This window comes from Ramlibacter sp. (assembly GCF_041916345.1).
GTDB lineage: Bacteria > Pseudomonadota > Gammaproteobacteria > Burkholderiales > Burkholderiaceae_C > Ramlibacter.
In genome coordinates this window covers 1-43,909 of record NZ_JAYRZR010000030.1, presented here as the reverse complement: position 1 = coordinate 43,909, position 43,909 = coordinate 1, and the positions used below count along the sequence as shown (strand labels likewise).

Annotated in this window: 43 protein-coding genes; 23 read left to right on the top strand and 20 right to left on the bottom strand. The window is 69.9% G+C overall.

The features are described 5' to 3' along the window. Nucleotides 1-99 precede the first annotated feature (99 nt). A complete protein-coding gene (locus ACE3T5_RS10235; protein ID WP_374667174.1) occupies nt 100-693 on the bottom strand; it encodes a 2-hydroxychromene-2-carboxylate isomerase in 594 nt (197 codons plus the stop codon). A 120-nt stretch (nt 694-813) separates the two neighbouring features. Here ACE3T5_RS10235 and ACE3T5_RS10230 point away from each other — a divergent pair, with 120 nt between their 5' ends. The 3 genes from ACE3T5_RS10230 (at nt 814) to ACE3T5_RS10220 (ending at nt 2,282) form a co-directional block, all read left to right on the top strand. Then, complete coding sequence (locus ACE3T5_RS10230) at nt 814-1,437, top strand: hypothetical protein (RefSeq protein WP_374667173.1); 624 nt, start codon at nt 814-816, stop codon at nt 1,435-1,437. A 366-nt stretch (nt 1,438-1,803) separates the two neighbouring features. Further along, nucleotides 1,804-1,971, top strand: a complete 168-nt coding sequence (locus ACE3T5_RS10225; protein ID WP_374667171.1) for a hypothetical protein — start codon at nt 1,804-1,806, stop codon at nt 1,969-1,971. Nucleotides 1,972-2,018: 47 nt separating this feature from the next. Then, nucleotides 2,019-2,282 (top strand): hypothetical protein, encoded by a 264-nt coding sequence (locus tag ACE3T5_RS10220; RefSeq protein WP_374667169.1) that lies wholly within the window; start codon nt 2,019-2,021, stop codon nt 2,280-2,282. 70 nt (nt 2,283-2,352) lie between these two features. On the opposite strand, the gene ACE3T5_RS10215 is transcribed toward ACE3T5_RS10220, so the two are convergent. The 6 genes from ACE3T5_RS10215 to xdhC all read right to left on the bottom strand — a co-directional run bounded on the left by ACE3T5_RS10215 (nt 2,353) and on the right by xdhC (nt 8,939). After that, on the bottom strand, nt 2,353-2,736 hold the full coding sequence (locus tag ACE3T5_RS10215; protein ID WP_374667167.1) for a VOC family protein: 384 nt from the start codon (nt 2,734-2,736) through the stop codon (nt 2,353-2,355). 10 nt (nt 2,737-2,746) lie between these two features. Continuing rightward, nucleotides 2,747-3,559, bottom strand: coding sequence for a hypothetical protein (locus tag ACE3T5_RS10210; RefSeq protein ID WP_374667165.1), 813 nt, complete (start codon nt 3,557-3,559; stop codon nt 2,747-2,749). Next, the gene (locus tag ACE3T5_RS10205; protein ID WP_374667164.1) at nt 3,559-4,875 is read right to left on the bottom strand and encodes a glycerate kinase; all 1,317 of its coding nucleotides are present in this window, start codon (nt 4,873-4,875) and stop codon (nt 3,559-3,561) included. Before ACE3T5_RS10205 ends, ACE3T5_RS10210 begins: the two co-directional genes overlap by 1 nt. A gap of 47 nt (nt 4,876-4,922) precedes the next feature. After that, nucleotides 4,923-6,728, bottom strand: coding sequence for a DUF885 family protein (locus ACE3T5_RS10200; RefSeq protein ID WP_374667162.1), 1,806 nt, complete (start codon nt 6,726-6,728; stop codon nt 4,923-4,925). A 59-nt stretch (nt 6,729-6,787) separates the two neighbouring features. Beyond that, on the bottom strand, nt 6,788-7,999 hold the full coding sequence (locus ACE3T5_RS10195; protein ID WP_374667161.1) for a urate hydroxylase PuuD: 1,212 nt from the start codon (nt 7,997-7,999) through the stop codon (nt 6,788-6,790). 127 nt (nt 8,000-8,126) lie between these two features. Further along, nucleotides 8,127-8,939 (bottom strand): xanthine dehydrogenase accessory protein XdhC, encoded by an 813-nt coding sequence (xdhC, locus tag ACE3T5_RS10190; protein ID WP_374667159.1) that lies wholly within the window; start codon nt 8,937-8,939, stop codon nt 8,127-8,129. A 56-nt stretch (nt 8,940-8,995) separates the two neighbouring features. On the opposite strand from xdhC, the gene ACE3T5_RS10185 reads away from it, so the two are divergent. Further along, the gene (locus tag ACE3T5_RS10185; RefSeq protein ID WP_374667157.1) at nt 8,996-9,538 is read left to right on the top strand and encodes a hypothetical protein; all 543 of its coding nucleotides are present in this window, start codon (nt 8,996-8,998) and stop codon (nt 9,536-9,538) included. 110 nt (nt 9,539-9,648) lie between these two features. Here the strand turns inward: ACE3T5_RS10185 and uraH are convergent, their stop codons facing one another. Further along, the gene (uraH, locus tag ACE3T5_RS10180) at nt 9,649-10,002 is read right to left on the bottom strand and encodes a hydroxyisourate hydrolase (RefSeq protein ID WP_374667155.1); all 354 of its coding nucleotides are present in this window, start codon (nt 10,000-10,002) and stop codon (nt 9,649-9,651) included. Nucleotides 10,003-10,067: 65 nt separating this feature from the next. On the opposite strand from uraH, the gene ACE3T5_RS10175 reads away from it, so the two are divergent. From ACE3T5_RS10175 to ACE3T5_RS10155, 5 genes are all read left to right on the top strand, one after another. Beyond that, nucleotides 10,068-10,733 (top strand): GntR family transcriptional regulator, encoded by a 666-nt coding sequence (locus tag ACE3T5_RS10175; RefSeq protein ID WP_374667153.1) that lies wholly within the window; start codon nt 10,068-10,070, stop codon nt 10,731-10,733. Beyond that, complete coding sequence (gene puuE / locus ACE3T5_RS10170; protein ID WP_374667151.1) at nt 10,730-11,698, top strand: allantoinase PuuE; 969 nt, start codon at nt 10,730-10,732, stop codon at nt 11,696-11,698. Before ACE3T5_RS10175 ends, puuE begins: the two co-directional genes overlap by 4 nt. Nucleotides 11,699-11,702: 4 nt before the next feature. After that, nucleotides 11,703-13,478 (top strand): 2-oxo-4-hydroxy-4-carboxy-5-ureidoimidazoline decarboxylase, encoded by a 1,776-nt coding sequence (uraD, locus tag ACE3T5_RS10165; protein WP_374667149.1) that lies wholly within the window; start codon nt 11,703-11,705, stop codon nt 13,476-13,478. Continuing rightward, nucleotides 13,475-14,719, top strand: a complete 1,245-nt coding sequence (locus ACE3T5_RS10160) for an ArgE/DapE family deacylase (RefSeq protein ID WP_374667147.1) — start codon at nt 13,475-13,477, stop codon at nt 14,717-14,719. The genes uraD and ACE3T5_RS10160 overlap by 4 nt, the downstream gene beginning before the upstream one ends. Before the next feature lie 275 nt (nt 14,720-14,994). After that, nucleotides 14,995-16,737, top strand: a complete 1,743-nt coding sequence (locus tag ACE3T5_RS10155) for a hypothetical protein (RefSeq protein ID WP_374667145.1) — start codon at nt 14,995-14,997, stop codon at nt 16,735-16,737. Nucleotides 16,738-16,750: 13 nt separating this feature from the next. Here the strand turns inward: ACE3T5_RS10155 and ACE3T5_RS10150 are convergent, their stop codons facing one another. The 6 genes from ACE3T5_RS10150 to ACE3T5_RS10125 form a co-directional block, all read right to left on the bottom strand. Further along, nucleotides 16,751-17,722, bottom strand: a complete 972-nt coding sequence (locus ACE3T5_RS10150; RefSeq protein ID WP_374667143.1) for an SMP-30/gluconolactonase/LRE family protein — start codon at nt 17,720-17,722, stop codon at nt 16,751-16,753. Nucleotides 17,723-17,759: 37 nt separating this feature from the next. Next, a complete protein-coding gene (locus ACE3T5_RS10145) occupies nt 17,760-18,725 on the bottom strand; it encodes an MBL fold metallo-hydrolase (protein WP_374667141.1) in 966 nt (321 codons plus the stop codon). Nucleotides 18,726-18,856: 131 nt separating this feature from the next. Further along, entirely contained in the window at nt 18,857-20,140 is a 1,284-nt protein-coding gene (locus ACE3T5_RS10140) for a TRAP transporter large permease (protein WP_374667139.1), read from the bottom strand. Then, on the bottom strand, nt 20,140-20,685 hold the full coding sequence (locus tag ACE3T5_RS10135) for a TRAP transporter small permease (RefSeq protein ID WP_374667137.1): 546 nt from the start codon (nt 20,683-20,685) through the stop codon (nt 20,140-20,142). Before ACE3T5_RS10135 ends, ACE3T5_RS10140 begins: the two co-directional genes overlap by 1 nt. Next, the gene (locus ACE3T5_RS10130; protein ID WP_374667135.1) at nt 20,682-21,650 is read right to left on the bottom strand and encodes a TRAP transporter substrate-binding protein; all 969 of its coding nucleotides are present in this window, start codon (nt 21,648-21,650) and stop codon (nt 20,682-20,684) included. The genes ACE3T5_RS10135 and ACE3T5_RS10130 overlap by 4 nt, the downstream gene beginning before the upstream one ends. Before the next feature lie 27 nt (nt 21,651-21,677). Beyond that, nucleotides 21,678-22,496: an NAD-dependent epimerase/dehydratase family protein gene (locus ACE3T5_RS10125; protein WP_374667133.1), complete on the bottom strand. Its 819-nt coding sequence runs from the start codon at nt 22,494-22,496 to the stop codon at nt 21,678-21,680. 130 nt (nt 22,497-22,626) lie between these two features. Between ACE3T5_RS10125 and ACE3T5_RS10120 the strand changes: the two genes are divergently transcribed. The 14 genes from ACE3T5_RS10120 (at nt 22,627) to ACE3T5_RS10055 (ending at nt 38,526) form a co-directional block, all read left to right on the top strand. Further along, on the top strand, nt 22,627-23,340 hold the full coding sequence (locus tag ACE3T5_RS10120; protein ID WP_374667131.1) for a FadR/GntR family transcriptional regulator: 714 nt from the start codon (nt 22,627-22,629) through the stop codon (nt 23,338-23,340). A 123-nt stretch (nt 23,341-23,463) separates the two neighbouring features. After that, entirely contained in the window at nt 23,464-24,375 is a 912-nt protein-coding gene (gene kdgD, locus ACE3T5_RS10115) for a 5-dehydro-4-deoxyglucarate dehydratase (protein WP_374667129.1), read from the top strand. 30 nt (nt 24,376-24,405) lie between these two features. Further along, entirely contained in the window at nt 24,406-25,365 is a 960-nt protein-coding gene (locus ACE3T5_RS10110; RefSeq protein WP_374667127.1) for a Bug family tripartite tricarboxylate transporter substrate binding protein, read from the top strand. 28 nt (nt 25,366-25,393) lie between these two features. Beyond that, complete coding sequence (gene garD, locus ACE3T5_RS10105) at nt 25,394-26,953, top strand: galactarate dehydratase (protein ID WP_374667125.1); 1,560 nt, start codon at nt 25,394-25,396, stop codon at nt 26,951-26,953. Then, nucleotides 26,950-28,275 (top strand): glucarate dehydratase, encoded by a 1,326-nt coding sequence (gene gudD / locus ACE3T5_RS10100; protein ID WP_374667123.1) that lies wholly within the window; start codon nt 26,950-26,952, stop codon nt 28,273-28,275. The genes garD and gudD overlap by 4 nt, the downstream gene beginning before the upstream one ends. A gap of 142 nt (nt 28,276-28,417) precedes the next feature. Continuing rightward, nucleotides 28,418-29,857 (top strand): aldehyde dehydrogenase family protein, encoded by a 1,440-nt coding sequence (locus ACE3T5_RS10095; RefSeq protein ID WP_374667121.1) that lies wholly within the window; start codon nt 28,418-28,420, stop codon nt 29,855-29,857. A 69-nt stretch (nt 29,858-29,926) separates the two neighbouring features. Next, a complete protein-coding gene (locus ACE3T5_RS10090) occupies nt 29,927-30,907 on the top strand; it encodes a Bug family tripartite tricarboxylate transporter substrate binding protein (RefSeq protein WP_374667119.1) in 981 nt (326 codons plus the stop codon). 12 nt (nt 30,908-30,919) lie between these two features. Next, nucleotides 30,920-31,876, top strand: coding sequence for a 2-hydroxyacid dehydrogenase (locus tag ACE3T5_RS10085; protein ID WP_374667117.1), 957 nt, complete (start codon nt 30,920-30,922; stop codon nt 31,874-31,876). 125 nt (nt 31,877-32,001) lie between these two features. After that, the gene (locus ACE3T5_RS10080) at nt 32,002-34,299 is read left to right on the top strand and encodes an NADP-dependent malic enzyme (RefSeq protein ID WP_374667115.1); all 2,298 of its coding nucleotides are present in this window, start codon (nt 32,002-32,004) and stop codon (nt 34,297-34,299) included. A 189-nt stretch (nt 34,300-34,488) separates the two neighbouring features. Further along, entirely contained in the window at nt 34,489-35,520 is a 1,032-nt protein-coding gene (locus tag ACE3T5_RS10075; RefSeq protein WP_374667113.1) for an ABC transporter substrate-binding protein, read from the top strand. Continuing rightward, nucleotides 35,520-36,365 carry an ABC transporter ATP-binding protein gene (locus ACE3T5_RS10070; RefSeq protein ID WP_374667111.1) on the top strand — a complete coding sequence of 282 codons (846 nt, stop codon included), beginning with the start codon at nt 35,520-35,522 and terminating at the stop codon, nt 36,363-36,365. The genes ACE3T5_RS10075 and ACE3T5_RS10070 overlap by 1 nt, the downstream gene beginning before the upstream one ends. 13 nt (nt 36,366-36,378) lie before the next feature. Next, nucleotides 36,379-37,158: an ABC transporter permease gene (locus ACE3T5_RS10065; protein WP_374667109.1), complete on the top strand. Its 780-nt coding sequence runs from the start codon at nt 36,379-36,381 to the stop codon at nt 37,156-37,158. Continuing rightward, nucleotides 37,155-37,625: a nucleoside deaminase gene (locus ACE3T5_RS10060; RefSeq protein ID WP_374667107.1), complete on the top strand. Its 471-nt coding sequence runs from the start codon at nt 37,155-37,157 to the stop codon at nt 37,623-37,625. Before ACE3T5_RS10065 ends, ACE3T5_RS10060 begins: the two co-directional genes overlap by 4 nt. Before the next feature lie 10 nt (nt 37,626-37,635). Then, entirely contained in the window at nt 37,636-38,526 is an 891-nt protein-coding gene (locus ACE3T5_RS10055; protein WP_374667105.1) for an urease accessory protein UreD, read from the top strand. Nucleotides 38,527-38,662: 136 nt separating this feature from the next. On the opposite strand, the gene ACE3T5_RS10050 is transcribed toward ACE3T5_RS10055, so the two are convergent. The 6 genes from ACE3T5_RS10050 to ACE3T5_RS10025 form a co-directional block, all read right to left on the bottom strand. Continuing rightward, nucleotides 38,663-39,037 carry a hypothetical protein gene (locus tag ACE3T5_RS10050; RefSeq protein WP_374667103.1) on the bottom strand — a complete coding sequence of 125 codons (375 nt, stop codon included), beginning with the start codon at nt 39,035-39,037 and terminating at the stop codon, nt 38,663-38,665. A gap of 43 nt (nt 39,038-39,080) precedes the next feature. Beyond that, a complete protein-coding gene (urtE, locus tag ACE3T5_RS10045) occupies nt 39,081-39,773 on the bottom strand; it encodes an urea ABC transporter ATP-binding subunit UrtE (protein WP_374667101.1) in 693 nt (230 codons plus the stop codon). A gap of 109 nt (nt 39,774-39,882) precedes the next feature. Next, nucleotides 39,883-40,758, bottom strand: coding sequence for an urea ABC transporter ATP-binding protein UrtD (urtD, locus tag ACE3T5_RS10040; RefSeq protein ID WP_374667099.1), 876 nt, complete (start codon nt 40,756-40,758; stop codon nt 39,883-39,885). After that, on the bottom strand, nt 40,755-41,888 hold the full coding sequence (urtC, locus tag ACE3T5_RS10035) for an urea ABC transporter permease subunit UrtC (RefSeq protein WP_374667176.1): 1,134 nt from the start codon (nt 41,886-41,888) through the stop codon (nt 40,755-40,757). Before urtC ends, urtD begins: the two co-directional genes overlap by 4 nt. A 65-nt stretch (nt 41,889-41,953) precedes the next feature. Next, nucleotides 41,954-43,522 (bottom strand): urea ABC transporter permease subunit UrtB, encoded by a 1,569-nt coding sequence (gene urtB / locus ACE3T5_RS10030; protein ID WP_374667097.1) that lies wholly within the window; start codon nt 43,520-43,522, stop codon nt 41,954-41,956. A 176-nt stretch (nt 43,523-43,698) separates the two neighbouring features. After that, a partial coding sequence (locus ACE3T5_RS10025) for a transporter substrate-binding protein (protein ID WP_374667095.1) occupies nt 43,699-43,909 on the bottom strand: 211 nt, incomplete at its 5' end.

Sequence of the window (43,909 nt, the reverse complement as noted above, 5' to 3'; positions counted from 1 at the left end):
CGCTGCTCAAGAATTCAGCAGGGTAGGTGGAACACCCGGGTCAAATTTGGATCGGCACAACCCTCACAGGTGGGTCAATTTTCGGTCGGCGCCAACACCTCATCCCCCCTCCACCGCAAACACCATCGCATCCTCCAACCTGTCATCCCCCCAGAACAGCTCCCCACGCACCACGAACGAAGGCGCGCCGAAGATGCCGCGCTCCAGCGCGCGCGGGGTCTGTGCCTTCAGCGCCTCCTTGTTCTCGGGCGAGGCTGCGGCGGAAATGACGCGCGCCGCATCCTGGCCGGCGGCGCGCAGGGCGGCTTGCAGGTTCTCGTCGGTTCCGATCAGCGTGCCTTGCGTCCAGTGCAGGCGGAAGGCTTCTTCGGTGAACGCCTGGCACCAGCCCTCGCGTGCGCCCAGCAGCGCCACGCGGATGGTCTGCAGCGAATTCACGGGGTACTGTTCCGGCCGCCGGTAGGGCAGGCCGTAGCGCCGGGCGCGGCGTTCAAGGTCTCGCCACATGTAGGCTGTCTTGGCGGACGCTTCCGGGAAAGGGAAGCCCAGGCTTTGCTGGTCTCGCACGGGCGGCAGAAAGAAGGGCTGCCAGTCGAGCGTGACGCCATGCTTGCGCGCCAGGCCCCCCACCCGCGCGACGGTGAGGTACGAATAGGTGCTGGCGTACTCGAGCCAGATTTCCATGGTGGGCATGGGGCATTCCTTGGTTGAACGGCACGATGCCATGCGTGCAGCGCGGCGGCAAGGCGGGGCAGTCACCAGGCCCGGCGGGGCGGCCGCCCCCTGGTCAACGAAGCTTTATCATCGGGGATCATGCAAGCAGGCCCCCGCGATGTCGCGCAGATCCGGCTGGACAACGCGCTCGCCTTGTTCGAGGAGTTCGTCCGCCACACGGTGAAGGACCCCGATGCCGCTACGCTGCGGGGCCTGGAACGGCGCTTCGCCGAGCGTCTGCAGATCCAGCCCAGCTACTGGAGCCAGATCAAGAGCCGTTCGCGCCAGATCGGCGAGCGGCTGGCGCGGCAGTTCGAGCAGCTGAGCCACAAGCCCTTCGGCTGGATGGACGAGCCGCACGGGCCGGGCCAGGGCACCACCGCGGCGGGGCCCGCCCGGTCGGCGCGTGCGACGGGCGCGGCCAGTTCGCCCGCTGCCAGCCCGGAGAGTCCCCTGCCCCAGGACGACGACGAGCGCTTCATCGTCGGTCTGGTGCTCACCTACTACCGCCGCCATCCGCAGCGCGCGCGCACCCGCCTGCTGGACCTGCTGGGCGAGGTGCTGATGCCGGTCACCCCCGCCGCCCCGGCACCGCCGTCACCCGCGGCAAGCCCGCGACAGGGCAGCGCCGCGCGCGCCACCACGCCCCCGCCGGCCGAGGAAGGCATGGATCTCTGGCAACGCAGCCGGGCCGGCGTGGCACCGCTCAAGCGCAAGCGCTGACGCCCGCCGACGCCCGCTGTGGCGCGCAGCGCACACCCGCGCCCCGCTGTCGATAAAAACAGCTTGCGCAAGATAATCGTACGTTTATCATTTGCGCAAGTCGGCTGTCCTGCCGATGACACCCTGCCCTCAACCCCTTGCCCGCCTTCATGATCCTCGCTGCCTCGCCGACCCTCGCCGCACGCCCCCGCACGGGCCTGCTGGCCGTGGCGTCCCTGCGAAGCGCGCGTCATGCATCGCGTGCCCTCACCCGCCGGAAAGCCGGACCGCCAGGCCGATGAGGCCCAGGCGCATCCAGCGGCCCGGTGGCACCTGCCCCGGGCCGTTTTGCTTTTCGGCCCCAGCACCAACCGGAGAACCGATGCCATGACCCTGAAGACGACCCTGATGCTCCCCTCCCGCAAGCCGCGCAACCCGCTGGCTGTCGCGGTGCGCTTCCGCCGCGCCGGCGTCCACCAGACGTCGCGCAGTGCCCAGCGCCAGCAGGCCCGCGAGGCCGTGCGCCGCGAACTCGGCCAGCTTCACAGCCCCTGAAACCCGGCCGCCCCGTCACGAGCGCGGCGGCCACCCCGGAGACGAAGATGAGCAAGACCTTGAGCTTCAGCGCCACCGAAGGCGCCCGCCCCGTGAGCGCCACCGCGCTCTACCTGGCCGCCGCGGCCCTGATGGCCGCCAGCCGCGTGCTCACCCGCGTGGCCGCCCGCCTGAGCGTGGCCCGCGATGTGGCGGCCGCCGTGCAGACCGTGGAGTTCCATCCCCTGTACCGCGAAGCCGGCGCCCCCGAAGGCGCGCTGTACGTGGATGGCAAGCTGGTGGGCGTGATCGAGGGCGTGCGGCGGCTCTGACGCCGCCCCGCCCTGCGCACACCGGAAAGCCGGCCCCGAAAGGGGCCGGCTTTTTCCTTGGCGCCGGTCCTCAGGCCGCATGCTGCAGGACGACGCGATAGCCGTCCGCATCCTCGAAGGTGACGCCCGAGACATCCCAGTACGGGTTCCACGAGGGCACCGGCTCGAACCCCGCGCCGCGCATGCGCGCCACCGCCGCCTCCCACGCCGCCCGCTCGGGCAGGTAGAACACCACGAGGTTGTCGCGCGTCGGGGCACGACCCGCCACGTGACCGCGCTGATGGGTGAACTCGAAGTGGTATGGCGCGCCGGGCTGGCCGAGCATCACGCCGTCGAAGTCCGCGTGGTCTTCGAAGTGCCCGAGCACGGCCAGCCCCAGGCCATCCCGGTAGAAGGGCAGCAGGGCGTCGATGTTGTCGGTGGGACGGGCGATGCGGAGGGTGGGTGGGTTCATCGTCATCCGATCAGCGCACCTTGCCATGCAGCGCCTCCCCCACCGTGTGCGCACCCGGCACGAGATGGCCCAGCGCGGCGCCCACGCCGCAGAGGAAGAGCGCGGTCAGCGCGAACGGCAGCGCGGTCCGGCGCACGGCCGTGCGCGCCCAGTTGGGCTCATCGCCCTTGCGCGGGTGGCGATAGAGCGAATACGAGAGGGTGCCCTCGAACAGCAGCTCGGCGAAGAGCGCGGGCGCCATGTAGACCACGTAGAGCGAAGCCAGCGCGAGGCCGATGGCCGCGAGCAGCACCACCAGCGGCACGAGGATGTCGTCGCCCGATGCGAGCTCACCGACCGCGTCGCCGAGCTTCGACGACCCCGAGGTGCCGGATCCCGACGGCTGGACCGAGGCGAAGGACGAAGCGGGCGAATCGAAGGACGCGCTGGCGCCACCGCCGCTGAAGTCACCCCCGCCACCCGGCTTCCAGCCTCCCAAACTGCCACCACCGCCACCACCACCGCCCCCGCCGCTGGACCCCGAAACGGCATCCGCGACGTCGACCGCGCCATCCACGTAGTCCGAAGCCTGCGTGCGCAGCCAGGCCCACAGCATCAGCAGGAACGCGCCGTAGGCACAGACCAGCGCCAGCGGATAGCGCACGGCCATCGAGGTGACGCCCGCCAGCAGCAGCAGGAACGAGGCGAGCAGGCCCGCGCCGCCGGTGATGGCCACGATCAGCCCCATCTGGATGCGCGGATACGACTGCGCCTGCAGGCGCTGCTGCAGGTGCAGGATGGCGCCCGCGCGTGTGAGGCGCAGGGGCTTGCGGCGGGTGGCCATCAGAGCACCAGCAGGGCCCGGAAGTCGTTCACGTTGGTGTGGGTCGGCCCGGTGATCACCAGGTCGTCCAGCGCGCGGAAGAAGCCGTAGGCGTCGTTGCGGTCCAGGCTGAGCGCAGCCGAGAGGCCGAGCGAGCGGGCGCGCACCAGCGTCTCCGGCCCCACGCAGGCGCCGGCGTTGTCTTCCACGCCGTCGATGCCATCGGTGTCCGCGGCCAGGCCCCACACGCCGGGCTGGCCTTGCAGGCCGAGCGCGAGGCCCAGGCAGAACTCGCCGGCGCGGCCGCCGCGGCCGCGCGGCGTGCCTTCGGGCTGCGGCTTCACGGTGACCGTGGTCTCGCCGCCGGAGAGGATGACGCAAGGCGCGCGGAACGGCTCGCCGCGCCGGGCCACCGCGCGCGCCAGCGCCGCGTGGACCCGGCCCACCTCGCGCGATTCCCCCTCCAACTCGTCGCTGAGGATGTGCGCCTGCAGACCGGCTGCGCGCGCTGCGGCCGCCGCGGCCTCCAGCGCCTGCTGCGGCGTGGCGATCAGGTGCACCGCATGACCGGCGAAGAGCGGATCACCCGGCTTGGGCGTTTCCAGCGCGCCGTGCTGCAGCGCCTCGCGCACCGCGGGCAGCAGCTCGATGCGATACCGGTCCAGGATGGCCAGCGCATCGGCGCAGGTGCTGGCGTCCGGCACCGTGGGCCCGCTCGCAATGACCGACGGGTCGTCACCCGGCACGTCGCTGATGGTGAGCGTGACCACCTTTGCTGGCGCGCAGGCGGCCGCGAGCCGGCCGCCCTTGATGCGCGAGAGGTGCTTGCGCACGCAGTTCATCTCGCCGATGCCGGCGCCTGATTCGAGCAGGGCACGGTTGATTCGCTGCTTGTCCGCGAGCGTCAAGCCCTCGGCCGGCAACGTGAGCAGGGCCGAGCCGCCGCCGGAGATGAGGCACAGCACCAGGTCATCGGCCGTCAGGCCCTGGGTGAGGGCCAGCATGCGCTCCGCCGCCTGCAGGCCGGCTGCATCCGGCACCGGGTGCGCGGCCTCCACCACCTCGATGCGGCGGGCCAGCCCCTCGGGGCGCGGTGGCGTGTGGTGGTAGCGCGTGACCACCAGGCCGGACAGCGGCGCGTCGGCCGGCCAATGCGCCTCCACCGCCTGCGCCATGGCGCCCCCGGCCTTGCCGGCGCCCAGCACCAGCGTGCGGCCGCGTGGCGGCGCGGGCAGGTGCGCCGCCGTGTTGTGCAGCGGCAGCGCGCGATGCACGGCGGTGCGGTACAGGTGTTCCAGAAAGCGGTGCGGCTGGGTGCGCGGGTCGGGCGCTGACATGGGCGAAGGCCTCCTCGCCGCATTGTGACGCGGCGCCCGCGCCGCCCTCAGGCCTGCCGCGCGATCCAGGCGTCGACGCGCGCCTCCAGCAGTTTCAGCGGCAGCGTGCCCGCCTCCAGCACCACGGTGTGGAAGCGGCGGATGTCGAAGCGCGGGCCCAGCTTCTGGCGCGCGCGGTCCCGCAGCTCCTGGATCTTCAGCTCGCCGATCTTGTAGGCCAGCGCCTGCCCGGGCCACGCCATGTAACGCTCCACCGCTCGCCGCGCCGCATCCTCGGTCATGCCTTCCTGCTCGCGCACGTAGGCGATGGCCTGCTCACGCGTCCAGCCGCGCGCATGCAGGCCCGTGTCCACCACCAGCCGCAGGGAACGGTGCAGCTCCATCAGCAGCCGGCCCAGCCACGCGTTCGCGTCTTCGTACAGGCCCAGCTCGCGACCCAGGCTCTCGGCGTACAGCGCCCAGCCCTCGCCGAAGGCCGTGTACCAGATCAGGCGGCGGTAGCGCGGCAGGGTCAGCTCGCGCTCCAGGCTGATCTGGTAGTGGTGGCCGGGCTGGCCCTCGTGCAGCAGCAGGGCGGTCATGCGGGGCGTGCGGTACTTCGCGGGATCGGGAATCGCCGCCATGAACGTGCCCGGCCGCTGGCCGTCCAGCGACGGCGGCACGTACGTGTCGGAGGCGGTGTCGCGGCTCATCGCGTCGACGGCGCGGATCTGCAACGGCACCTTCGGCGCGCGCTCGAACAGCGCCGGCAGCGCGGCCACGATGCGCTCGTTCAGCGCGCCGTAGGCCTGCAGCACCTCCTCTTCGGTCTTGAACGGCGCCAGCTCGGGGCGCTGCTCCAGCGTCTGCAGGAAGACGGTGAGCGGGCCTTCGTAGCGGAACTGGGCCTTCACCCGCTCCAGCTCGGCGCGGATGCGGGCCACCTCGCGCAGGCCGGTCTCATGGATCTCCGCCGGCGTGAGATCGGTGGTGGTGTACATCGCCACCAGCTGGCGGTACCAGTCGTCGCCGCGCGGCAGCGCGCCCAGGCCGGCGGCCGTGGTGGCGCGGGGGAGGTAGCGCTCCCGCAGGTAGGTGCGCAGGCGCTGCAGTGCGGGCGTGATCGACTGATCCACGACGCGGCGATAGGCTTGGGTGAGTGCGGCTCGCTCACGCTCGGTCACGCTGGCAGGGAACCGGGACAGGCCGGCCAGGTAGGGGCTCGCGGCCGGGTCGGCCGGCAGCAGCGCGTCGATCTGCGGCAGGGTGCGTTCCACCAACGGGCGTGGCAGCGTGATGCCGCGCGCGATGCCCCGGTCCATGTTGATGATGGCCTGGCGGATCCAGCCGGGCAGCCCGCGCAGCCGGGCCAGGAACTGCCGGTACTCCGCGGCGGTGCGCAGCGGCTGCGGCCCCAGGCCCGAGGCCCATTCGGCCAGGCGCACGGGCATGCTCCCCATGTGCCCCACCGGCAGCAGGTGGCCCGGGAAGTCCAGCAGGGCGAGCTGCGTGCGGCATTCGGCCAGCAGCAGATCCAGGCCGATCTGCTCGTCATCGGTCAGCCGGGAGCGGTCGAGTGCGCTCAGCACACGCGCGGTGCCCTGGAAGAAGCGCCGCTGCCGTCGCAGGTGCGCCGGCGCGATGTCGATGCTGAAGGCGGCGTTGAACGCGGGATCACCCAGCGTCTCGGTCACCGCCAGCGGGTACAGCTCGCAGAAACCGCGGTAGTAACGTTCGCCGATCCGGGCGAGCCGGGCGGATGCAGAACCGGCCGGCGGCTTCTGCGCAGCGGCGGGGCCGGCGGCGAGCAGCAGGGCGCCGCCCAGGGCCAGGCGCAGCGCATCGCGGCGGGAGAGAAGATCGGAAGAGGCCATCACGCCCCGATCCTACGGGCGCCGCGCGCGCCGGCGCGTCAGGTGCGTCCCGTAGAACCTCAGGGCACCTTGGCGCCGGCCTGGAACCAGCGGCCCAGCAGGTCGCGCTCGGCGTCGGTCATGCCGGTGGCGTTGTTCATGGGCATGAGCTTCGCCACCACCGCCTGCTGGTACACGGCCTGCGCGTGCTGCTTCAGCGCCTCTGGCGTGTCCAGCCGCACGTTCTTCATCTGCAGCTGCTCGCCGTGGCAGCTGAGGCAGCGCTGCGCCAGCACCGGCTGGATCTCGGCATAGGTGGGAACGGCGGCCTTTTGCGCGGCGTTGCCCGTGCTGGCCGCCGGCGCGGCCGGCTGCAACCAGACGATGACGCCGAGCAGCACCGCCACGCCCACCGCCGCATACGGCCAGGGATGCGGGTTGCGTCCCAGCTTGAAGCCATGGCGCATGACGAAGAACTGGCGGATGGCCGCGCCGGCGAACATCATCAGGATCAGCACCAGCCAGTTCAGCTTGTGCGTGTACAGGAAGCTGTAGTGGTTGGATAGCATCGCGAACAGCACCGGCAGCGTGAAGTAGGTGTTGTGCACGCTGCGCTGCTTGCCGCGCTGGCCGTGGATCGGGTCCACCGGCTGGCCGGCCTGAATGGACGCGATCACCTTCTTCTGGCCGGGGATGATCCAGAAGAACACGTTCGCGCTCATGGCGGTGGCGATCATCGCCCCCACCAGCAGGAACGCGGCTCGGCCGGCGAACCAGTGGCAGGCCAGCCATGATGCCACGCACACCAGCACCAGCACCAGGGCGCCGACGACCGCGTCACCGTTCTCGCGCTGGCCGAACAGGCGGCACACCGCGTCATACAGCAGCCAGAACACCACCAGGAAGGCGAGCGCCGCCACGATGGCGCCGGCGGGCGACCAGTCCATCAGCGACTTGTCGATCAGGTAGGTGCCGGCGCTCCAGAGGTAGGAGACGGTGAACAGCGCGAAGCCCGAGAGCCAGGTGGTGTAGCTCTCCCAGTAGAACCAGTGCAGGTGCGGCGGCAGCTCGGGCGGCCGCACCGCGTACTTCACCGGGTGGTAGAAGCCGCCGCCGTGCACGGCCCACAGCTCGCCGGTGGCGCCCTCGGCGCGCAGCTTGTCGCTCGCCGGCGGCGTAAGGCTGGAATCGAGGAAGACGAAGTAGAACGAGGAGCCCACCCACGCGATCGCGGTGATCACGTGCAGCCACCGCAGCAGCAGGTTGGCCCAGTCGAGCAGATAGCTTTCCATGGCTGTCTTTCGAGGAGCCTGCTCACCACCGCGGGCGCTCTGAGCAGAAGGAAGGCCGCGTACCCGATGGCGCCGCTGCGACCTGCGTGTGAGAGTGTAGATAGATTGCCGGCATCACGGCAAGGATTCAGATGGCACGGTGTTGCAACAACTGTGCCGCCACCGCGACGGCGATCACCGCCGGCTCCTTGCCGGTGACGCCCGGCACGCCGATGGGGCAGGTGATGCGCGCCAGTTCATCGGCGCCGAAGCCCCGCGCCTCCAGCCGGTGCCGGAAGGTCGCCCACTTGGTGCGGCTGCCGATGAGGCCGACGAAGGGCAGATCGTCCCGCTCGCGCAGGCGGCGCAGGCAGGCCGCCACCACATCCAGGTCTTCCGCATGGCTGAAGCTCATGATCAGCACGCGCGAGCCAGCAGGCAGGTCGTCCACCGCGGCCTGCACCGGATCGCTGTGCTCGCAGCGCACGTGGGGCGGCACGTCGGCCGGGAAGATCTCGTCGCGGCTGTCGATCCAGGTGATGGCGAACGGCAGCGGCGCCAGCACGTTCACCAGCGCGCGGCCCACGTGGCCGCCGCCGAAGAGGGCCACCGGGGTCCGCGCCTGCGCCTCGAGCGCCTGCAGGCGCGGCAGATCGGCCGCAGAGAGGCGCTCGTAGCGCAGCACCATCACGCCGCCGCAGCACTGACCCAGGGCGGGGCCGAGGGCGACGCGGTGCGTGTCAGCCTCGGCCTCGATCCCGGCCCGCTGCGCCAGGCGCTGCCGGGCCTGCGCGATGGCGTCGAACTCCACATGGCCGCCCCCGATGGTGCCGACCACCGCGTCGGCGAACACCGCCATCCAGGTGCCGGCCTCACGCGGCACGGAGCCCTGGGTGGTGGCCACCGTCACCAGCACCGCATCGGCGTGGCGCAGCCGATCCGCCAGCACATTCAGTGACATGGTGGATGCCCCGTCCGACCCACCGGCATGCCGTCGCGGTTAGAGTGGCGGGCGCCATGCCCCAGTCTCCTTTCCTCCGCCGTTGCCTGAAGCCGGCCGCCTGGAGCGCGGCGGCCGTTGTCGCCGCCTGCACCTCCTCGGTGCCGCTGCCGCCGCAGCCGCCCCTGCCCGGCCCCAGCACGGCACCCACCCCCGCGCCCCCCACCAGCCCCGCACCCGTGGCTGAGCCCGCACCGGCCCCGCGCAAGCCGCCTGGCCCTTCGCAGGCCAGCACCGCCCGCGCCTATCGCTCCGATGGCGCCCGGCACCTCTACGAGGTGTATGCCGACCGCGTGTGGAAGGGTCGCCTGCCACCCATGCTGCACGCGGTGGCCGTGGTGGACGTGGACATCGACAACCGCGGCCAGGTGCGCGGCGTACGCTGGCAGCGGCCGCCGCGCAACGCGCCCGAGGTGGGGCCGGTGATCGAGAAGATGATCCGCGACGCTGCGCCCTACCCCGTGCCGGCGCGGCTGGGGCGCGTCACCTACACCGAGGTCTGGCTGTGGCATGAGAGTGGCAAGTTCCAGCTGGACACGTTGACCGAGGGGCAGGACTAGGGGCGGGGATCGCTGGGGTTGCACCCCAGCCTACGAAGTCGAGAACAGTATCGGCGTTCCCGTAGGCTGGGGTGGAGCGCAGCGCAACCCCAGCGTTTGCCGCCCCATGCCTACGACCCCCGATACGTCGAATAGCTCCACGGGCTCGCCAGCAGCGGCACGTGGTAGTGCTGGTCCTCGTGCGCGATGCCAAAGTCCAGCGGCACGCGATCCAGGAACGGCGGATCGGGCAGGTCCACCCCGCGCGCGCGGAAGTAGTCCGCCACATGGAACACCAGCCGGTAGGTACCGCGCCGCAAGCTCGCGTGGTCGTACAGCGGCCCGCCCGGGTTGCGGCCATCGGCGTTCAGCTCGAAGCGCTTCACCAGCGTGGGGCCGCCCTCGCCGGTGGTGAAGAGCTCCACCGTCATGCCCGCGGCCGGCGTGCCGTGCATGGTGTCGAGGACGTGGGTGCTGAGGCCCATGGCGATCTCCTGAGATTGTGGACTGGAGTGTATACAGTTTGGCGGCAGCGGGCTATCATCCGCGCATGGAGCCCTCCACCACCAGCGTGATCGTCGACTCGCTGACGCGCGCCATCATCGAGCATCGGCTGCAGCCCGGCACCAAGCTGGCCGAGCAGAAGCTGGCGGATCACTTCGGCGTCTCGCGCACCCTGGTGCGGCAGGCGCTGTTCCAGCTCGGCCAGAACCGGCTGGTCAAGCTGGAGCCGGCGCGCGGCGCCTTCGTCGCCGCACCCAGCGTGCAGGAAGCGCGCCAGGTCTTCCAGGTGCGCCGCATGCTGGAGGCGCAGATGACGCGCGAGCTGGTGCGCACCATCACCACCGCCAAGCTGAAGGCGCTGCGCGAGCATCTGGCGCACGAGAAGGCCGCCGTGGACCGCCGCGACGCCGCGCAGCGCGTGGAGCTGCTGGGCGACTTCCACGTGCGCCTGGCCGAACTGTGCGGCAACGACGTGCTGGCCCAGATCGTGCGGGACCTGGTGTCGCGCAGCTCGCTCATCTCGCTCATGTACCAGCGCGACGCCGCCGCCGCGCACTCACAGGAAGAGCACGTGGAGCTGGTGAAGGCCATCGCCGCCCGCGACGAGAAGCGCGCCGTGAAGCTGATGGAAGACCACCTGCTGCACGTGGAGGAGAACCTCGCCTTCGACCGGCCCGTCCCTACCCACGACATCGCCCAGGCCCTTGCATGACCGCCCTCTACGACACCACCGCCCCCTACCCGCGTGACCTGGTCGGCTACGGCCGCCACCCGCCCCATGCGCAGTGGCCCGGGCAGGCCCGCATCGCCGTGCAGTTCGTCCTGAACTACGAGGAGGGCGGCGAGAACGCGGTGCTGCACGGCGACCCCGGCTCCGAGCAGTTCCTGTCCGAGATGTTCAACCCGGCCGCCTACCCGGACCGGCACCTGAGCATGGAGGGCATCTACGAGTACGGCTCGCGCGTGGGCGTGTGGCGCCTGCTGCGCGAGTTCGAGAAGCGCGGCCTGCCGCTCACCGTGTTCGGCGTCAGCATGGCGCTGCAGCGCCACCCGGAGCTCACCCGCGCCTTCGTCGAGCTGGGCCACGAGATCGCCTGCCACGGCTGGCGCTGGATCCACTACCAGAACATTGACGAGGCGACCGAACGCGAGCACATGCGCATCGGCATGGAGATCATCGGGCAGCTCACGGGTCAACGCAGGGACCAACCCGACGCCGTGCACGGCGTGGGCTGGTACACCGGCCGCGACAGCCCCAACACCCGCCGCCTGGTGGCCGACTACGGCGGGTTCGCCTACGACAGCGACTACTACGGCGACGACCTGCCGCTCTGGATGAAGGTGCGCCGCACCGATGGTGAAGTGGTGCCGCATCTGGTGGTGCCCTACACGCTGGACTGCAACGACATGCGCTTCGCGCTGCCGCAGGGCTTCTCGCACGGCGACCCGTTCTTCGAATACCTGCGCGACAGCTTCGATGCCCTCTACGCCGAGGGGGAGGAGGCGCCGAAGATGATGAGCATCGGCATGCACTGCCGCCTGCTGGGCCGGCCCGGCCGCATCGTGGCGCTGCAGCGCTTCCTGGACCACATCGCCCGCCACGACCGTGTGTGGGTGTGCCGCCGCATCGACATCGCCCGCCACTGGCGGCAGGTGCACCCCTACCCGGAGGGCTGAGCCCATGCCCATCACACTCGATCAACTCAACACCGCGAGCGAGGCCGAAGCCGCGCACCTGCTGGACGGCCTGTACGAACACTCGCCCTGGATCGCGCAGGCCGCGCTGGCACAGCGGCCCTTCCGCAGCATCAGCCACCTGAAGCAGGCCATGGCCGACGTCGTGCGACAGGCCACCCGCAACCAGCAGCTCGCGCTGATCCGCGCCCACCCGGAACTCGCCGGCAAGGCCATGGTGAGCCGGACGCTCACCGCCGAATCCACCGGCGAGCAAAGCCGCGCGGGTCTCACCGACTGCACGCCGGAAGAGTTCGCGCGCATCCAGCAGCTCAATGCCGACTACAACGCGAAGTTCGGCTTCCCCTTCATCCTGGCCGTGCGCGGGCCTCGCGGCACTGGTTTGCACCGCACCCAGATCATCGAGACCTTTGCGCGCCGCCTGGACAACCCGCCGGATTTCGAGCTGGCCGAAGCGCTGCGCAACATCCACCGCATCGTGGAGCTGCGGCTGAACGACAAGTTCGGCACCGAACCGGTGCTGGGGCACCAGGTCTGGGACTGGCACGAGCAGCTCGCGCAGCACAGCGACCCCGGCTACGCCGAGCGCGGCCAGCTCACGGTGACCTACCTCACCGAGGCCCATCGCGCCTGTGCACAGCGCATCAGCAAGAACTTCCGCGACGCCGGCTTTGACGAAGTGCACATCGACGCCGTGGGCAACGTGGTGGGCCGCTACTGCGCCGACCGCGAGGGCGCGCGCTGGCTGATGACCGGCTCCCACTACGACACCGTGCGCAATGGCGGCAAGTACGACGGCCGCCTGGGCATCTTCACGCCGATGGCCTGCGTGCGCGAACTCGCGCGCACCGGCCGCCGGCTGCCTTTCGGCATCGAGGTGATCGCGTTCGCCGAGGAGGAGGGCCAGCGCTACAAGGCCACGTTCCTGGGTTCGGGCGCGCTCATCGGGCAGTTCAACCCGGCCTGGCTGGACCAGAAGGATGCGGACGGCATCACTATGCGGGAGGCCATGCAGGCCGCCGGCCTGTGCATCGACGACATCCCGAAGCTGCGCCGGGACCCCTCGCAGTACCTGGGCTTCGTCGAGGTGCACATCGAGCAGGGTCCGGTGCTCAACGAACTGGATCTGCCGCTGGGCGTGGTCACCTCCATCAATGGCGGCATCCGCTACCAGTGCGAGGTGACGGGCATGGCCAGCCATGCGGGCACCACGCCGATGGACCGCCGGCGCGACGCCGCGGTGGCCGTGGCGGAGCTGGCCCTGTTCGTGGAGGCGCGCGCACGGCGCGATGGCGACTCGGTGGGCACCATCGGCATCCTGAACGTGCCCAACGGCTCCACCAACGTCGTGCCGGGCCGCTGCCAGTTCACGCTGGACCTGCGAGCGCCGAACGACCCGCAGCGGGATGCGCTGGTGGCCGACGTGGTGGCGAAGCTGGCCGAGATCTGCCAGCGGCGCGGCCTGCGCTTCAGCACCGAGGAAACGATGCGCGCCGCCGCCGCCCCGAGCGCGCCCGCCTGGCAGCAGCGCTGGGAACGCGCCGTGGAGGCGCTGGGCGTGCCAATTTACCGCATGCCCAGCGGCGCCGGCCACGACGCGATGAAGCTGCACGAGGTGATGCCGCAGGCCATGCTGTTCGTGCGCGGCCTGAACAGCGGCATCAGCCACAACCCCCTGGAATCCACCACCAGCGACGACATGGAACTCGCCGTGCAGGCCTTCCTGCACCTGCTGGACCAACTGGCGAAGGAAGCCGCATGACCACGCCCTACGCGCCGCTCGACGCCTGGATCGACGCCCACTTCGACGAGGAGGTCCGCTTCCTGCAGGCGCTGGTGCGCGTGCCCACGGACACCCCGCCGGGCAACAACGCGCCGCATGCCGAGCGCACCGCGGACCTGCTGCAGGGCTTCGGCTTCGCGGCCGAGAAGCACCCCGTGCCCGAGGCCGAGGTGCGGGCGGCCGGCCTGCAGAGCATCACCAACCTGATCGTGCGCCGCCGCTATGGCGAGGGCCCGACCATCGCGCTCAACGCCCACGGCGACGTGGTGCCGCCGGGCGAAGGCTGGACGCACGATCCGTACGGCGGTGAGGTGGTCGACGGCCGCCTCTACGGCCGCGCGTCGGCCGTCAGCAAGAGTGATTTCGCGAGCTTCACCTTCGCGGTGCGCGCGCTGGAGTCACTGGGCCTGCCACTCAAGGGCGCCGTGGAACTGCACTTCACCTACGACGAGGAGTTCGGCGGTGAGCTGGGCCCGGGCTGGCTGCTGAAGAACGGCCTGACGAAGCCCGACCTGATGATCGCCGCCGGCTTCAGCTACCAGGTGGTCGTGGCGCACAACGGCTGCCTGCAGATGGAGGTGACGGTGCAGGGCGACATGGCCCATGCCGCCATCCCCGACAGCGGCACGGATGCCCTGCAGGGCGCGGTGCACATCCTGAACGCCCTCTACGCGCTGAACGCCGCCTACAAGCAGGTGACCAGCCGCGTCGAAGGCATCACCCACCCGTACCTCAACGTGGGCCTGATCCAGGGCGGCACCAACACCAATGTGGTCCCTGGCAAGGTGGTGCTGAAGCTGGACCGCCGCATGATCCCCGAGGAGGACCCGGCGGTGGTGGAGGCGTCGATCCGCGCCACCATCGACGAGGCGGTGCGCAGCTTCTCGCCCCCGCGCGGCGGGCGCGCGCTGCAGGTAGACGTGCGCCGCCTGCTGCTGGCCCGCTCGATGGTCCCGCTGGCGGGCAACCAGCCGCTGGTGCAGGCCTTGCAGCGGCATGGCGAGGCCATGTTCGGCGAGCCGATCCCGGCCGTGGGCACGCCGCTGTACACCGACGTGCGCCTGTACGTGGAGAAGGGCATCCCCGGCGTGATCTATGGCGCGGGGCCGCGCACGGTGCTGGAGTCGAACGCGAAGCGCGCGGACGAGCGGCTGGAGCTGGAAGACCTGCGCCGCGCGACGAAGGTCATCGCGAGGGCGTTGCGGGATCTGCTGGGGTGAGCGGGCAACGCGGAGATTCCCTCCGGTCACCGTCAGCCTGCGAGGACCCCCTCGCACGCGGGCCTTGTGCGTGTCTTGGCTCCTGGATCCCGTAGCGATCCCCACGCGCCCACCACCCCCATGGATGGGCTGCGTCACTAGAATGCCCCCAGGCGAAGTGCGTCTGAGAGGTTTCGATGGATGGTGCAGTGAAACGGGTCCTGGCGGCCCTGGGCGGGTGCGCGGGCTTGTTGCTGGCCGGTTGCGGGGGCGGAACGCCTTCGACACCGGACCCCATGACGCTGCAGAAGGCGGACGTCGCAGCCTTCAACGGCCACGGCTCCTGGTGGAACCCGGCGGAACCGGGCACGGGCTTCTTCTTCGAGGCCCAGGGCGGCACGGGCGTGGTCACGTTCTACGTGTTCGACTCGCTGGGCCGGCCCACGTGGGTCTCGGCGGCGGGCAGCATGGTGGCGGCCGATGGCGGCCATCGCTTCGAAGGCACGTTGCAGCGCTACACCGGTGGCCAGGCACTGACCTCGCTGTCGACCCGCACGCCGGTGGCCACGCCGGTCGGCAACGTGACGATCCGCTTCACCGGGGACAGCGCGCAGGTCACCCTGCCCAAGCGCAGCTTCACGGCGCGCAAGTTCTCCACGGCGGCCCCGGCAGTGACGGGCCTGCAGCCCGAGACCGGCATCTACTGGAACCCCGACCAGTCCGGCCGGGGCTACACGCTGGAGATGATCGGCAACAGCGCCTCGCTCACGATGTTCCACTACGACAACCAGGGCGAGCCGACCTGGCACCTGGTGGTCGCGTCCCTGTCCAGCGGCGCCTTCAGCGGCGGCTTCCTGCGCTACGGCGGCGGCCAGACCCTGGACGGCCCCTACCGCGCGCCGCTGCTGCCGCAGCTCGATGGCGCACTGGCGGCGTCCGTCCAGCAGCCCTGCACCGCCAGCATCTGGCTGCCGACGATGGGTACGCTGCCGATCCGGCGCTTCGCCTTCGGGTCGCTGCCCGCCGGCGCCGAGTGCCGCACCGGCGCGCGCACCGCCGCCCAGGGCGCGGCGGTCGCCGGCCAGCAGACCGCGCTGGCGGGCACGGCCGCGGGACTGGTGCGGCCGGCCGCCGTGGTGGTGGATGCGGCCGGCGTGAGCTACGTGGCCGACGAAGGCGCGCATGTCATCTGGCGCATCGCGGCGGACGGCAGCACCAGCGTGCTGGCCGGCCGCGTGGGCGAGAGCGCCTTCTTTGACGGGCCGGGTTCGTCGGCCCGCTTCCATTCGCCGGGCGGGATCACCCTCGACGCCAATGGCGTGCTGTACGTGTCGGACACGGGCAACCACGCCATCCGCCGCATCACGGCCGGTGGCGCGGTCAGTACCGTGGCGGGCCGACCGGGCCAGGCCTCGGTGGTCAACGGCACTCTGCTGGAGGCACGCTTCAACCGCCCCGGGCGCATGCGGGCCGACGCCCAGGGCAACCTGTTCGTGGCCGAGGGCGGCGGCATCCGCAAGATCGGCACCGATGGCCGGGTGACGACCTTCGCGGGCGGCGCGGCCGTGTCGACGCGGGTGATTGCAGACGCCGCCGATTCCGCCTTCTACATCGTGCAGGGCCTCACGTTCGACAGCCAGGGCAACCTGTGGGTGGTGGAGACGGATGCCGCGGGCCAGTCATGGATCCGGAAGTTCGCGGCAGACGGCCGCCAGATGCGGCTGGCGAACGCGGCCGACGGCACCTGGCCGATGCCTTACGCGACGGACCTGGCCGTGGACGCCAACGGCAATGCCTACGTGGCGGTGGCCGGCACCCCCAGCAACCTGGAGCTGACCTACCAGGGCGTGTACAAGCTCGATCCAAACGGCGTGATGACGCTCTATGGCGGCGCGGTGGCGCCTTCGTATGACGTGCCGGGCGGGGTACCGCGCCTGATGGGCGGCGCCTCCGGATTGGCGTTCGACCCGTCGGCGGCGACCGGCGCGCGCCTGCTGGTGGCGGATCGATCCGGGATTCTCTGGCAGCTGCGTCCCTGAGGGGCGCGGCAGCCTACCCCGCCGCCCCCTGGGTGTTCACGTAAAGCGCATAGACGGAATGGCTGGCCGCCATGAACAGCCGGTTGCGGTGGCGGCCGCCGAAGCACACGTTGGCGCAGCGCTCCGGCAGGTGGATGTGGCCGATGGCCGTGCCGTCCGGCGCGTAGACGCGCACGCCATCCAAGCCTTCGGGTGACACGCCGGGCTGCCCGCTGCCCAGGCCGCACCACAGGTTGCCCTGCACGTCGATGGCGATGCCGTCGAAGGCGCCAGCGCCCTGCGCGTCCACCGCCAGCCGCTTGCCGGAGAGCGCGCCATCCACCGCCACGTCATAGGCCCAGATCAGGCGGTTCGGGCTGGCCCGGCTCTCCACCACATAGAGCACGCGCCCGTTTGGCGAAAACGCGAGGCCGTTCGGCGCCGCCAGATCGGTGATCACCTGCTGCAGCACGCCCTGCGGCGTGAGGCGGTAGACGGCATGGGGCAGCTCCTGCGCCGCGGGCTCGCCCTCCCACCAGCCGCCGATGCCGAAGCTGGGGTCGGTGAACCAGATGGCGCCGTCGGCCGCGCAGACGATGTCGTTCGGCGAATTCAGCCGCTTGCCGTCGAAGCGGTCGGCCAGCACCGTGAGGCTGCCGTCGTACTCGGTCCGCGTCACGCGGCGCGTGAGGTGCTCGCAGGCGAGCAGCCGGCCGTGCTGGTCCCGTGCCAGGCCATTGGCATGGTGGGACGGCGCACGGAACACGCTGGCCGAGCCGGTGGTCTCGTCCCAGCGCAGGATGCGGTTATTGGGGATGTCGGAGACGAGCAGGTAGCGCCCGTCGCCGAACCACTGCGGCCCCTCGGCCCAGCGCAGGCCGGAGCAGAGCTGCTCCACCGTGGCACTGACCAGCCGCAGCGACAGGAAGCGCGGATCCAGCACCTCCACCCGCGGATCCGGGTAGCGCTGGCTGGGGGTGAATGGAAAGGCGGGTCCGGTGTCCATGCCTCGCAGCATATCGAACCGGGCCCGCCCGCGCCGATCAGGCGACCGGCTTGAACTGGTAGCCGTTGCCGGCCACCTCGATGCCGCCGAACGCGGGGAAGGGGAAGTGGAAGCCGCCGGCCATCAGCTTCTCCTGCACCACCATGTCGAACATCTTGCGGCGCACCAGGCGCGCCATGTCCTTGTCCATGTCGAAGGTCACGGACCATTCCGGGTTGCGCGCGAACAGGCTGGGCACGTTGGTCAGGTCGGCCAGGTAGGCGAAGCCCTGACCCTGGGAGCTGACCTTGAACAGCGTGTGGCCCGGCGTGTGGCCATAGGCCGCCACCGAGGTGATGCCAGGCAGGATCTCGGTGCCCGGGTCGAACTGCACCAGCTTGTCGGCCGGCAGGTTGCCGAACACGCGGCGCGCGTTCTGGAACGCGCCCTTGGCCGCCGGTGCCGCCGCCTCCATGCGGGCATCGTCCATCCAGAACGCATGCTCGGGCTTCGGCACCATGATGCGGGCGTTCGGGTAGACCAGCTGGCCGGCCTTGTTGCGCAGGCCGTTGATGTGGTCACCGTGGAAATGGCTGATCACCACGGTGTCGATGTCCTCCGGCTTCAGGCCGGCGGCCTGCATGTGGCCCAGCATCTTGCCGGTGGTGGGCGGGCCGTTGTCGGCGAAGCCGGTGTCCAGCAGGATGCGGCGGCCGCCGGCGATGATCACGAAGGGCGTGAAGGGGATGTCCACGTAGTCGGTGGGCAGGCCCTGCGAGGCGAGCAGCGCCTTCACCTGCTCCAGCGGGGCGTTGGTGACGAACTCCTCGCCCAGCGGGCGGCGCAGGGCGCCGTCGTTGAAGGCGATGAGCTCCATGTCGCCCAGCTTCATGCGCTTGAAGCCGACCTGCGGCAGCGTGGGCGCGCCGAAGTTGGGAGCGGACTGCTGGGACCAGACGGAGCCGATGGTGAGCGCGGATGCGCCCACCAGGCCGGCGCCGAGGAAACTGCGTCGAGCGAGCATGCGGGAGAACTCCTGTAGGGGGTGGCGGCACGACGCCGCGGCGCGATCATCTCGCGCGGCCGGGCGGCGCGGCAGCACGGCCCCGCAAGACCCCCTGTCACCGGGGGTTTCGCGGGACATTCCCGGATGCGCTACAGCCCCATCATCCGCGGCAGCCACAGCGACAGCGCCGGGATGTAGGTGACCATCAGCAGCACGATGAACAGCGCCACGAAGAAGGGCATCATGGCCTGGGTGACCACGCCCATCTTCAGCTTGGAGATGGCGCTGCCCACGAACAGCACCGTGCCCACCGGCGGCGTGATGAGGCCGATGCCCAGGTTCACCATCATCATCATGCCGAAGTGAACCGGGTCGACCCCCAGCGTCTTGACCACCGGCAGCAGGATGGGGGTGAGGATCAGGATCAGCGGCGACATGTCCATCAGGCAGCCCAGCACCAGCAGCAGCACGTTGATCAGCGCCAGGATCACGTACTTGTTGTCCGAGAGGCTGGTGAGGAAGGCCGTCACCTTCATCGGGATCTGCATCAGCGTCATCATGTAGCCGAAGGCCGCCGCGAAGCCGATGAGGATCATCACGATGGTCACCGTCTTCACCGTTCGGTGCACCAGCTTCGGCAGGTCGCGCCAGCGGTAGTCGCGGTAGATGAACATGGTGACGAAGAACGCCCACAGCACCGCGATCGAGGCCGACTCGTTGGCGGTGAACACGCCGCTCAGGATGCCGCCCAGGATGATGACCATGGTCATCAGGCCCCACATCGCCTCCACCGTGATCTTCAGGGCCTGCTTCAGCGGGATCACCTCGCCCTTCGGGAAGTTGTGCTGCTTCGCCTTGACGAGGCACAGCACCGCCAGCGTCAGCCCGCACAGCAGCCCCGGCAGCACGCCGGCCATGAACAGCGCGGCGATGGAGACGGTGCCGCCCGCCGCCAGCGAGTACAGCACCGCGTTGTGGCTGGGCGGAATGAGGATCGCCTGCACCGAGCCGCTGCACGTGACGGCGGTGGCGAAGGCGCGCGGATAGCCCTTCTTCTCCATCTCCGGGATCAGCACGCTGCCGATGGAGGCCGTGTCCGCCACCGAGGAGCCGGAGATCGCACCGAAGAAGGTGGAAGCCATGATGTTGACCAGCGACAGCCCGCCGCGGATGAAGCCCACCAGCACGCCGGCAAAGGCCACCAGCCGGCGGGCCATGCCGCCCTCGGCCATGATGGCGCCGGCCAGCACGAAGAAGGGGATGGCGAGCAGCGAGAACTTGTTCACCCCGGCGGCGATCTGGATCATCACCGCGTCGAGCGGGATGTCCGCCCACAGCGCGCCGGCCAGCGCCGCGAGCCCCAGCGAGTAGGCCACCGGCACGCCGATGGTCATGAGCAGCACGAAGCTGCCCAGCAGCACGAACGTGTCCATCAGGCCGCCGGCTCCGCTTGCGGAGCCTCCTCGTAGCGCACCACCGCGCGCTGGTCCTGCGGGCCGAGCAGGCGCCGCTCCAGCACGAACAGCAGCGTGATCGCGCTGCCAAGGGGCAGCGAGGCATAGGTCACGCCCACCGGCAGCCACGGCAGCTCCGCCACCGATTGACCCCAGGTCTCGATGCACAGCCGGGTGCCGTACCAGGCCACGAAGCCGCAGGCCACGACCATCAGGGCATCCACCAGCACGGCGGCGCCGGCCTGCAGCGGCCGGGGCAGCGCGTCGGTGAGCATGGTCACGGCGATGTGGCCATTGGCCCGGTAGGCCGCGGCCGCGCCGATGAAGGTGAAGACCATCATCAGCAGGATGGCGATGGGTTCCGGCCACTGCGAGCCGGTGCCCAGCATGTAGCGCGTGAACACGCCCCAGGGGATGATGAGGCTCATGAAGAAGATCGCGGTGCCGGCCACCCAGATGCAGGTGAGGTAGAGCCGGTCCATCGCGCGCAGGAACGGGTGGGCCATCGCCGGGCCTTGCGTCACTTCACCGCCTCGATGCGCTTCATCAGCTCGGCGTACTGGGCGCCGTACTTGGCCCGCACCGGCGCCGTGGCGTCGTAGAACGCCTTGTTGTCGATGGTGATGAACTCCACGCCCTCGGCCTTGAGCTTGGCGCTGTAGTCGGCCACGGCCGCGTCCCACAGCTTGCGTTGCTCCATCTGCGCCTCGCGCGCGGCCTTCTTCACCGCGGCCTGGTCGGCCGGGCTCAGCTTGTCGTAGGCAACCTTGGACATGACCAGGATCTCGGGGATGATCAGGTGGTTCGTCTGCGTGTAGTACTTCGCGCCGGCCTTGAAGTGATTGGCGGTGTAGAGCGAGGGCGGGTTGTTCTCGGCACCGTCGATCACGCCGGTCTGCAGGGCGCTGAAGACCTCGCCGTAGCCCATGCTGATGCCGTTGCCGCCCATCGCGTTCATGGTGTCCACGAACAGCGGGTTGCCCATCATGCGGATCTTCTGGCCCTTCAGGTCGTCGGGCTTGCGCACCGGCTTCTTGGTGTAGAGGCTGCGGGAGCCGCCGTCCATCCAGGCCAGGCCCACCAGGCGGGCGGGCGACGCGGAGAGCTTGTCCAGCAGTTCCTGGCCGATGGGGCCGTCGATCACCGCGCGCATGTGGGCGATGTCCCGGAACACGAAGGGCATGTTGAACACGTTCACCTCGGGCACCACCGGGCCCACGGGGCCGAGCGAGGTGCGCAGGATCTGGATCGCGCCCACCTGGGTCTGCTCGATCATTTCCTTCTCGCCGCCCAGCACGCTGCCCGGGAACATCTGGAACTTGATGCGGCCGGCGGTGTCCTTCTCGAGCTTCTTGCCCATGTTCTCCACCGCCACCACGGTGGGGTAGCCCGCCGGGTGCACGTCGGCGGCCTTCATCGTCTGCGCTTGCAGCGGCAGGGCCAGGGCGGCGGCCAGCGCGGCGCCGAGCAGGGGGAGGTTGAGTCTCATGCTTGTCTCCAGGTCAGGGGTTGATGCTCATTCGAAGGGGCCGGTGCGCACGAAGGCGCCGCCCTGGTACAGCGAAGCGGGGTCGTCGTGGTCGATGCGCGGCTGCCGCGCCTCCACAGCGGCGCGGAAAGGCTCGCTGCTGTCCTGCGGGCGCCAGCCGAGGTGCCGCGCGGCCGTGTTGTTCCACCAGGCCGTGGTGTTGTCGGACAGGCCGTAGACGATGGTGTGGCCCACCACCGGCGCGGTGAGGCTGGCCACCACCAGGCGCTCCAGGTCGTCGTAGCTGAGCCAGGTGGCGAGCATGCGGCGGTCCTTCGGCTCGGGAAACGAGGAGCCGATGCGGGCGCACACCGTCTCGATGCCATAGCGGTCGAAGTAGAAGCGCGAGAGGTTCTCGCCGAAGGCCTTGGAGATGCCGTAGTGCCCGTCGGGTCGCACCGGCGCGCGGGCATCGATCACTTCGTCCTGCCGGTAGAAGCCGGTGACGTGGTTGGAGCTGGCGAAGAAGATGCGGCGCACGCCGTGGCGGCGCGCGGCCTCGTACAGGTTGTAGACACCGGCGATGTTGGCCTGCAGGATGGCGTCGAAGGGCTGCTCGGTGGAGACGCCGCCCAGGTGCACCACGGCCTGCATGCCTTCGAGCAGCGCCAGCACCGCTTCGCGGTCTTCCAGGCGGCAGGGCACGACCTCCTCACCCTCGGCGGCCGGCTCCAGCGTGGCGACATCGCTCACCCGCAGCAGGTCGCAGCGGGCGCGCAGGCGCGGGCGCAGCACGCGGCCCAGGCCGCCGGCGGCGCCGGTGAGGAGGATGCGGCCCGGCAGGGCGGGCATGGGGGCGTGTTGCATGGTCAAATCGCGACGGTCCTGCTAGAGTGAGGGCCTGAACTCATCTGTTGTCAGACAACTGATGATCGTCAGACCCCCTGACGCTGTCAACCGATGCATACCTGGGACTTACCCGATGTCTGAAGTCGTGATGCGCCGCAGACCCCGCGGGCTGGCGCACGGCGTCGTCGACGCCCTGGGCAGCCGCATCCGCGAAGGCGCCCTGGCCGCCGGGGACAAGCTGCCCACCGAGGCAGCCATCATGGAAGAGTTCGGCGTCAGCCGGACGGTCGTGCGGGAGGCCATCTCGCGCCTGCAGGCCGCCGGCCTGGTGGAGACGCGCCACGGCGTGGGCACCTTCGTGGTGGGCCTGGGCGACCCCGGCACGTTCCGCATCGCGCCCGAGCAGCTCGCGACGCTGCAGGACGTGATCGCGGTGCTGGAACTGCGCATCGCGGTGGAGACGGAGAGCGCCGCACTGGCCGCGGTGCGCCGCACGCCCGAGAACCTGGTGACCTTGCGCCAGGCGCTGGCCGCCTTCACCGCCGCGGTGGAGGAAGGTCGCGACGCCGTGGGCCCCGACGTGCAGTTCCACCTGGAGATCGCCCGCGCGACCCAGAACCCCCACTTCACCGACCTCATGTCCACCCTGGGCGGCATGATGATCCCGCGCGCCCGGCTGGAGCCCGCCGGCCCGGTGACCCCTGAGCGCCAGGCCTACCTGCGCCGCGTGAACGCCGAGCACGAAAGCATCGTCGACGCCATCGCCCGGCAGGACCCCGAGGCCGCCCGTGCGGCCATGCGCACCCACCTCGCGAACAGCCGCGAGCGCCGGCGGCGGGCGGCGGAGAAGTCGGTGGCGTAGCCGGGTCGCGCGCTCCCCGCAGCGACCGCGGGTCAGGGCCCATACGTGGAATCCACAACGCCCTTCCGGTTGCCACGCTCAACGTCTAGTTGTACGATGTCGTATCTCTTGACCGGAGCTTCCATGTCCCCGAACGAACTCAAGCAGGCGCTTTCCAGCGGCCTGCTCTCCTTCCCGCTCACCGATTTCGACGCCGAGCTGCGCTTCAACGCCAAGGCCTACGCCGACCGGCTGGAGTGGCTCATGCCCTATGGCGCCACCGTGCTGTTCGCCGCCGGCGGCACCGGCGAGTTTTTCTCGCTGGAACCGCAGGAGTACGCCGCCGTCATCAAGACCTCGGCCGACACCTGCCGCGGCCGCGTGCCCATCGTGGGCGGCGCCGGCGGCGGCACCACGCTGGCCATCCGCTACGCGCAGGAGGCCGAGCGCAACGGCGCCCAGGGCGTGCTGCTGCTGCCGCACTACCTGACCGAGGCCACGCAGGACGGCCTGGTGGCCCACGTGGCCGCCGTGTGCCAGAGCGTGAAGATCGGCGTGATCGTCTACAACCGCGGCGCGACGAAGCTCACCGCGGACTCGCTGGCGCGGCTGGCCGAGCGCTGCCCGAACCTGATCGGCTTCAAGGACGGCCTGGGCGACATCGAGCGCATCGTCTCCATCCGCCAGAAGCTGGGCGACCGCTTCGTCTACATCGGCGGCATGCCCACGCACGAGGTCTATGCCAGCGCGTACAAGGCCCTGGGCGTGCCCACCTACTCGTCAGCCGTCTTCAACTTCATCCCGCGCACGGCGGTGGAGTTCTACAACGCCTACTGGTCCGGCGACACCGCCACCACCGGCCGGCTGATCAACGAGTTCTTCCTGCCCTACCTCGCGATCCGCAACAAGGGCGAGGGCTACGCGGTCTCGATCGTGAAGGCCGGCGCCACCCTCGCCGGCCACACGGCCGGCCCGGTGCGCCCGCCCCTGTCGGACCTGAAGCCGCAGGAGGTGGAGGAACTCGCCGCGCTGATCCGCCGGCTCGGCCCGCAGTAAGCCTGTCCACGCCTTTTCAAGGAGACATCGATGATCAAGAAAACCCTGCTCACGCTGGCCGCCGCGGCGCTCACCGCCACCAGCGCCCTCGCCTATCCCGACAAGCCGGTCACGCTGGTCGTGCCCTTCCCGCCCGGCGGTTCCACCGACGCCATCGCCCGCGTCGTCGGCCAGAAGCTGCAGGAGAAGCTGGGCGGCAGCTTCGTGGTGGACAACAAGGCCGGCGCCACCGGCACCATCGGCGCGGCGTTCGTGAAGCGCGCGCCGGCCGACGGCTACACGTTGTTCGTGTCCTCGCTCGGTCCGTTCGTGATCGCGCCGCACCTGATCAAGGGCGTGCAGTACGACGCGCTGAAGGACTTCGACCCCATCACGGTGCTGGTGCAGGCGCCCAACGTGCTGGTCGTGCCCGCCGCCTCGCCCAACAAGAACCTGGCGGACCTGCTGGCGCACCTGAAGCGCCTGCCGGGCAAGGTGAGCTTCGCTTCCTCGGGCAATGGCTCGTCGGATCACCTCTCGGCCGAACTGCTGTGGCAGCAGAGCGGCACCGAAGGCCTGCACATCCCGTACAAGGGCGGCGGCCCCGCCATCAACGACCTGTTGGGCGGCCAGGTGGACGCAGCCTTCGTCAACATCAACAGCATCATCCAGCACGTCAAGTCCGGCAAGGTGCGCGCGCTGGGCGTGGCCTCGGAGAAGCGCAACCCGCTGCTGCCCGACGTGCCCACCCTGCAGGAGCAGGGCGTGAAGGGCGCCGAGGTGCAGTCGTGGCAGGCCGTGGCCGCGCCCAAGGGCATCCCGGCGGACATCAAGGCCAAGGTCCACGCCGCACTGGTCGCCGCCATGAATGACCCGGCGGTGAAGGAGAAGCTGGTCGCCCAGGGCTTCGAGATCGTCGCGAACAAGCCGGAAGAGTTCGCGAAGTTCCAGGCGGTGGAGTTCGCCCGCTGGAAGCAGCTCATCGAAACGCGGAAGATCACTGCGGATTGATCCCCCGCTCGCCCGGAGTCCTGACGCCATGACCGACCAGCCCCGCCGCATCCGCATGCACGAAGCCGACAACGTGGCCATCGTCGCCAACGACGGCGGGCTGGCGGCTGGCACGCGCTTCGACGACGGGCTGGTGCTGCGCGAGAAGGTGCCGCAGGGCCACAAGGTGGCGCTGGTGGACCTGCCCGCAGGCACAGCCGTGCGGCGCTACGACGTGGTGATCGGCCGCACCCTGAAGGACGTGCCGGCCGGCAGCTGGGTGCATGAGCGCCTGCTCGCCATGCCCGAGGCGGTGGGCCTGGACGATCTGCCCGTGGCCACGCGCGCAGCCCCCGCCCTGGCGCCCCTCACCGGCTACACCTTCGAGGGCTTTCGCAACGCCGACGGCAGCGTGGGCACGCGCAACCTGCTGGCCATCACCCAGACCGTGCAGTGCGTGGCTGGCGTGGGGCGGGTCGCCGCCGAGCGAATCCGCGCCGAGCTGCTGCCGCGGTATCCGAACGTGGATGGCGTGGTGGCGCTCGAGCACGGATATGGCTGCGGCGTCGCCATCGACGCGCCCGAAGCCGTGATCCCCATCCGCACTCTGCGCCACATCTCGCTCAACCCCAACTTCGGCGGCGAGGTGATGCTGGTCAGCCTCGGCTGCGAGAAGCTGCAGCCGGACCGGCTGATGCCGCCCGGCATCATCCCCATCGTGGTCGAGGGCCAGCCGGACACACCTGACGTGGTGACCCTGCAGGATGAGCGGCACATCGGCTTCATGTCGATGGTGGAGTCGGTGGTGCGCCAGGCCGAGCCGCATCTCGCCCGCCTGAACGCGCGCCAGCGCGAGACCGTGCCCGCGAGCGAGCTGGTGGTCGGCGTGCAGTGCGGCGGCAGCGATGCCTTCTCCGGCGTCACCGCCAATCCGGCCGTGGGCTTCTGCACCGATCTGCTGGTGCGAGCGGGCGCCACCGTGATGTTCTCCGAGACCACCGAGGTGCGCGACGCGGTGGAGCAGCTCACGGCCCGCGCGGCCACGCCCGCGATCGCCGCCGCCATCCGTGACGAGATGGCCTGGTACGACGCCTACCTGCAGCGCGGCCAGGTCGACCGCAGCGCCAACACCACGCCCGGCAACAAGAAGGGCGGCCTCTCCAACATCGTCGAGAAGGCGATGGGCTCCATCATCAAGTCCGGCACGGCGCCGATCAGCGGCGTGCTCAAGCCGGGCGAGAAGCTCGCGCCCGGGCAGCGCGGGCTGATCTACGCTGCCACCCCGGCCAGCGACTTCATCTGCGGCACGCTGCAGCTGGCCGCCGGCATGAACCTGCATGTGTTCACCACCGGCCGCGGAACGCCCTACGGCCTGGCCGAGGTGCCGGTCATCAAGGTCGGCACCCGCACCGAGCTGGCCACGCGCTGGCATGACCTGATCGACCTCAACGCCGGCCGCGTGGCCGACGGCGAGGCGAGCGTCGAGGACATGGGCTGGGCCCTGTTCCGGCTGATGCTCGAGGTGGCCAGCGGCCGCCAGCTCACCTGGGCCGAGCGGTGGAAGCTGCACAACGCCCTGGTCCTCTTCAACCCTGCTCCTGTGACATGACCTCCCCTGTCGTCCGCTCCATGCGTGTCGTGCCGGTCGCTGGCCGCGACGGCATGCTGCTCAATCTCTCGGGCGCGCACGCGCCCTTCTTCACCCGCAACGTGGTGCTGGTCACCGACAGCGCCGGCCACACCGGCCTGGGCGAGGTGCCCGGCGGCGAGAAGATCCGCCAGACGCTGGAGGATGCCCGCCCGCTGGTGGAGGGCCAGCCCATCGGCAACCTGCAGGCGATCCTGAACGCGATGCGCAGCCAGTTCGCTGACCGCGATGCCGGCGGCCGCGGCCTGCAGACCTTCGACCTGCGCACCACCATCCATGCCGTCACGGCGGTGGAATCGGCGCTGCTCGATCTGCAGGGCCAGCACCTGGGCGTGCCGGTCGCGGCGCTGCTGGGTGAAGGCCAGCAGCGTGACGCGGTGCAGATGCTGGGCTACCTGTTCTTCGTGGGCGACCGCCGAAAGACGGACCTGCCCTATGCCAGCGAGCCGGATGCCGACAACGACTGGTTCCGCATTCGGCACGAAGCGGCCATGACGCCCGAGGCCGTGGTGCGCCTGGCCGAAGCCGCGCAGGCCCGCTACGGTTTCCAGGACTTCAAGCTCAAGGGCGGCGTGCTGCGCGGCGACGAAGAGGTGGATGCGGTCACGGCGCTGCATGAGCGCTTTCCCGAAGCGCGCGTCACGCTGGACCCGAATGGCGGCTGGCTGCTGAAGGACGCGATCCGCCTGGGCCACAGGATGCGTGGCGTGGTCGCCTACGCCGAAGACCCGTGCGGCGCAGAAGAAGGCTTCTCGGGCCGCGAGGTGATGGCCGAGTTCCGCCGCGCCACCGGCCTGCCCACGGCCACCAACATGGTCGCCACCGACTGGCGGCAGCTCGCCCATTCGCTGGCCCTGCAATCGGTCGACATTCCCCTGGCCGACCCGCACTTCTGGACGATGGCCGGCAGCGTGCGCGTGGCGCAGACCTGCCGCGACTGGGGCCTGACCTGGGGCTCGCACTCCAACAACCACTTCGACATCTCGCTCGCGATGTTCACCCACGTGGGCGCAGCGGCCCCGGGCAAGGTGACGGCGATCGACACGCACTGGATCTGGCAGGACGGCCAGCGGCTCACCAAGGACCCCTTGCGCATCGAAGGCGGCTACGTGCAGGTGCCGAAGAAGCCCGGCCTGGGCATCGAGATCGACGAGGCGGAACTGGCGAAGGCGAATGCGCTGTACCAGCAGCACGGCCTGGGCGCGCGTGATGACGCCATGGCCATGCAGTACCTCATCCCTGGCTGGCAGTTCGATCCGAAGCGGCCATGCCTGGTGCGCTAGCCGCTGCGCCGCGCGCCGCCTCCTGGATTCCCGCCTGCGCGGGAATGACGAAAGGCCCGTCGTCCCCGCGCAGGCGGGGACCCAGGAGGTCTCTGCAGGGCGCCACCTGCCTTCAAGTCCCCCTTCCCCCACAAGGACCCCCATGTTCCAGAACCTGATCAACGGCGAGTGGGTCGAAGGCCCGCGCGCCAGCCGCAACATCAATCCCTCCGACACGCGCGATGTGGTCGGCGAGTACGCCCAGGCGGATGTTGCGCAGGCCTGCCTAGCCATCGAGGCCGCCACCCGCGCCCAGCCGGCCTGGGGCCTCTCCACCCCGCAGCAGCGCTTCGACATCCTCGATGCCGCCGGCAGCGAGATCCTGGCGCGCCGCGCCGAACTGGGTGACCTGCTCGCCCGCGAGGAAGGCAAGACCCTGCCCGAGGCCATTGGCGAGGTCGTGCGCGCGGGCAACATCTTCAAGTTCTTCGCCGGCGAAGCCCTGCGTTCGGGCGGTGATGTCGTGCCCTCTGTGCGCCCCGGTGTCGGTGTGGAAGTCACCCGCGAGCCGGTGGGCGTGGTCGGCCTCATCACCCCGTGGAACTTCCCCATCGCCATCCCGGCCTGGAAGCTCGCGCCTGCGCTGGCCTTCGGCAATGCCGTGGTGCTCAAGCCCGCCGATCTGGTGCCCGGCTCCGCCTGGGCGCTGGCCGACATCCTGCACCGCGCGGGGCTGCCGCCGGGCGTACTGAACCTGGTGATGGGCCGTGGCTCCGAAGTCGGCCAGGTGCTGCTGGACGACCGCCAGGTGAACGCCATCAGCTTCACCGGCTCGGTGGCCACCGGTGCCCGCATCGCCCAGGCCTGCGTGGCGCGCATGGCGAAGTTCCAGCTGGAGATGGGCGGCAAGAACCCGATGGTGGTGCTGGACGACGCCGATCTGGGCGTGGCGGTGGGCGCAGCGCTCAACAGCGGCTTCTTCTCCACCGGCCAGCGCTGCACGGCATCCTCCCGCCTGATCGTGACCGAGGGCATCCATGACCGCTTCGTGGCCGCGATGGTCGAGCGCATGAAGGCACTCAAGGTGGACGATGCGCGCAAGGCGGGCACCGACATCGGCCCGGTGGTGGACGACAAGCAGCTCGCCCAGGACCTGCAGTACATCGACATCGGCAAGGCCGAAGGCGCCCGACTGGTGGCCGGCGGCGAGCCGATGGCCACCAACGCCGATGGCGCGCCCGGGTACTACCTGCGCCCGGCGCTCTTCACCGAGACGACGAAGGCCATGCGCATCAACCGCGAGGAGATCTTCGGCCCGGTGGTGAGCGTGATCCGCGCGAAGGACTACGAGGAGGCGCTGGCGCTCGCCAACGACACGGAGTTCGGCCTGTCCGCCGGCATCGCCACCACGTCCCTGAAGCACGCCACGCACTTCAAGCGGCACGTGCAGGCCGGCATGGTGATGGTGAACCTGCCCACGGCGGGCGTGGACTACCACGTGCCCTTCGGCGGGCGCAAGGGCAGCAGCTACGGCCCGCGCGAGCAGGGGCGCTATGCCGCCGAGTTCTACACCACGGTGAAGACGGCCTATACGCAGGCCTGAGCCCCCACCTGAGCACTCGGGTCGCGCAGCCCGCGCCCCGCCCCCAATCACCACACGAGGAGAAGCCCCATGTCCCTGTCCCGTCGTCACGTCCTGCGTGGCGCTGCAGCAGCCACGGCCGCCGTTGCCGCACCCAGCCTGCTGGCGCAGTCGGCCACCTGGCCCAGCAAGCCGATCCGCATCGTCGTGCCCTACCCGCCCGGCGGGTCGTCGGACATCATCGCGCGTTCGATCAGCACGCTGCTGGGTGACAGCCTGAAGCAGTCGGTGATCGTGGAGAACAAGGCGGGCGCCAACGGCAACCTGGGCACGGACTTCGTGGCCAAGTCGGCCGCCGACGGCCACACCTTCCTGCTGTGCGATGTGGGCGCGCTGGCGATCACACCCTCGGTCTACTCGAAGCTGCCGTTCGACCCCGTGAAGGACCTGCGGGGCGTGACCATGCTGGCGTACTCGCCGCACCTGCTGGTGGTGCACCCCTCGGTGCCGGCGAACAACCTGCAGGAGCTGATCGCGCTGTCGAAGACGCGCGACCTGAACTTTGCCGTCACCGCGACCGGCAGCGCGCCGCACCTGGCCGGCGTCGCCCTGCAGCGCGCAGTGAACGCGCGCTGGCAGTACATCCCGTACAAGGGCGGCATCCAGGCCATCCAGGACACCGTGGGCGGCCAGACCCAGGTGCTGATGAACGGCATGCTGGCCACGCTGCCGCACGTGCAGAGTGGCAAGCTCAAGATGCTGGGCGTCTCCAAGAAGACGCGCATGCCGTTGATCGGCGCCACGCCCACCATCGCCGAACAGGGCGTGAAGGACTTCGAGTCCGGCACCTGGCAGGGCGTGCTGGTGCCGCGCGCCACGCCGGATGCAGTGGTGCAGAAGCTCAACGCCGCGCTGATCACCGCCATCCGCAGCCCCGAGGTGCGCGCGCGCCTGGCCGGCCAGGGCGCCGAGGTCGTCACCATGGCACCGGCCGAGCAGGACCGGTTCTATGAAGCCGAGCGCGCCAAGTGGGCGAAGGTGGTGAGCGAAGCAGGCATCAAGGTCGAGTAGTAACCTTCGCGCATGCGCCACACCGTCCTGCAAGTGATGCCCCTGCTGCCCTGGCTGCAGGAACAGCTCGACGCCACGTATGACGTGGCCCTGCTGCCGTCCGACCCCGCCGAGCAGGCCGCCTTCCTGGCCGCCCGCGCGGGCGACTTCGAGGCGCTGATCACCAATGCAGCCGTCGGGGTCGGCAATGACCTGGTGGACGCGTTGCCGAACCTGCGCGTCATCTCCAGTTTCGGCGTCGGTCTGGACAGGCTCGACGCCGCGCATGCGGCCAAGCGCGGCATTCCCATCGGCTACACGCCTGACGTGCTGAACGACTGCGTGGCCGATCTCGCCTTCGGCCTGCTGCTGGATGTGGCGCGCGGCCTGAGCCACGGCGACCGCTACGTGCGCGCCGGCCGCTGGGTGCAGCAGGCGCCCGTGGGCCTGCCGATGGGCCGGCAGGTGAGCCACGCGCGCCTGGGCATCGTAGGCCTGGGGCGCATCGGCCGCACCATCGCTCGCCGCGCCAGCGGCTTCGAGATGGACGTGCGCTACCACAGCCGGCGCCCGGTGGCCGACGTGCCCTGGACGCACGAGCCCACGCTCACGGGCCTGGCGCAGTGGTGCGACTTTCTGGTCGTGATCACGGCCGGCGGTGAGGGCACGCGGCATCTGGTCAACGACACGGTGCTGGACGCCCTGGGCCCCAAGGGCTATCTGATCAACGTGTCGCGCGGCACCGTGGTGGATGAGGCGGCGCTGGTACGCGCCCTGCAGGAGCGCCGCATCGCCGGCGCCGCGCTGGACGTGTTCGAGAACGAACCCCGCGTGCCCGAGGCGCTCTGGTCGCTCGACAACGTGGTGCTGGTCCCGCACATCGCCAGCGCCACGGTGCAGACGCGGCAGGCCATGGGCCAGCGCGTGCTGGACAACCTGGCGGCGTTCTTCGCCGGCCAGCCGCTGCCCAGCGCGGCCCCGGTCGGCTGAGCCCGCCGCGCGATCCCCGCACCGCGCGCAAAAGTCCTTCAACACCCGTACTTCTACGCACACCGGCCGGCAGGCCGGGGGCGTAACGTGTCCGTCCTGCGAACCGGACACGAAGGAGACGCCCGATGAAGGAACCCACCACCCAGGCTGAACTGGCCCTGCGCGAGGCCGCGCGCGAGTACCACCGCACCCCCACCCGCGGCAAGATCGCCGTCACGCCGACCAAGCCGCTGTCCAACCAGCGTGACCTGTCCCTGGCCTACTCGCCCGGCGTGGCCTACCCCTGCCTGGACATCCAGGCCGATCCCTCGCTGGCGGCCGACTTCACCTCGCGCGGCAACCTGGTGGGCGTGGTCACCAACGGCACGGCGGTGCTGGGCCTGGGCGACATCGGCCCGCTGGCCGGCAAGCCGGTGATGGAGGGCAAGGGCTGCCTGTTCAAGAAGTTCGCCGGCATCGACGTGTTCGACATCGAACTCGCCGAGAGGGACCCGGACAAGCTGGTGGAGATCATCGCCGCGCTGGAGCCCACGCTGGGCGGCATCAACCTGGAGGACATCAAGGCCCCCGAGTGCTTCTATGTGGAGCGCAAGCTGCGCGACCGCCTGGGCATCCCGGTGTTCCATGACGACCAGCACGGCACGGCCATCATCTCCGGCGCGGCGCTGCTGAACGGCCTGGAGCTGGTGGGCAAGCCCATCGGCGAGGTGAAGCTCGTCTCCTCCGGCGCGGGGGCCGCCGCCATCGCCTGCCTGGACCTGATGGTGGGCCTGGGCGTGTCGCCGAAGAACATCCTGGTGGTGGATTCCAAGGGCGTCATCTGGCAGGGCCGCCCCGGCGGCTATGACGAGAGCAAGGCGAAGTACGCGCAGGACACCGGCAAGCGCACGCTGGCCGACGCGGTGCAGGGCGCCGACGTCTTCCTGGGCTGCTCCGCCGCCGGCGTGCTGACGCCGGAGATGGTGACGACGATGGGCCCGAAGCCGATCATCCTGGCGCTGGCCAACCCCGAGCCCGAGATCCGGCCCGAGCTCGCCAAGGCGGCGCGGCCCGACTGCATCATCGCTACCGGGCGTTCGGACTACCCGAACCAGGTGAACAACGTCCTGTGCTTCCCGTACATCTTCCGCGGCGCGCTGGACTGCGGGGCGACCAAGATCACCGAGGCGATGAAGCTCGCCTGCGTGCGCGAGATCGCCGCCCTGGCCAAGGCCGACATCAGCGAGGAGGTGGCCAATGCCTATGCCGGCAAGGAGCTCGCCTTCGGCCCCGACTACATCATTCCCACCCCCTTCGACTCGCGCCTGATCCTGCGCATCGCACCGGCCGTGGCACGCGCGGCGGCGGAGTCGGGCGTGGCCACGCGCCCCATCGCGGACCTGGACGCCTACCGCCAGAGCCTCACGCGCTTCGTCTACCAGACCGGCATGATCATGCGGCCGGTGTTCCAGGCCGCCAAGGCCGCGGCCACCTGCCGCGTGGCCTATGCCGAGGGCGAGGACGAACGCGTGCTGCGCGCGGTGCAGCTGGCGCTGGACGAGAAGATCGCGCGGCCCATCCTCATCGGCCGGCCGGCGGTGATCGAGGCGCGCATCGCCAAGGCGGGCCTGCGCATCCGGCTGGGGCACGACGTGGAATGCGTGAACCCGGAAAGTGATGCGCGGTTCCGCCAGTACTGGGAGGCGTACCACCGCCTGATGGGCCGCGATGGCGTCACGCCCGAGGCGGCCAAGGCGGCCGTGCGGCGTTCCAACACGCTGATCGGCGCGCTCTCGGTGCATCTGGGCGACGCGGACGCCATGCTCTGCGGCCTGGTCGGCCGCTTCGACCAGCACCTGGACCACGTGCACACCGTGATCGGCCGCGCCGCCGACGCGCCGGCCTTCGCCACGCTGAACGCGGTGATGCTGCCGGACCGCACCCTGTTCCTGGCTGATACCTACGTGAACGAGGAACCCGATGCGGAGCTGCTGGCCCACATCGCCCTGATGGCGGCCGAGGAGGTGCGGCGCTTCGGTCTGCCGCCCAAGGTGGCCTTTCTCTCGCACAGCAACTACGGCTCCTCCACGCGCGGTTCGGCCCGCAAGATGCGCGCGGCGCGTGACCGCTTCCGCGAGCTGGCCCCCGGCATCGAGTGCGACGGCGAGCTGCAGGGCGACGCCGCGCTGTCCGAGCCGGTCCGCCGCGCCAGCCTGATGGACAGCACCCTGAGTGGCGAGGCCAACCTGCTGATCTGCCCCAACATCGACGCCGCCAACATCCTGTTCAACGTGCTCAAGACCACCGGCGGCAGCGGCGTGACGGTGGGGCCCATCCTGCTGGGCGCGCGCTCGCCGGTGCATGTGCTCACGCCTTCGGCCACGGTGCGTCGGGTGGTGAACATGACGGCGCTGGTGGCAGCGGCCGCACACCATCAGGGCTGACGCACCACGGGCGGGCTCTCACGGGCCACCTTGCGCCCCACGACGGGGCGCAGGGTATCTCCCAGCGGCAGCGACCCCGCGGACGCACCAGAATCGGGAGCTGCCGGCGCCAAGCCTGTGCGGCGGCATCGATCTTGCTTCGCAGGCGATCGTCTTCGTCTCGTATCCGCATCCCCTGGAGTACCGCCCATGAAAAAAAGAACTTTCCTGCTGTCCGCCGCCACGCTGGCCCTGGCCGCGAGCTTCAGCGCCCACGCCCAGACCACGCCCATCAAGTTCCAGCTCGATTGGCGCTTCGAGGGGCCTGCCGCCCTGTTCCTGCAGCCCGCCGCCAAGGGCTACTTCAAGGACGCCAAGCTCGATGTGACCATCGACGCCGGCAACGGCTCCGGTGGCACCGTCACGCGCGTGGCCTCGGGCACCTATGACATGGGCTTCGCCGACCTGGCCGCGCTGATGGAGTTCCACGCCAACAACCCGGACGCGCCCAACAAGCCGGTGGCGGTGATGATGGTCTACAACAACACGCCGGCGGCGGTGATGGCGCTCAAGAAGAGCGGCATCAAGACCCCGGCCGACCTGAGCGGCAAGAAGCTCGGCGCCCCGGTCTTCGACGCCGGCCGCCGCGCCTTCCCGATCTTCTCCAAGGCTAACAGCGTGGGCAACGTGCAGTGGACGGCGATGGACCCGCCCCTGCGCGAGACGATGCTGGTGCGCGGCGACATCGACGCCATCACCGGCTTCTCGTTCACCTCGCTGCTGAACCTGGAAGCGCGCGGCGTGAAGATGGAAGACGTGGTCACGCTGCCCTACGCGGCACACGGCGTGAAGCTGTACGGCAACGTCATCATCGCCTCGCCCAAGCTGATCAAGGACAACCCGGCCGCGGTGAAGGCCTTCCTGGCGGCTTTCGCCAAGGGCGCGAAGGAGGTGATGGCCAAGCCGGATGACGCCATCCAGTACGTGAAGGCGCGCGACGGCATCATCAACACCGAGCTGGAGACGCGCCGCCTGAAGATGGCGATCGACGCCGTGGTGGCCAGCCCCGACGCCCGCGCCGAGGGCTTCGGCCAGGTGGTGCCCGGCCGCCTGGCGCTGATGGCCTCGCAGGTCTCCGACGCCTTCAACACCAAGACGCGCGTCAACCCCGACGCGGTGTGGAACGCCAGCTTCCTGCCCGGCAAGGCGGAACTGAACATCCTGCCCCCCGCCAAGAAGTGATGGCCACACCCCAGGACGGCGCCGCCCCGGGTGGCGACGCTTTCGTCCAGTTCTCCGACGTCTGGCTCGCCTACAACGACGAACTGCTGGCCGCCAACCACTTCGCGGTGGAGGCGATCGACCTGCAGGTGCGGCAGGGCGAGTTCATCGCCATCGTCGGGCCCTCAGGCTGCGGCAAGTCCACCTTCATGAAGCTCACCACCGGGCTGCGCATGCCGTCGATGGGCAAGATCACCATCGACGGGCAGCCGGTGACCGGGCCGCTCAAGATCTCCGGCATGGCATTCCAGGCGCCCTCGCTGCTGCCCTGGCGCACGACGGTCGACAACGTGCTGCTGCCGCTGGAGATCGTGGAGCCGCACCGCTCGCAGTTCAAGTCGCGCCGCGCCGAGTACGTGGAGCGTGCCCGCAAGCTGCTGCAGAAGGTGGGCCTGGGCGGCTACGAGGACAAGTTCCCGTGGCAGTTGTCCGGCGGCATGCAGCAGCGCGCGAGCATCTGCCGCGCGCTGATCCACGAGCCCAAGATGCTGCTGCTCGACGAGCCCTTCGGTGCGCTCGACGCGTTCACGCGTGAGGAGCTGTGGTGCATCCTGCGCGATCTGTGGACCGAGCAGCGCTTCAACGTGATCCTGGTCACGCACGACCTGCGCGAGTCGGTCTTCCTGGCCGATACGGTGTACGTGATGAGCAAGAGCCCCGGGCGCTTCGTGGTGCGCAGGGAGATCGACCTGCCGCGCCCGCGCGACCTGGAGATCACCTACACCAGCCAGTTCACCGACATCGTGCACGAGCTGCGCGGCCACATCGGCGCCATGCGCAAGGCGGGTGCGGAGGTGGCGCAATGAGAGGGGACCTGTCATGACCCCGGCGCAGAGACGACGCCAGATCGAGCGCTGGTCGCCGGTCATCGCCGCCGCCGGCATGCTGCTGCTGTGGCAGCTGGTGTGCTCGGTCTTCCGCATCGCCGACTACATCTTCCCCAGCCCCTGGCAGATCGGCCTGGCGATGGCGGAGTTCTTCAACCCCATCATGGAGGCGGCCTGGAAGACCTTCTGGGTCACCATGGTCGGCTTCGGCCTCTCCATCGTGGTGGGGGTGCTACTCGGCTTCCTGATCGGCTCCTCGCGGCTGATGTACGCGGCGCTCTATCCGCTGCTGGTGGCCTTCAACGCGGTGCCCAAGGCGGCCATCGTGCCCATCCTCATCGTGTGGTTCGGCATCGGCGTCGGCCCCGGCATCCTCACCGCCTTCCTGATCTCGTTCTTCCCGATCACGGTGAACATCGCCACCGGCCTGGCCACGCTGGAGCCGGAGCTGGAGGACGTGTTGCGCGTGCTGGGCGCCAAGCGCTGGGACGTGCTGGTGAAGGTGGGTCTGCCGCGCTCCATGCCGTACTTCTACGGCTCGCTGAAGATCGCCATCACGCTCGCCTTCGTGGGCACGGTGCTGGCCGAGATGACGGCCGGCGATTCGGGCATCGGCTACCTGATGCAGACCGCGGGCTCGCAGCAGCGCCTGCCGCTCGCCTTTGCCGGCCTGGTGGTGATCGGCGTGATGGCGATGGCGATGTACGAGCTGTTCAGCTACATCGAGAAGCACACCACGGCCTGGGCGCACCGCGGCTCGCAGGGCGAATGACCGACGACCAGGTGCTGCGCCACCTGGCGCGCGCGAACGCGGTGGCGCAGCGCGCGCTGGGCCTCGGCCGCCATCCCTTCGGCGCCATCCTGGTGGCACCCGACGGCGAGACGGTGCTGGCCGAGCAGGGCAATGTCGACACGGTGAACCACGCCGAGGCCGTGCTCGCACGCACCGCGGCGCTGAACTTCGCGCCCGACTACCTGTGGCAGTGCACGCTGGTGACGACGGTGGAGCCGTGCGCCATGTGCGCGGCCACGCAGTACTGGGCGAACATCGGCCGAGTGGTGTACGGCATGTCGGAGGCGCGCCTGCTCGCCCTCACCGGTAACCACGGCGAGAACCCCACGCTGGATCTGCCCTGCCGCGAGGTGTTTGCGCATGGACAGAAGGCCGTGCAGGTGATCGGGCCGGTGCCCGAGGCCGAGGCCGGCATCGCCGCGCTGCATCTCGACTTCTGGAAGTAGGAGCGGGCCCATGGGGTGGCAGGGCCGGCTGCGGCTGGACTACGCGCGGGAACAAGGGCGCAGCGTAGCCCGCTTCGCGCACGAAGGCCCGCTGCGCATCCTGCAGTCGATCTACCCAGAGGGGGATGCCGTCTGCCACAACGTGCTCGTTCATCCCCCCGGCGGGCTGGTGGGCGGCGACACGCTGGACATCTCGGTCACCGCTGCAGCCGGCAGCCACGGGCTGGTCACCACGCCCGGCGCCTCCCGCTTCTATCGCAGCGAGGGGGAGGTGGCGTTGCAGCGCACGGCGGTCCAGGTGGAAGCGGGCGCGCGGCTGGAATGGCTGCCGCTGGAGGCGATCTACTACAGCGGCTGCATGGCGCGCAATGAACTGCGCCTGAACGTCGCGCCAGGGGCCGAGCTGCTGGGCTGGGACATCGCCGCCCTGGGCCTGCCGCAGGCCGGACAGCCCTTCGTGCGCGGCAGCGTGCAGCAGCACCTGGAACTGCAGGGCGCCTGGCTGGAGCGCGGGCGCATCGACGCCGCGGACACGCGGCTGATGGATGGTCCGCTGGGCCTGGCGGGCCGCCGCTGCATGGCCACGCTCTTCTTCGCGGCCGGCAGCGACATCACGCGCGCGCGACGCGATGCGCTGCTGGATGCGGCGAGAGAGGTGATCGATGAGAGGGCGCCGCGGGCTGGCGGTGCGTCCTCGAGTGCTGACACCACGCCGGCTGCGAAGGAGACGCCCGACGGACTGATCGCTGGCGCCACCGCGCCCGGCCCGCAGGTGGTGGTCGTCCGGGCGTTGGCGCCGCTGGTGGAGCCAGCGCTGCGACTGCTCAAGGCCGTGCGCCGTGCGTGGCGACCCCTGTTGTGGGATCTGCCGCCGAGTGAGCCGCGGGGGTGGACGCTGTAGCGTGGGTAATGGGCGATCGCTGGGGTTGCGCTCCGCTCCACCCCAGCCTACGAGGAGCCCGCCACGAAGAGCCGCCACGGGGTGCCCGCCGTCCCCGTAGGCTGGCGGTGACCGAAGGGAACCCCAGCGATTTCCCTCAGCCCCACCGCCCCCACCACCAGACGCCCAGCAAACCCAGCCCCAGCAGCGAGAACAGCCAGTCGCGTCCCAGCTTCCAGCCGCCCTCGTCATCCGGCTCCAGCGCGACGAGATGCCACGCGAGCAGGTAGACCCCCAGCGCTGCGCCCAGCGCGGTCCACAGCCAGGCCGGATGCAGCCCGCCCAGCGCAAAGGCCAGCACGCCGACCGCGCCGGTGGCCAGCCCGGCCGCGCTGCACTGGCGCGCGGTGGTGGACCTCACATGCGAGAACCCGCCGCACGCCGCACAGTTCGCGAAGCGCACGTTGCCGGAGAGCCACTTGGCGATGGCGGAGATGCTCGGAGCCCCGCAGTGGGGGCAGGTGTAGGCCATGGCGCAATGGTCTCACGCCAGCCCGCCGCAGCGACAGCGCCCCTCAGATCGCCACCAGCTGCCGCACCCCGTTGGCCTCCATCTCCTTGCCCAGGCCGCGGGCGATGACTTCGCCGCGCTCCATGACCAGGTAGTCGTCGGCGAGTTCCTGCGCGAAGTCGTAGTACTGCTCCACCAGCAGGATGGCCATGTCGCCGCGGTCGGCCAGCATGCGGATGACGCGGCCGATGTCCTTGATGATGCTGGGCTGGATGCCCTCGGTGGGTTCGTCCAGCACCAGCAGCTTGGGCTTGGCGGCCAGCGCGCGGGCAATCGCCAGCTGCTGCTGCTGCCCGCCAGAGAGATCACCGCCGCGCCGGTGCAGCATCTGCTTCAAGACCGGGAACAGTTCGTACAGCTCGGTCGGGATGGGCGTGCGCGCGCTCTTGTACGCCAGGCCCATGCGCAGGTTCTCCTCCACCGTGAGGCGCGCGAAGATCTCGCGGCCCTGCGGCACGAAGCCGATGCCGGCGCGAGCGCGCTCATAGGGCGTGGTGGCCTGGATGGCCTTGCCGTCGAAGTCGATGGTGCCGGTCTTGATGGGCACGAGCCCCATCAGCGACTTCAGCAGCGTGGTCTTGCCCACGCCGTTGCGCCCGAGGATGACGGTCACCTTGCCCAGGTGCGCTTCCAGGCTGACGTCGCGCAGGATGTGCGAGCCGCCGTAGTACTGGTTGACGTTCTTGATGGAGAGCATGGTGGGCTGGTGGTGGAAGCGCTGGGGTTTCACCCCAGCCTACGGAAAACAGTGACGCACGCCGGGGAGACCCCGTAGGCTGGGGTGGAGCGAAGCGCAACCCCAGCGGTCAGCGCCCAAGGTACACCTCGATCACGCGCTCGTCGGCCTGCACCTCTTCCAGCGTGCCCTCGGCCAGCACCGAGCCCTCATGCAGCACGGTCACCTTCTCCGAGATGGTCTTGATGAAGCTCATGTCGTGCTCCACCACCATCAGCGAATGATGGCCCTTGAGCGTGAGGAAAAGCTCCGCGGTACGCGCCGTCTCCTCGTCGGTCATGCCGGCCACGGGCTCGTCCAGCAGCAGCAGCTTCGGATCCTGCATCAGCAGCATGCCGATCTCCAGCCATTGCTTCTGGCCGTGGCTCAGCTCGCCGGCGGGCCGGTCCACGCTGTCGGCCAGGTGGATGGTGCGCAGCACGTCGGCCAGGCGGTCGCTCTCGGCGCTGTCCAGCCGGAAGAACATCGAGGCCTTCACACCCTTGTCGGTCTTCAGCGCCAGCTCCAGGTTCTCGAACACGGTGAGCTGCTCGAACACCGTGGGCTTCTGGAACTTGCGGCCGATGCCCAGCTGGGCGATCTCGGCCTCCTTGTAGCGCAGCAGATCGATGGTGCTGCCGAAGAACACCGTGCCGCTGTCGGGCCGCGTCTTGCCGGTAATGATGTCCATCATCGTCGTCTTGCCCGCGCCGTTGGGGCCGATGATGCAGCGCAGCTCCCCCGGGGCGATGTCGAGCGAGAGCTTGTTGATGGCACGGAAGCCATCGAAGCTCACGCACACGTCTTCCAGGTAGAGGATGCGGCCGTGGGTGACGTCCACCTCGCCCGGCAGCACCGGGCGGGCGAATCCGGCGGCGCGCCCGCCGGATTCGGTCTTTCCGGGGGCCGCGGCAGCCTGATGTGCCGCGACTCGGCGCGCCCCCTCTTCCATGAGATCCGGCGTCATGCCGACCTCCTGAACTTGTTGATGAGCTTGCCCAGACCCTGCGGATCCCGCAGCCACCCGACGATGCCGTTCGGCAGGAACAGCGTCACCGCGATGAACAGCGCCCCCAGGAAGTAGAGCCAGAACTCGGGGGCCGTCACGGTCAGCCAGCTCTTCATGCCGTTGACCAGGAACGCGCCCACGATAGGCCCGACCAGGCTGGCCCGCCCGCCCACCGCTGCCCAGATGGCGATCTCGATGGAATTGGCGGGGCTCATCTCGCCAGGGTTGATGATGCCCACTTGCGGCACATAAAGGGCACCCGCGACCCCGCACATCATGGCGGAAATCGTCCAGATCGTGAGTTTGTACCCGATCGGGTTGTAGCCCGAGAACATGACGCGGCTCTCGGCGTCACGGATGGCCTGCAGCACGCGGCCGAACTTGCTGGCCACCAGCCAGCGCGCCAGCAGGAAGAAGCCCAGCAGCGTGCAGCCCGTCAGCACGAACAGCACCATGCGCGCCTGCGGCGTCTGGATGCTGATGCCCAGGATGCGCTTGAAGTCGGTGAAGCCGTTGTTGCCGCCGAAGCCCGTCTCGTTGCGGAAGAACAGCAGCATGGCCGCGAAGGTGAGCGCCTGCGTGATGATCGAGAAGTACACGCCCTTGATGCGCGAGCGGAAGGCGAAGTAGCCGAACACGAAGGCCACCAACCCGGGCACCGCCACCACCAGGATGCAGGTGGCGATGAAGCTGTCCGACAGCGTCCAGTGCCAGGGCAGCGCCTTCCAGTCCAGGAAGACCATGAAGTCCGGCAGGTCGCTCTTGTAGTGGCCGTCGCGGCCGATCTGGCGCATGAGGTACATGCCCATCACGTAGCCGCCCAGCGCGAAGAACAGGCCGTGGCCCAGCGACAGGATGCCGGTGTAGCCCCAGATCAGGTCCATGGCCAGCGCGCAGATGGCGAAGCACATGATCTTGCCGATCAGGCCCACCGCATAGTCGCTCAGGTGGAACACGCTGCCCTCGGGCACCAGCAGGTTGAGCACGGGCGCCACGCCGCACACCACCACCAGCGCGACCAGGAAGGCGGTCCAGCCCTTGCGGCTGAGCAGGGGCGCGGGCGCGGGCAGCACCAGCGGAATGGGCATGGGCGTCGCCCCGGCGCGGCCGGCCTGAAGCGACTGCTCGATCAGTTCGTTGGCGCGGTCCATGCTCATGCCTCCGCGCTGCGGCCCTTGACCGCGAACAGGCCCTGCGGCCGCTTCTGGATGAAGATCACGATCAGCACCAGCACCGCGATCTTGGCCAGCACCGCGCCGGCCCAGCCTTCGATGAACTTGTTCAGGATGCCCAGGCCCAGCGCCGCATACACCGTGCCGGCGAGCTGGCCCACGCCGCCCAGCACCACCACCATGAAGGCGTCCACGATGTAGGCCTGCCCCAGGTCGGGCCCCACGTTGCCGACCTGGCTGAGCGCGCAGCCGGCCAGCCCCGCGATGCCGGAGCCGAGCGCGAAGGCGTACGTGTCCACGCGCGCCGTGTGCACGCCCATGCAGGAGGCAATGGGCCGGTTCTGCGTGACGCCGCGCACGAACAGGCCCAGCCGCGTGCGGGCGATCAGGAAGGCCATGCCGGCCAGCACCGCGAACGCGAAGCCGATGATGACGATGCGGTTCCACGGCAGCTGCAGGTTGCCCATCAGCGTGACCCCGCCGCTCATCCAGCTCGGGTTCTCCACGCCCACGTTCTGCGCGCCGAACACCGTGCGCACCAGCTGCATGAGCATGAGGCTGATACCCCAGGTGGCCAGCAGCGTCTCCAGCGGGCGGCCGTAGAGGAAGCGGATCACGCCGCGCTCGAGGATGGCGCCCATCAGCGCCGAGGCCATGAAGGCCACCGGCAACGCCGCCACCAGATACCAGTCAAACGCGCCGGGCAGGTACTTCTGGAACAGCCCCTGCACCACGTAGGTGGCGTAGGCGCCGATCATCATCAGCTCGCCATGGGCCATGTTGATCACGCCCATCAGGCCGTAGGTGATGGCCAGGCCCAGCGCCACCAGCAGCAGGATGGAGCCGAGGCTGATGCCGGAGAACATGGCGCCGAGGCGCTCGCCCCACACGAGAGAGCCCTCCACCGCACGCAGCGAGGCCTGCAGCGCGGCCTTCACCTGTGCGTCCTGCTCCTCGCCCAGGCGCTGCAGCAGCAGGTTGCGCGTGGCCGGGCTGCGGCTGGCCGAGAGCGCCTGCGCCGCTTCGAGCCGGCGCGCGGTGTCGCTGCTGGTCATGAGCGCGGCGGCGCGCACCAGGCCCAGGCGCTCCTTCAGGCCGGGGTCCGTCTCGGCGGCCAGTGCCTTCTCGATCAGCGCCAGCTTGGACTCGTCCACTTCCTTCTGCAGCTCCGTCACCGCCTGGGTGCGCAGCTTGACGTCCTTGGAGAACAGCTTGAGCGCGGCCAGCGCGGTATCCAGCTCACCGCGCATGCGGTTGTTGTTGACCACGTCCTCGGCGTCCTCGGGCAACTTCACCTCGGCGCCGGTCACGGGGTCGAAGGCCTTGTCGTCCTTCACCACGAAGACCTGGTCGCCCTTGAACTTGACGGCGTCATCCGACATCGCCTGGATGAATGCCGCCGTCTTGTCATCGGCGGCCGAGACGGCCTTGTTCAGCGCCTCGATGCGGGAGTCGGACTCACCCGTGGCCATGGCCCGGGCCTCGTCCGGCGTGAGCGCCTGCGCGGCCGTTGCCGCCCACAGGGCAAGCAGGATTAGGAGCTGTTTCATCTGGAAGGAGAACCTGTGGAATGGACGGCACGCCGTCCATTGCAGAGGACCCTGGCCCGCGAACCGGCCGTCGAAGACAGGCCGATCCGGGAGGCGCGCCGCGCCGGGCCGCCCCAAGCGGCCGCGCCGCCCCCGTGAGGGGGGGAAGGCGGGCGCCGCCCGCCAACGGGGGTGGGTCAAATTTTCGTCTTGCCGTCCGGCTCGTCCTTCTTCTTGTCATTGCCTTCGATGTAGGGCGACCAGGGCTTGGCCTTCACCGGGCCCGGGGTCTTCCAGACGATGTTGAACTGGCCGTCGGCCTTCACTTCGCCGATGAACACCGGCTTGTGCAGGTGGTGGTTCTTCTCGTCCATCTTGGCGGTGAAGCCGCTGGGCGCCTTGAAGGTC

Bases quoted from the DNA above. Each gene is read 5' to 3' on its own strand.
- ACE3T5_RS10235 (WP_374667174.1), bottom strand. From the start codon at position 693: ATGCCCACCATGGAAATCTGGCTCGAGTACGCCAGCACCTATTCGTAC.
- ACE3T5_RS10230 (WP_374667173.1), top strand. From the start codon at position 814: ATGCAAGCAGGCCCCCGCGATGTCGCGCAGATCCGGCTGGACAACGCG.
- ACE3T5_RS10225 (WP_374667171.1), top strand. From the start codon at position 1,804: ATGACCCTGAAGACGACCCTGATGCTCCCCTCCCGCAAGCCGCGCAAC.
- ACE3T5_RS10220 (WP_374667169.1), top strand. From the start codon at position 2,019: ATGAGCAAGACCTTGAGCTTCAGCGCCACCGAAGGCGCCCGCCCCGTG.
- ACE3T5_RS10215 (WP_374667167.1), bottom strand. From the start codon at position 2,736: ATGAACCCACCCACCCTCCGCATCGCCCGTCCCACCGACAACATCGAC.
- ACE3T5_RS10210 (WP_374667165.1), bottom strand. From the start codon at position 3,559: ATGGCCACCCGCCGCAAGCCCCTGCGCCTCACACGCGCGGGCGCCATC.
- ACE3T5_RS10205 (WP_374667164.1), bottom strand. From the start codon at position 4,875: ATGTCAGCGCCCGACCCGCGCACCCAGCCGCACCGCTTTCTGGAACAC.
- ACE3T5_RS10200 (WP_374667162.1), bottom strand. From the start codon at position 6,728: ATGGCCTCTTCCGATCTTCTCTCCCGCCGCGATGCGCTGCGCCTGGCC.
- ACE3T5_RS10195 (WP_374667161.1), bottom strand. From the start codon at position 7,999: ATGGAAAGCTATCTGCTCGACTGGGCCAACCTGCTGCTGCGGTGGCTG.
- xdhC (WP_374667159.1), bottom strand. From the start codon at position 8,939: ATGTCACTGAATGTGCTGGCGGATCGGCTGCGCCACGCCGATGCGGTG.
- ACE3T5_RS10185 (WP_374667157.1), top strand. From the start codon at position 8,996: ATGCCCCAGTCTCCTTTCCTCCGCCGTTGCCTGAAGCCGGCCGCCTGG.
- uraH (WP_374667155.1), bottom strand. From the start codon at position 10,002: ATGGGCCTCAGCACCCACGTCCTCGACACCATGCACGGCACGCCGGCC.
- ACE3T5_RS10175 (WP_374667153.1), top strand. From the start codon at position 10,068: ATGGAGCCCTCCACCACCAGCGTGATCGTCGACTCGCTGACGCGCGCC.
- puuE (WP_374667151.1), top strand. From the start codon at position 10,730: ATGACCGCCCTCTACGACACCACCGCCCCCTACCCGCGTGACCTGGTC.
- uraD (WP_374667149.1), top strand. From the start codon at position 11,703: ATGCCCATCACACTCGATCAACTCAACACCGCGAGCGAGGCCGAAGCC.
- ACE3T5_RS10160 (WP_374667147.1), top strand. From the start codon at position 13,475: ATGACCACGCCCTACGCGCCGCTCGACGCCTGGATCGACGCCCACTTC.
- ACE3T5_RS10155 (WP_374667145.1), top strand. From the start codon at position 14,995: ATGACGCTGCAGAAGGCGGACGTCGCAGCCTTCAACGGCCACGGCTCC.
- ACE3T5_RS10150 (WP_374667143.1), bottom strand. From the start codon at position 17,722: ATGGACACCGGACCCGCCTTTCCATTCACCCCCAGCCAGCGCTACCCG.
- ACE3T5_RS10145 (WP_374667141.1), bottom strand. From the start codon at position 18,725: ATGCTCGCTCGACGCAGTTTCCTCGGCGCCGGCCTGGTGGGCGCATCC.
- ACE3T5_RS10140 (WP_374667139.1), bottom strand. From the start codon at position 20,140: ATGGACACGTTCGTGCTGCTGGGCAGCTTCGTGCTGCTCATGACCATC.
- ACE3T5_RS10130 (WP_374667135.1), bottom strand. From the start codon at position 21,650: ATGAGACTCAACCTCCCCCTGCTCGGCGCCGCGCTGGCCGCCGCCCTG.
- ACE3T5_RS10125 (WP_374667133.1), bottom strand. From the start codon at position 22,496: ATGCAACACGCCCCCATGCCCGCCCTGCCGGGCCGCATCCTCCTCACC.
- ACE3T5_RS10120 (WP_374667131.1), top strand. From the start codon at position 22,627: ATGCGCCGCAGACCCCGCGGGCTGGCGCACGGCGTCGTCGACGCCCTG.
- kdgD (WP_374667129.1), top strand. From the start codon at position 23,464: ATGTCCCCGAACGAACTCAAGCAGGCGCTTTCCAGCGGCCTGCTCTCC.
- ACE3T5_RS10110 (WP_374667127.1), top strand. From the start codon at position 24,406: ATGATCAAGAAAACCCTGCTCACGCTGGCCGCCGCGGCGCTCACCGCC.
- garD (WP_374667125.1), top strand. From the start codon at position 25,394: ATGACCGACCAGCCCCGCCGCATCCGCATGCACGAAGCCGACAACGTG.
- gudD (WP_374667123.1), top strand. From the start codon at position 26,950: ATGACCTCCCCTGTCGTCCGCTCCATGCGTGTCGTGCCGGTCGCTGGC.
- ACE3T5_RS10095 (WP_374667121.1), top strand. From the start codon at position 28,418: ATGTTCCAGAACCTGATCAACGGCGAGTGGGTCGAAGGCCCGCGCGCC.
- ACE3T5_RS10090 (WP_374667119.1), top strand. From the start codon at position 29,927: ATGTCCCTGTCCCGTCGTCACGTCCTGCGTGGCGCTGCAGCAGCCACG.
- ACE3T5_RS10085 (WP_374667117.1), top strand. From the start codon at position 30,920: ATGCGCCACACCGTCCTGCAAGTGATGCCCCTGCTGCCCTGGCTGCAG.
- ACE3T5_RS10080 (WP_374667115.1), top strand. From the start codon at position 32,002: ATGAAGGAACCCACCACCCAGGCTGAACTGGCCCTGCGCGAGGCCGCG.
- ACE3T5_RS10075 (WP_374667113.1), top strand. From the start codon at position 34,489: ATGAAAAAAAGAACTTTCCTGCTGTCCGCCGCCACGCTGGCCCTGGCC.
- ACE3T5_RS10070 (WP_374667111.1), top strand. From the start codon at position 35,520: ATGGCCACACCCCAGGACGGCGCCGCCCCGGGTGGCGACGCTTTCGTC.
- ACE3T5_RS10065 (WP_374667109.1), top strand. From the start codon at position 36,379: ATGACCCCGGCGCAGAGACGACGCCAGATCGAGCGCTGGTCGCCGGTC.
- ACE3T5_RS10060 (WP_374667107.1), top strand. From the start codon at position 37,155: ATGACCGACGACCAGGTGCTGCGCCACCTGGCGCGCGCGAACGCGGTG.
- ACE3T5_RS10055 (WP_374667105.1), top strand. From the start codon at position 37,636: ATGGGGTGGCAGGGCCGGCTGCGGCTGGACTACGCGCGGGAACAAGGG.
- ACE3T5_RS10050 (WP_374667103.1), bottom strand. From the start codon at position 39,037: ATGGCCTACACCTGCCCCCACTGCGGGGCTCCGAGCATCTCCGCCATC.
- urtE (WP_374667101.1), bottom strand. From the start codon at position 39,773: ATGCTCTCCATCAAGAACGTCAACCAGTACTACGGCGGCTCGCACATC.
- urtD (WP_374667099.1), bottom strand. From the start codon at position 40,758: ATGACGCCGGATCTCATGGAAGAGGGGGCGCGCCGAGTCGCGGCACAT.
- urtC (WP_374667176.1), bottom strand. From the start codon at position 41,888: ATGCCCATTCCGCTGGTGCTGCCCGCGCCCGCGCCCCTGCTCAGCCGC.
- urtB (WP_374667097.1), bottom strand. From the start codon at position 43,522: ATGAAACAGCTCCTAATCCTGCTTGCCCTGTGGGCGGCAACGGCCGCG.